This is a genomic window from Amycolatopsis echigonensis (genome assembly GCF_014174495.1).
GTDB classification, from domain to species: Bacteria; Actinomycetota; Actinomycetes; order Mycobacteriales; family Pseudonocardiaceae; genus Amycolatopsis; species Amycolatopsis echigonensis.
The window spans coordinates 1-56,088 of the sequence record NZ_JACJHR010000060.1 but is presented as its reverse complement, the minus strand read 5'-3'; the positions used below and the strand labels follow the sequence as shown (position 1 = coordinate 56,088).

The window sequence follows — 56,088 nt, the reverse complement described above, 5'->3', positions numbered from 1 at the left end:
AGAACGACACCGGCGGCCTGCCCGAGCCGGTGCGGGACGAGATCCGCGCGGCCGCCGCCGACGCGATCATCGCCTGGCACCACGGGAAACCGGTGGCGTTGCCGGACCCGGGCGAGGACCTGCTGACCCGGATGCTGTCGGTCGCGATGGGCGAGGCGATCCCGGCCGAATACGGGCCGATGGTTGCCGACGACCTGGCCATCGCCATGCGCGGCGAGGATCCGGTCCGCGACACGGCAGTGCCCGATGGCTTCACCGCGATCGTCGTCGGCGCCGGGATCTCCGGCCTGCTCGCCGCGCACCGGCTCGGCGCGGCCGGGGTGGAGTGCACTGTCGTGGAGAAGGACGACCACGTGGGCGGCACCTGGTGGCACAACCGGTATCCGGGGTGCGGAGTCGACGTGCCGAGCCACCTCTACTCGTACTCGAGCGTCGTGGCGGACTGGCCGCGCTACTACGCCTCCCGCGACCAGCTGCACGACTATCTCGAAGAGGTCGCCGACCGATGGCAGCTGCGCGACCGCATCCGGCTGTCCACTGTGGTCCTTTCCGCGGCCTGGGACGAGGCGGCGCGAGCGTGGACGGTCGAGATCGACGGCCCGGAAGGACGGGAAACGCTCCAGGCCAACATTCTGATCAGCGGGGTCGGCGCGTTCGGCACGCCGAAGCTGCCGGACCTGCCGGGGCTGGCGGATTTCGCCGGGGAGTCGTGCCACACCGCGCAGTGGCCGGAAGGGCTCGACCTCGCCGGCAAACGGGTCGGCGTGATCGGCAACGGAGCGAGCGCGATGCAGGCGGTGCCCGCGATCGCCGGCACGGCTGCCTCGCTGACGCTGTTCCAGCGGTCGGCGCACTGGGTGGCGCCGTTCGAGAAGTTCCAGCAGGACATCCCCGCACCGGTCCGGTTCCTGTTGCGCGAAGTCCCGCTTTACCGGTTCTGGTACCGGGAACGGCTCGCCTGGGTGCTCAACGACACGCTGTACGAATCCCTGCAACGGGATCCGGACTGGCCGCATCCGGAGCGGTCGATCAACGCGATCAACGACGGGCACCGCCGGTTCTTCACCCGCTACCTGGAAAGCGAACTGGCCGGCCGTCCGGACCTGATCGAGAAGGCCACGCCGGACTATCCGCCGTTCGGCAAGCGGATCCTGCTCGACAACGGCTGGTACCGCACGCTGCGCCGCGACGACGTCGAACTGGTCACCGACCCGATCGAGCGGATCCTGCCGACCGGAGCCCGGCTGAAATCGGGCCGCGAGGTCGAGTTCGACGTGCTGATCTTCGCGACCGGCTTCGACGTCGTGCGGTTCCTCGCGTCGTTCGAGGTGACCGGCCGGGACGGGCGGACGTTGCGCGAGGTCTGGGACGACGATGACGCGCAGGCCTACCTGGGCACGGCGATCCCCGGCTTCCCCAACCTCTTCTGCTTGTACGGCCCGAACACCCAGGCCGGGCACGGCGGCAGCCTGATCTTCTACCTCGAATGCCAGATGCGGTACGTGCTCAGCCTGCTGGACCGGATGGGGCGGGCGGGCGCGACGGTCGCCGACTGCCGCCCGGAGGTCAGCGAGAAGTACAACGCCGAGGTCGCCGCCGCGCACGAGCGGATGATCTGGACCCACCCGGGCATCACGACCTACTACCGCAACTCGCGCGGCCGGGTCGTGGTGAGCAATCCGTGGCGGGTGCTCGACTGGTGGCGGATGACCAAGGAAGCTGATCTGGCCGACTACCGGATCGACGGTCCCGCGGAAGGGGAACGATGAGCAAGCGGTTCGACGGCAAGGTCGCGATGGTCAACGCCGCCGCGGGCGCGGGAATCGGCGGCGTGGTCGCGCGGCGGCTGCTGGCCGAGGGCGCGCGCGTGGTCGTCACCGACGTCAGCGCGAAGCGGCTTGACCGGCTCCGGGACGAACTGACCGCGGCCGCGGGCGAGGACAACGTGCTCGCGCGCGCTCTCGACGCCGCCGACGAAACTGGCGTGCGGGCGCTGTTCGCCGACGTGACCGAGACGTTCGGGCAGCTGGACGTTCTGGTCAACAGCGTCGGTCTCAATCAGCTCGCTCCGTTTCCGGATACCAGCCTGGAGAACTGGAACCGGGTGCTGTCCACGTCGCTGACGGCGCACTTCCTGCATGCCCGCGCCGCGTGGCCGTTGCTGCGGCAGTCGGCCTCCCCGGCGATCGTGAACGTGTCCTCGCTGGCCGCGGAATCGCCCGCGCCGTTCGGGGAAGTCGCTTACGCGGCGGCGAAAGCGGGCGTTCTCGGCCTCACCCGCGCGCTTGCCAAGGAAGGAGCGGCGGACGGCATCCGCGCCAACGCCGTGATGCCGGGCCTGATCTGGAACGACAGCCTGACGAAAGCCGTCGCGGCGGACTACGTCCAGGCGTACCGGGACGCGCAGCCGCTGGGCCGCGACGGCGAACCGGAAGAGGTCGCCGATGTGATCCTGTTCCTCGCCTCGAACGACAGCAGGCACGTTACCGGGCAGACGATCCGGGTGGCCGCCTGATGGCGGAAATCGCGCTGCCGCCGGAACTTCTGGAGTTCCAGCGGACGCTGAGGCCTCCGGAGTCCGGGGACGCGCGGGAGCTGCTGGCTTCTTTCGACGCGTACACGAACCAGGGCATGCCCGCGGTCGGCGGGATCGAGCTGAAGGTGCCGCTCCGCGAGGTGAACGGCTGGCAGGTGACCGCCGACGTCTACCGGCCGCTGGGCGAACCGCCGTTCCCGACGCTGGTGTACCTGCACGGCGGCGCGTGGGTCCTGGGCACTCCCGCCACGCACCGGCGGCTGGCCGCGGACCTGGCCCTGCTCGGCTTGCTGACGGTGAGCGTCGACTACCGGCGCGCGCCCCGGCACCGGTTTCCGGCGGCGGTCGAAGACACGCTGCACGCGGTCGGCTGGGCGCGGTCGACCGCGGAGAGCTTCGGGGGAGACCCTGCCCGGCTGCTGCTCGGCGGGGATTCGGCCGGGGCGAACCTCGCCGCGGCGGCACTGGCGACCGGCGCCGCCGGGCCGGTCGCCGCCGCGCTGCTGTGCTACGGGATCTACGACGTTCACCGAGCGTTGCCGGTGGTGGAACACCTGGTGGGCGGGCGCGATCCGGACACCCAGCTCTACCTGGAACCCGACGACGCCCGGCGGCTGCTCGACGATCCGCGGCTGCATCCCGAACGCTACTGCGCAGGTTTCCCGCCCAGCCTGGTCCTCGTCGGCGAGGACGACCCGCTGCTCGGCGAATCCCTTTCGCTGGCCGACCGGCTCGCCGAGGCCGGGGCGCCGCACGAACTGGCCGTGGTCGGCGGCGCCCCGCACGGGTTCCTCCAACTGCCCACGCACCCGGGACACGCCGGGGGGCTTGGCACGGATCGGCCGGTTCCTCGCTGGTCACGGCCTTGCCGCACCGCCGGGGGCGGTGGCGGCGGCCGGGTAATCGGTACACTAGTTTTCTCGGCGAGCGATCGGGGGGAACGGCCATGACAGCGACCGAACCGACGGTCCGCAGAGGCTCGCTGCCCGCGCACACCGCGCGGCGGATCCTGCGGGACTTCCTGGCGCGCGGCCTCGAACCCGGCGACGCGCTCGCGGACGAGGCGACGCTCGTCGAGCGGTACGGCGTCTCGCGCGGCACGCTCCGGGAAGCATTGCGACTGCTCACTTTTCTGGGCGCGATCGTCGTGAAGGCGGGCCCGCAGGGCGGGGCGCGGCTGGTCACGCCCGGCCCGTCCGTGGTCGGCAGCGCGCTGGGGATGGTGGTGCAGTTCCGCGGGGCGACGCTGCGCACGGTCTTCGAATCGCGGCTCGCGATCGAACCCGAGGTGGCCGCGCTGGCCGCGGCGCATCGCAAGGACAGCGACCTGGAACTGCTCGACGAGTCCGTCGCGTCCCTGCGCTCGGCGCGCCGCAAACGCGGTCCGGAGTTCGCCGCGCACAGCGGGCGCTACCACCTGCGGGTGGCGGAGGCGTCGCACAACGATGTGCTGGCGACGATCGTGCCCGCGCTCGCGGTGATGACCACGACGGTGCCGTGGCGTTTTCCCCAAGGCAGCCGCGAAGAACTGACCGGCCTCATCTCGACCGTGGTGGACGCGATCCGGTCCGGGGACGGTTCCACGGCGCGGGCCGTCACGCACGTGATGATCAAATCGGTGGTGGACGGCCTGCAGCGGGACCAGCCCGCAAGCCTGGAGCGCCGGATCCTGTGGCCCGACGTCGACGAGGTCCTGTCCGGCGACCGGGACGTCTGACCCGGTCGCGGGCGCCGGAGGCCCCGCGGTCAGGCCATGGTCAGGCCGCCGCTGACGCTGAGCGTTTGGCCGGTGATGAAGCCGGCTTCGTCGCCGGCCAGGAAGGCGACCGCGTTCGCCACGTCGGCGGGCGCGCCGACCCGGCCGAGCGGGATGGCGCGCACGAGGGCGTTGCGGAGTTTTTCGCCGGCGAAGGAGGCGAGCAGGGGCGTGTCGGTCGGCCCCGGGCAGACGCAGTTGACCCGGACGCCGCGGCGCGCGAGTTCCCGGGCGGTGGTCTTGGTGAACGCGATGATCCCGCCCTTGGTCGCCGAGTAGACCGCCTCGCCGGACGATCCGACCCGGCCAGCGTCGGAAGCGATGTTCACGACCGATCCCGTGCCCTGCTCCGCCAGGACGGGCAGTACTGCTCGCGAGGTGTGCAGGACGCCGTACAGGTTGACGCGGATGATGCGGTCCCAGTCGTCGGGGTCGGATTCCACGAAGGGACCGGCCTTGTCCCATCCGGCGTTGTTCACCAGGACATCGATCCGGCCGAAGCGGTCGAGGACCGCGTCGACGAGCGAGTCGACCGAGTCGCGCGATCCGACGTCGGTCCGGATGCCGAGCGCACCGTTGCCCACCGCCGCGGCGGTCGCGGCGGCGCTGTCGGTGTCCAGGTCGGCAGCGACCACCCGCGCGTCCGCCGCGGCGAGCCGTTCAGCGATCGCCCGGCCGATCCCGCGCCCGGCGCCGGTGACGACGCAGACCTTGCCTGCCAACGAATCCATCTCACGCGCCTTCCTGCTCGCCCACAACTAGTATCAGAGTTGACCGGTCGGCGGCAAGTCGCGTCCGAAGCTCCGAAAAGGGCGCGGACAGAACGAATCGCCGATTCGTTCTGTCCGCGAAGTATTTCCGGTCGCCTCGGGCCTGATGTCGCCCTTTCGAGCTGGTTCGACCGTTTCGCCGGACTGGGGGTCGCTAGCGGAAGCACGGCGGAAACATTCCGGTAACACCGCCCGGTTAGCTTCCAGCGGCCGAGCGAGGAAACGAGGAGTGTCGGATCGTGGTCGATACCGGAAGCACGGCGTGGTTGCTGGGGAGTGCCGCGCTGGTCATGCTGATGACGCCGGGCCTCGCCCTGTTCTACGGCGGGATGGTGCGCGCCCGGAGCGTGCTGAACGTGATGGCGATGACCTTCGTCTGCCTCGCCACCGTCGGCCTGGTGTGGGTGTTCTACGGGTATTCGCTCGCCTTCGGCCCCGACTGGTTCGGCGGCCTGCTCGGCACGCTGCGGCTGGCCGGGTTGCACGGGCTCGCCGAGCAGACGGTCGGGCCCGCTGGGAACCAGGTGCCGCTGTTCGCGTTCGTCGCGTTCCAGATGATGTTCGCGGTGATCACGGTGGCGCTGCTGGCCGGCGCGATCGCCGAGCGCGCGAGGTTCTGGACGTGGACGGTGTTTTCCGTCGTCTGGACCACCCTGGTGTACGTGCCGGTGGCGCACTGGGTTTTCGCGCCCGACGGGTGGATCGCCGCGAAGCTGCACGTGCTGGATTTCGCGGGCGGCACCGTGGTCGAGGTCAACTCCGGCGCGGCCGCGCTGGCGCTGGCGCTCGTGCTGGGCCGGCGGCACGGCTGGCCGAAGCAGGCGGTCCGGCCGCACAACCTGCCGTTCGTGATGTTCGGCGCCGGCCTGCTGTGGTTCGGCTGGTTCGGGTTCAACGCCGGGTCCGCACTGGCCGCGAAGAGCCCGGCGGCGACGTCGTTCCTGAACACCACCGTCGCGGGGGCGGCCGCCGTGCTGGGCTGGCTGCTGGTCGAGCAGTTCCGCGACGGGAAGCCGACCACGCTCGGCGCCGCGTCCGGCGCGGTCGCCGGGCTGGTCGGGATCACGCCCGGCTGCGCTTACGTCGAACCGCTCGGAGCGGCCGCGATCGGGATCGTGGCGGGCGTCGTGTGCTCGTTCGCGGTGAGCCTGAAATACCGGTACCGCTTCGACGATTCCCTGGACGTGGTCGCGGTGCACGGCCTCGGCGGGTTCTCCGGAACGCTGCTGATCGGCCTGTTCGCGACGGCCGGCGTGGCTCCCGGCGGCGTGAACGGCCTGTTGTACGGCGGCGGATTCGACCAGCTGTGGCGGCAGACGGTCGGAACGCTGGCGGTACTAGGGTATTCGCTGGCGATGACCCTCCTGATCGGCTGGGTCATGCACAAGTTCATGGGATTCCGGATCGACCGCGAGGCCGAGATCGACGGCGTCGACGAGGCCGAGCACGCCGAAGGCGCGTACGAGCTGGCAGTCCAGTCCGGACGCCGGGGGAGCGCGCCCGCCGGCGGACCGGGATCGCACCGGCCGGCGCGCGAGGAGAACCGATGAAGCTGCTGACCGCCGTCGTCAAACCGTTCGTGCTGGACGACGTCCGGATCGCGCTGCAGGAACTCGGCATCGCCGGGATGACGGTGAGCGAGGTCCGCGGCTACGGCAGGCAGAAAGGGCACACCGAGATCTACCGGGGCGCGGAGTACGAGGTCGATTTCATCACCAAGTACCGGCTGGAGATCCTGCTGGACGACGACCAGGTCGAGACCGCGCTCCGCACCGTGCTGGACACCGCGCACACCGGCAAGATCGGCGACGGCAAGATCTGGGTGACGCCGGTGGAGACCGTGGTCCGCGTCCGCACCGGGGAACGCGGCCGGGACGCGTTGTAGGCCGTGGACAGCTCCGGCTCGGCTCGGGCAGCGCTCGTCAACCGCGGAACGGCGAACGGCCGCGTCCGGCGAGGAACGGCGTGTAGGACGCGGAATGATCGTGCCCGCACGCGCACCGGTCGAGGTCGCCCCCGAGCAGCTGCCTTGGCGTAACTCCGGTCAGCCGAAGACATTCGCGGCTGAGATGGGCCTGGTCGGCGTACCCGGCGTCGACCGCGAGACTCGCCATCCCGTCCGCGCCCCGCCGCCCGGTCGCGATCGCTCCCGACTGGGCGAGCGCGAGAAACCCCTGGAACCGCAACGTCCGCTGCAGCACCTTCGGGCTCATTCCGACCGCGTGCAGGCACCGTCGGCGCAGCTGGCTGGCAGAGAGCGCGAGATGCGCGGCGACCGCGTCGACGCCGACCGGGTCCCACGGCATCAGCACCCGCACCGCCTCCCCGACCAACGGGTCCGACCCGCCGGCCAGACGGAACTCCCGCACGAGGTGCGCCTGCAGCGCGGCCAGCCCCAGCTCAGGCGTCGCGGCGAGGGCGACGGCCTCCACCAGCTGCTCGACGGTCCGGCCCCACACCTCACCCAGCCCGACCTGCTGATCGGCCAGCTCGTCGAGCCCCGTCGGCAGGGGAGGCGCGGCCCCGGGCCGGAACCGCACGCCGACGACTGTCGTGTGCGCCGGGAGGACCTCGATCCGCGGCCCGGTCAACGGCCCGAGCAGTTGCGGACGCCCGCCGACCGGGAAGTGGATCTCGACGCCGCCGGTCGGCAGATGCCGCTGGACGTATGGAGCATCGCCGGTGCGCTGGATCCACACCGTGCGTACGACTCCCGCCAGGCCCGGCACCGGCGGACGCTCCACATACGCGGTCATCCCCGTACCGAAGCGTTCGCCCCGGGTGCGCGTCAAGTGCCAGCCGGTGCCACCTGGCCCGCCAGTGCTTCCGGCCGAGAATCGGGTAGGTCCGCCGAAGGCTGCGCGCGAGCGGGCCTGGGTCGCGAGTCCCCATCCGGAGGATCTTCTCCCGCCACCAGCCTGGCTATCTGGGTAGCGCTGTCCCCGGCGTCGTTCCGGTCACGCTTTCTTCTGCGCGGTCACCAGCCGCCACGCTTGCTCACCACAAGCGCTGCCATGGCTTGGTTGCTGCCAAGCGGCCACATCGGCCTCGAGACCGGGAATCCGGTGCCGGGGTGCCACAATCCGGCTCGTCCACTGCGCAGACCTGGCAGACCCAGGCACCGGGACAACCGCAGTCCCGAGCTCAGACCGCGGAGAATCCTGTCCACGGTGAACCCCATCCACCACTCAGTCGACCGGCAGACCTACGACTCAAATACTGCATACAAAATCCTGCCGAACGAAGACTGTCCGCACGCACCGGCTTAGAGGTACCCGCAGGCGTCCATCGCGGCGACGACCTTCCGGAACCCCGCGATATTCGCCCCGCTCACGTAATCCCCGGGCACCCTGTGCTCGTCGGCGGTTTCGAGACACGTCCGGTGGATGTCGGTCATGATGTCGCGCAGCGTGCGGTCCACGCGCTCGAACGCCCACCGCTCGCGCGCCGCGTTCTGCTGCATCTCCAGTGCCGACACCGCGACGCCGCCCGCGTTCGCGGCTTTGCCGGGCCCGACCGCGACCCCGGCCTCGCGGAAGATCTGCAGCGAACCGGGCGTGCACGGCATGTTCGCGCCCTCGGCGACCGCGCGGACGTTGTTCTTCACCAGCCGCAGCGCGGACTGCTCGTCCAGCTCGTTCTGCGTCGCGCACGGAAGCGCGAGGTCGCACGGGACCTCCCACGGCGTGCCGTCGGTGACGTACTTCGCCGACGGCACGTGGTCGACGTACTCGGACAACCGCCCGCGCCGCGCCACCTTCAACTCATGCAGCACTTCGAGATCGATCCCGCGCGCATCGTGGACATATCCGCCGGAGTCCGAGCACACGACCGGCTTCGCGCCGAGCTCCTGGAGTTTCGCGATCGCGTGGTAGGCGACGTTGCCCGAACCGGACACCACCGCGGTGCGGCCGGAGAAGGAGTCGTCGCCGGTGCCGAGCATCGCTTCGAGGAAGTACACCGTCCCGTAACCGGTGGCCTCCGGACGCGCCGGAATGCCGCCCAGCAACGGGTTCTTGCCGGTGATCGTGCCCGCGTCGTAACGGTTGGTCAGCCGTTTGTACTGGCCGAAGAGGTAGCCGATCTCGCGCCCGCCGACGCCGATGTCGCCCGCCGGGACGTCGGTCTCCGGGCCGATGTGCCGGACCAGTTCGGTCATGAACGCCTGGCAGAACCGCATGATCTCGCCGTCGCTGCGGCCGGCCGGGTCGAAATCGGACCCGCCCTTGCCCGCGCCGATGCCGAGGCCGGTGAGCGCGTTCTTGAAGATCTGCTCGAAGGCGAGGAACTTGACCGTGCCGAGCGTGACGTCGCCGCGGAAGCGCAGCCCGCCCTTGTACGGTCCGAGCGCCGAGCTGAACCCGACCCGGAAGCCGCGGTTGACGTGCACCGCGCCCGCGTCGTCGGTCCAGACCACCCGGAACATCACCTGCCGCTCCGGCTCGCACAGCCGCTCCAGCATCGCCGCGTCGCGCAGGCCCGGGTCCCGCCGCAGCGCGGGCCGGATCGCTTCGAGCACCTCGTACACCGCCTGGTGGAACTCCGGTTCGGCCGGGTTCCTCCGGACGATGTCCTCGTACACGTCGCGCGATGTCTGCTCAAGAGCCATCCGCAGATGATGCACTCCGGATGCCCGATTTCGCACCCCTGAACGGGTTTGCGTAGTTAGGGGTGACCAGCCTCACTCATCGAGCACTACATCCGTAGTGGGTACGGCCTGGCGGGCGAGGCACTGGCCGTCGGGCAGATCGTCGGCGACGGCGACAGGTGTGCAGGACCAGACCGTTCGAGGGCGCGGCCCGGCAGGGCGGGGCTGCTCACCCGCGGTCTTTGAGCCGCAGCGGCGCATCCGGAAGCAGAACACCGGCTTCGTCCATTTCGGACAGCAGCGCGGGCATCCCGGCGGTGAGCATCTTCCGCCGGATCCTGCCGAGCATCTTCGCCATGGCGAACCCGCCGATGCCGGTGAATCCGGTGTGGCGATAGGCGAAACGGGTTCCCTGGGCGGTCGGTTCGAGCTCGTAGCGGACGTAGCTGGGTTCCTCGCCCTCGGCTCCGACCCAGGTGTAGCGCAGCAGTTCCTCCTCGCGGACCTCCAGCACCGTGCAGTCGACGATCCCGCGCCATCCGGGCATCGGCTTCGCGACGAACTGGAACCGGTTGCCGGGAACCGGCTCGAAACCGACGGCGCGAGCACCCTTGCCGGTGGAGGTCCAGTACGGGATCAGGTCCGGGTCGGTCACCGCCCGCCAGACCTTGCCGGGCGAATGGCGGTAGTCGCACACGATGTTGATCTCAGGCATGGCGGGCTCCTCGGCGCGGAAAGTTCAGCGGCTATAAAAATACTGTAGCAGTAAATGTCTAGCGACTGGCGTAGTCTGCCCTCATGACGACCATGCGGGCAGCGGGCGGCGAGGGCCTGCGCGAGCGCAAGAAGCGCGCGATGCGCCAGCAGCTGTCGGACACCGCGGCCCGGATGTTCCTCGAACACGGCTTCGACGCGGTCCGCGTCGCCGACGTCGCCGAGGCCTGCGGCGTGTCCGAGAAGACCGCCTTCAACTACTTCCCTCGGAAAGAAGCTCTCGTCCTCGACCGGCTGGAAGCGACCGCCGACGCGCTGCGCACCCAGTTGGCCGACCCGCAGGTTCCCCCGGTCGACGCGATGCTGAAGATCCTGGACGGCGAACGGGACGACGTCGCCGCGAGCCTGACAACCGGGGACCGCCAAGACGAGGCCCTCGCGCGGTATCGCAAATTCGGCGACCTCATCCGCGACACTCCCGCATTGCGGGCTTACCAGAGCGAAATCGCCGACCGGTTCACCGAAATCGCCGCCGAAGTGCTCGCCGCACGAGGCGGATTCCGCCGTGCCGACCCAGAACCCCAGATCGCCGCGACCGCACTTCTCGGCCTGTGGCGGCTCCAGTTCCGCTCCCTGCGCACGCACTTGCGCCCCGGACGCGCGGTCCGGCCCGCGATCAAGGCCGCGGCCCGCGAGGTGCATCGCGCCGCCGCACTGATCCGCGACGGCCTCGCGACCTTTCCGGCTAGCGCGGAATCCGCGGGCGAAGAGTGAGTTTCCGGCGCGGTAGGACAGTGCCGAGTACGAAGAACGCGGCCACTGTCGCGGGCAGCCAAACCTCCGACGGGGAAGTCTCGAGGCGGGTCGCGTGTCTCAAGTGGACAGAGACGTGAGGGCTGGCGGGGGGAGGAACGGCCGCTTTACTGTTCACTAACGTCGGGCCGCCGGACGGCAGGGGAGGCCCTCCCGGAGTGGTCGCCCGCGACCGATTTTCTTGCCGCGCGGCGAAGGTTTGCCTAAAACGGGGCCGGTTCGATCCGCGATCGGAATGGAGCGGCGGCGATGCGGCACCCCGCGCGAGGCGCGCCGCATCGCCGCGTGCGCGTCAGCGGAAACGGCGTGGGTTGAACGGAGCCAGCATCGGATGTGCTTCGCCCGCGGTGATCTCGTGCGCCAGCAGTTCCCCCGCGATCAGGGCGAGGGTGGCGCCGCTGTGGGTGAACGCGAGGTACAGGCCGCCGAGCTCGTCGGCGCGGCCGAGAACCGGGTCGCCGTCGCCGGGGATCGGCTTGCGCCCGATCGCCTGGCGTTCGGCGGTCAGCGGCGGGTTGCCCGCGAGCAAGCCGGACGCCTCGGCCAGCAGCTCCGTCACGATTTCGGCGGGGACCTCGTATCCGGAGCCGGTGTGCCGGATGCTCGCGGTCGTCCAGTCGGAGTCGACGGCGAGACCGCCGTGCGGAGTCGGCCGGATCGACGCGCGGGGCGTGTTCAGGACCGCGCGCAGCGGGGTGTCCACCGGCGCGGTCGTGACCAGCAGCGAGATCGGGGTCGCGTCCGGCACGGCGATGCCGAGTTCCGCGGCCATCTCCGGCACCGCCGGGCCGGTGGCCAGCACGACGGCGTCCGCGGGGAGCGAGTCGCCCGCGGCGGTTCGGACTCCGGTCACCGCTCCGCCCTGATGCTCGACCCGGACCGGCCCGGCGTTGGCGACGAGCCGTCCGCCGTGCTCGGCGAACTCCTTCGCCAGCACCTGGGCGAGGCTGGGCAGGTCCACCCAGCCCTCGCCGGGATTCCACACGGCTTGCCCGCCGGGGACCGCCGCGGGGTCGACCCCCGGCACGAGCCGGGCGATCTCGTCGCGGGAGAGCAGGCGGCTGTCGTAGCCGTGCGCGGTTTCGTGGTCGTGCTGGGCCCGCAGATCCGCGCCGGACCAGGCGAGCCCGCCGTCGAACCGCAGCCAGTCCGCGTCCGGATGCCGCGCCGCCAGGGTGCGGTACCGGTCGATGCCGGCCACGCGCAGCCGGTGGTATTCCTCGCTGCGCACCCCGGCGGAGTTCAGCCAGGACAGCGAGCGGCCGGAGGCTCCGGACGTCAGCTCGCCCTCGGTGACCAGGGCGACATCGGCCCCGGCCGCGGCCAGCGCCCGGGCGGTCGACAGACCGAGGATCCCGCCGCCGACGACGACGGTGGGGGAGGTGGTGCGCATCAGACTCGTGGTCCTTTCCTGGGGTTCAGTTGCGGTGGCGGATCTCGGTCGTGGCGTGGATCCGCTCGATCAGTTCGACGGCGGCGAGCGCGTCGCCGGCCCGCACCGGAGGCGGGGCACCGGAACGCAGCGCGGCGGCGAGCCCGGCGTATTCGCCGGCCTCGGTCGGCACCGGCGCGGTGCCGAGCCGGCCCCAGCGCGCTTCCGGTTCCCGTCCGTATTCGGGGTCGCCGGGACGGAGGCCGGCGGCGAGCTGTCCTTCTTGGACGTCCAAACCGGACTTCACGAAGCCGGTCTTCGACCCGACGACGGTGAACCGCGGCCGGGCCACCGGCGCGAGCGAACTCATCGCGAGATGACTGCGCACCCCGGATTCGTGCCGCAGCGACACGAACGCTTCGTCGTCCGCGCCCTCGCCGTTCCGGTAACGGGCGAGCTCCGCGTGCACTTCCGCGACGGGGCCGAACAGCTGGAGCGCTTGGTCGATCAGATGCGGCCCGAGGTCGAAGAGCATCCCGCCGCCGCTGTCCGGGCCCGCCTGCGCCTTCCACGCCTTCTCCCCGGACGGTTTCCACCATTCGAAGCGGGACTCGAACGTGCGGATCTCGCCGAGCGCGCCCTCGGCGATCAACCGGCGCACGGTCCGGAAATCGCCGTCGTAGCGCCGATTCTGGAAGACGGTCAGCAGCAAGCCGCGCCGGTTCGCCTCGGCGATCAGCTCGCGGCCCTGCTCGGCCCGCACCGCGAACGGCTTGTCCACGACCACCGCGAGCCCGTGCCGGAGCGCGGTCCGCGCGAGCTCGTAGTGAGACCCCGGCGGCGTCGTGACGACGACCAGGTCGAGTCCGCCCGCGGCGAAGAGCTCCTCGGCCGTCCGCAGCACCGCGACGCCCGGGTGTGCTCGACGCGCGTGCTCCGCCCGGGTCGGATCGGAGGTGACGACCGCGGCGACGGCGTAGCGGGGATCGGCGGCGAGGAGCGGCCCGTGGAACACGCGCCCGCCCGTTCCGTAACCGAGGATTCCGGTCCGGATCGGCGCGGTCACAGGACTTCCGCCAGAAAACGCCGCAGCCGCGGGCTCCGCGGGTTCCCGAAGATCTCGTCGGGAGTGCCCTTTTCCACGACCTCGCCCTCGTCCATGAACACGACCTGGTCCGCGGCCCGCCGGGCGAAGCCCATTTCGTGCGTCACCACGACCATGGTCATGCCGCGTTCGCCCAGCCCGGCCATCAGCGTCAGCACGCCTTTGACGAGTTCCGGGTCGAGTGCGCTGGTCGCCTCGTCGAAGAGCATCACCTCGGGTTCCATCGCCAGCGCCCGGGCGATGGCGACGCGCTGCTGCTGCCCGCCGGACAAATCGCGGGGGCGGTGGCCCGCCCGTTCGGCGAGGCCTACGTCGGCGAGCGCTCGAGCGGCTCGTTCCCGGGCTTGCCCGCGCGGCAGGCCCTTGACCTTCCACGGCGCGAGCGCGACGTTGTCCAGCGCGGTGTGGTCGGGGAAGAGGTTGAAATGCTGGAACACCAGCCCGATGCGCTGCCGGAGCCGTTCGGGCGCCATGGCCGAGGCCGGCTCGCCCGCCAGGAGGACCTCGCCGCTTTTCGGTTCGTGCAGCCGGTTGATCCCGCGCAGCAGCGTCGACTTGCCCGAGCCGGACGGGCCGATCACGCACGTCGTGGTGCCCGGCTCGACGGTGAAGCCGACTTCGCGGACCACCTCGAAACTGCCGTAGGCCAAGGAAACACCGGACAGTTCCAAACTTGCCCCGCGGAACGCGGGGGCCTCGCCGGTCGCGGACGAGGAGGGGGTGCGCGTCATGCTTTGCTCCCGGTGACGAGTGGCGGAGCGTCGAGTTCGTCGAGTTCCCGGAGGCCGCTCACCGGTGCGGCTTTTCGCCGTCCGACGCGGAAGCGGCGGTCGAAGTGGTTGACCAGATGCGTCAACGGCACCGTGATGACCAGGTAGAACACTCCGGCCAGCACCATCGGCGACAGGTTGCCCGACAGCACCGCGGCGTCCTGGCCGACGCGGAACAGCTCCCGCTCCCCGGAGAGCAGCCCGAGGAAATACACCAGGCTCGAATCCTTGACGATCCCGATGAACTGGTTCACCAGCGCGGGCAGCACCCGCCGCACGCCTTGCGGCACGACGACCAGGCGCATCGCCTTGGCGTAGTTCATGCCGAGCGCGCGGCAGGCCTCCAGTTGGCCCGCTTCGACGCTCTGGATGCCGGAGCGGAAGATCTCGCCGAGGTAGGCGCCGGCGATCAGGCTCAGCGCCAGGATGCCCAGCGGGTAGGGCGAGGGCCCGAACACGCTCTGGCTGAAGCGTGCGAAGCCCTGGCCGATCACCAGGATGGTGAGGATCGCGGGCAGCCCGCGGAACAGGTCCGTGTAGATCCGGGCCGGGATCCGCAGCCACGCGGTGGCGGAGATGCCCATGATCGCGACGATCATCCCGACGACCAGCCCGATGCCGGTCGCCGCGACGGAGATGATCAGCGTGTTGACCAGCCCGACCGACAGCATCTGCGGCAGGACCTCGGCCATCGCGGAGAAGTCGAAGAAGGTGTGGAGCAGGTCGTTCACCCAGCCCATGCCAACCCCTTTCGGTGTGCGCCGGGCAGAGTCACTGGCCGGACGGCGTCGCGGTGTGGTTGCCGCCGGGCAGGTACTGCGCGGGCATCGGCGTGCCGGGGAACCACTTCTCGTGCAGCCGCTTCCAGGTGCCGTCGTCCATCGCCGCCGCCAGGCCCTTGTCCAGCGCGGCCTTCAGCGCCGTGGAGCCCTTGCGGACCGCGAAGCCGGCCGGCGCGTCGAACGACGGGAAGTTCGCGACGCTCGCGAGGCCGAACTGCGTGAGATACGCCTTGGCGGCCTCGAAATCGAGGAAGTGCGCGTCGACCGATTTGCGGGTGAGCGCGGAGACGGCGGTGTTGTTGTCCGGGAAACGAACCAGCTGAGCCTGCGGAAAGTGCTTCACCGCGTAGGCCTCTTGCAGCGAGCCCTGCACGACGCCCAGCCGGCGCCCGGCGAGCGCGTCGGCGTTGGCGATGCCGGAGTCCTTCGTCGTGATCACGGTGAGGTAGCCGGCGAGGTAGCCGTTGCTGAAGTCGACCGTCTGCTTGCGAGCGGCGGTGATGCCGATCGCGGCGACTCCGGCGTCGAACTGGCCGTTCGCGACGCCCGGCAGGATCGCGGAGAAGTCCTGTCCGGTGAATTCGACGTCCTTGACGCCGATCCGGCGCGCCACGTCGCGGAAGAGTTCGACGTCGAAACCGGTGAACGTGCCGTCGCTGCCGGTGAAGGTGTAGGGCTTGGCGTCGCCGAGGCTGGCGACGCGCAGCTGGCCGGCGGTGATCAGGCCGTAGGGGTTGTCCGCGGAGGACTGCGAGCCGCCGCACGCGGTCAGGCCGAGCAGCGCGACGACGGCCGCGAGCACGGTCGCGAGGAGCTTGCGAGGGGTAGGAGACACGGACCCGTCCTTTGTCCGGTGAAGTTGAGACCGGTCTCAACGGTGCGTGTACTCTGGCTGAGACCGGTCTCAATGGGATTTTGGGAGAGTAGGACGCCGTCGGCCCGCGCGTCAAGCGCCGCGTCGGCGGAGCTGCTCCGCCGCGGGACCGGGAAGCGGAGACGAGGAGGGGACGTGGCGAGGGCAGGCAATCAGCGGGAGCACACGGTGGCGGACGTGGCCCGCGAGGCCGGGGTGTCCAAGGCGCAGGCCGCGCGGGCGCTCGGCGCCTACGGAGCGGTGAGCGGGGGCGTCCGGGAACGGGTGCTGGCGGCCGCGGCCCGGCTGAACTACCGGCCGAACCCGTCGGCCCGTGCGCTGAGCACGGGTCGTTCGCAGAGTGTCGGAGTCGTGGTCGGCGACATCGAGAACCCGTACTTTTCCCTTGCCACGAGGGGGATTTCGGACGCGGTCGAGCGGGCCGGGCTGGGGCTCGTGCTCGCGAACAGCGGCGAGCGGGTGGCGGCCGAGCGCACGGCCGTCGGGATGCTGATGGACAAACGCGTCGACGGGCTGATCGTCGCCCCGGCGTCCACGGACGACCAGGCGCATCTGCGCGCGGTGGTCGACGCGGGGCGGCCGCTCGTGCTGCTCGACCGCGCCGTGCCGGGGCTCGAGGTCGACGCCGCGCTCGCCGACGTCGCGGCGGCGAGCCGGCTGGCCGCGGATCGCCTCCTGGACGCCGGGCACCGGCGCATCGGGTACGTCACCACGGCCGGCGGGCGGGACGGCACCGAGCCGCTCCCGTCGTCGGTGGCCTCTCGGATCGACGGTCTCGTGGCCGGATTCGCCGATCGCGGGCTGGAATGGGACCGCTCTCTGCTGCGGTCGGGCCTGCGCGGCGGCGACGAGACCGAAATCCGCGCCGCCGTCGCGGATCTGGTCACCGGTCCGGAGCCGGCGACCGCGCTGATCGCATCGGACAGCCTGATCGGCCTCGCCGCCGTGGGAGCCCTGCAGGAGCAAGGCCTGCGCATCCCGGACGATGTCTCGATCCTGATGTACGACGACCAGCCGTGGGCGAAACTCGTCACGCCGCCGATCACGGTCGTGGCGCAGCCGACCTACGACATCGGCTACGCGGCGGGCTCCCGGCTGGCTGCCCTCGTCGGCGGTGCGCGAGCGGCCGAACCGTTGCCGCCGCTCCCGGCCGAACTGGTCGAACGCGGATCGATCGGTCCGGTTCCGCGCCGTCCGCGGGGAAGCCGCTGAGCCGGAAGCTCTTGGGAGCCAAGGGGTGAGCACACTCCACTGTGGACCCGGCCGCGGCGTACCTGGTGTCGCAGCGGCCGGTGATGGACGCGTTCGGGCGATCCGGGCTCCGCTGACGCGCGGGCTTACCGCGCCTGCCCCGCTTCGGGAAGCTGAAGCAACCGCGCCGCAAGAATTCCCAGCGCCGCCGGGAGATCCGGGTTGCGGCGCAGGTGCGGAGTGCGGACCGCGCTGTTGACGACGTCGATCGCGGCGTCCACCCGGAGCCGCGCGGCGGTGGCGTCGAGTCCGGGATGGACCTGGCGGAGCAGGTGGGTCCACTCGGCGAGGTAGTCGCGCTGGGCCTGCCGGCGGCGCTCGCGTTCGTCGGCGGGGAGGTGGCTGATCTCGGTGACGAGCAGCCCGAGGAGGTCGTGGTGGGCGCGGCCGAACGCGACATAGGACCGGATGAGCGTGCGGAGGGCGTCCTCGGCGCTCGCGGCGGTGGTGTAGGCCGCCGCGACATCGGTGAAGAGCGCGGCGGTTCCGCGGTGGAACGCGGTCGTCAGCATGTCCAGTTTGCTGGGGTAGTGGTTGTAGACGCTCGGGCCGCTGATCCCGACGGCGGCGCCGATGTCCTCGACCCCGACCTCGCGGTAGCCGTGCGCGGCGAACATGCGCACGGCCTGGTTGAGGAGGGCTTCGCGGCGGGAGGCCGGGGTGAGCCCGGCTGCCGGCGGCGCGGGCGGGGCGGTGGTGAACGCGGCGGGCGGATCGGTGTCGAGCACGGTCGCCAGCAGATCGGCGAGCAGGCGGTCGTGCCGGGGGCGCGGCAGCTCGATGCGGTGGAACCCGGGACTGGAGAGAACCGCGATCATGGACCAGGAGAGCAGGTCGGCGGCGGCCGGGCCGAGCGCCGGGCGGACGGCTTGGACGCGCTCGGCGAGCACGTGGCCGATCCCGCGGAGCTGAGTACGCAGGCGGACGCGGTCGTCGTCGGCGAGGTGCCGGGCTTCGCGTTGCCACAGCACGCCGAGATGGCGCTGGTCGAGGGTGAGCGCGGCGAGCCGGGGGAGCGCGGCCGCCCGGTCGCGGAGGTCGAGCGCGTCGACCAGCTGCTGCGCCGGCTCCAGCCCGGCGGTGACGACCTCGGCGAGGAGCTGCTGTTTACCGGGGAAATGCCGGTACACCGCGGACGGGCCGATGGCGACCGCCGCGGCGATATCGCTCATCGTGGTCTGGTCGTAGCCGTCGCGGGCGAACAGGTCGGAGGCGGCGGCGACGATCAGCGCACGGCGGTTGCGCGGTCGCTTCCCCGCAGCGGGGGCGGCGGATGCTGCCGTCATGCCCGGTCCTCTCGGTCGGTGATCAGCGCGGCCGGCGGCCTCCTTTCATGATCGCAGCGGGGGCGGCGGACCCGGGAACCCGGTCCGCCGCCGTGCTGGTCACGGTCCGAAGAAGATGGTCACAGGAAGAACCCGCCGCCGCAGATCAGGGTCTGCGCGCTGATGTAGTCGGATTCCGGCGTGCACAGCAGGTACACCGCGCCGGCGGCTTCGGCCGGGGTGCCGGCGCGGCCGAGCGGGATCTGCTGTTCCATCGTGGCGAGCAGGTCGGGGTTGACGCCGACCTTGATTTCGCGGCCCGCGACGTCGATCGTGCTGCCGCCGCCGGCCTGGGCCTCGGTCAGCCGGGTCTTGATCAGTCCGAACGCGACAGTGTTGACAGTGACGTTGTAGCGGCCCCATTCCTTGGCCATCGTCTTGGTCAGCCCGACTACGCCGGCTTTCGCGGCGGCGTAGTTCGCCTGGCCCGCGTTGCCGCCCAGCCCGGCGATCGAGGAGATGTTGACGACCTTGCGGCACGGGACCGGTTCTCCCTTGGCGCGCGCGGACTTCACGGCGGCGGACAGCACCGGCTGAGCGGCCCGGAGAATCTTGAACGGTGCCTTGAGGTGCACGTCGAGGATCGCGTCCCACTGCTCGTCAGTCATCTTCTGGACGACTGCGTCCCAGGTGTAGCCCGCGTTGTTCACGATGATGTCCAGGCCGCCGAAGGAATCGGTCGCCGTCTGCACGAACCGTTCGGCGAACCCGTCCTCGGTAACGCTGCCCGCGCACGCCACTGCCTGGCCGCCCGCGGACTGGATGTCGGCCACAGTCTGCTTGGCCGGAGCGTCGTCGAGGTCGTTGACCACGACAGCGGCGCCTTCCGAGGCGAGTTTGAGCGCGATTTCCCGGCCGATGCCGCGGCCGGAGCCGGAGACGACGGCGGTCTTGCCGTCCAGCTTGCCCATGGATTTCCCTTTCAGAGAGCGATGATCGCTTCGCCGGTGAGCGTGGTCGTGCCGTCGGCGAGCGTGACAGCGAGTTCGAGCGTGGCCAGGCCGTCCTCGACGGAGACGACCCGGCCGGTGCAGGTGGGCTTGCCCCGGACGGGGGTGACGGCGGCGAACCGCACCCGGAACGACCGGAGGCGCTCCTGCGGAATCCATCCGGTCAGCAGCCGCCCGAGGTAGGCCATCGACAACATGCCGTGGGCGAAGACGTCCTCGAGCCCGGCCGACCGGGCGACGTCGAGATCGAGGTGGATCGGATTGTGGTCGCCGGACGCACCGGCGAACAGCGCGAGGGCGGTCCGGGAGATCTCCGGCAGTTCGAGGGGCGGCAGCTCGGTCCCCGCCGTGACGCCGCCGGTCATCGCGCGGCCTCCGGATCCCGGATGACGAGGACGCTCTCGAGATCGGCGACCGGGGTGCCGTCGTCGCGGGCGACTGCGGTCTGTTTGACCACGAACTGCAGCGCTCCGCCCTTTTTCGCGTAGATGTCGGCGATCCGCGGGGACGCGACCAGAGTGTCGCCGGCGTAGGCCATCGAGTGGTAAGTGAACGACTGCTCGCCGTGCAGCACGTGGCGCAGGTCCACGCCGAGGCCGGCGAGCCAGGCGAACGGGTCGGGCTGCTCCAGTTCGATGCCGAAGAGGAACGTGGGCGGCACTGGCAGCCGGCCGTCCGGAGCGGAAGAACGCGGGTCGGCTTGCCCGATCGCCTTGGCGAAGAACGCGAGCCGCCCGGCCTCGACGGTCATGGCGACCGGCGGCAGGGACCGGCCCTTGGCGGATGCGTCGACCGGCATGTTCACCGCGCCTTCTCGTACAGCGTCACGACCGCGGCCCCGCCGAGCCCGATGTTGTGCTGCAGAGCCACGGTGACGTCCTCGACCTGGCGCGGTCCCGCCTCGCCGCGCAGCTGCCAGGTGAGTTCGGCGCACTGGGCCAGTCCGGTCGCGCCCAGCGGATGTCCCTTGGACAGCAGGCCGCCGGACGGGTTCGTGACCACGCGGCCGCCGTAGGTGTTGTCGCTGTCGGCGATGAACTTCTCCGCGGTGCCTTCGCCGGTGAGCCCGAGCGCCTCGTAGCTGATCAGTTCGTTGGAAGTGAAGCAGTCGTGCAGTTCGGCGACGCGGATGTCCTCCGGCCCGATCCCGGCCGCCTCGTACACCTGCTGCGCCGCGGCCTTGGCCATGTCGTAGCCGACCAGCTTCATCGGATCGCCGTCGAACGAGCTTTCCGTGTCGGTGGTCATCGCCTGCGCGGCGATCGCCACGTCGGTCCGGAGCCCGTGCACACGCGCGAATTCCTCGCTGGTGATGACCGCGGCGGCGGCCCCGCAGGTCGGCGGGCAGCATTGCAACCGGGTCAGCGGACCGTAAATGTGCGGTGCGGCAAGCACATCCTCGACCGTGACGGGATCGCGGAACACCGCGTACGGGTTGTTCGCCGCGTGCCGGCGCGCCTTGACCGAGATGGCCGCGAAGGTCTCCGGCGCGGTGCCGTAGCGCTCGGCGTAGGCCGCACCCGCGCCGCCGAAATACCGGGGTGCCATCGGCACGCCCTCCGCGGGACCTTGCGCTTTCTCCAGCACCTGGTCGAAGCGATGGAAGGGATCCGGCCGGTCGTCCCAATGCGCCTTGAGCGCGCCCCGCTGCATCTGCTCGAACCCGAAGGCCAGCACGCAATCAGCGGCGCCGGACGCGACCGCCTGCCGGGCCAGGAACAGTGCCGACGACCCGGTGGAGCAGTTGTTGTTGACGTTCACCACCGGCACTCCGGTCATCCCGACCCGGTACAGCGCGTGCTGCCCGCAGGTCGAATCGCCGTACACATAGCCGGCGTACGCCTGCTGTATCGAAGCCAGGCCGATCCCGGCGTCGGCCAGCGCCGCTTTGACCGCACGCTCGGCCAGCACGTCGTAAGGCTCGCTCTTGCTGGGCGTCGCGAAGGGCGCCATGCCCACGCCCGCTACCCGGACCCGTTGCTTCATCCTACCCGCCTAAGACTAGTCGTCATTCACTTGGAAGAGTGGTGTCCTTGACAGTGCGGTGTCAAGGGGTCATGGTTTCTCGAAGGGTGCTAGCAGAAGTTCACAACGTGGTGGACGGAGCCGACGAAGATGTACTTGACCCAGGGGCTGCACAGGTCGGTGCAGCAAACTCCCGGCGCTCCTTCGACAGTCTTCGGGGACCGCGAGCGGACTTTCGCCGAGACCGCTGACCGGGTCGCCCGGCTCGCCGGTGCGCTTCGCGAGGCGGGGGTGCGGCAAGGGGACCGCGTGGCGATCCTCGCGCTGAATTCCGACCGCTACGCCGAATTCCTGCTCGCCGTTCCGTGGGCGGACGCGGTGTTCGTGCCCGTGAACATCCGCTGGGCGGTGCCGGAGATCAGCGGTTCGCTGGTCGAGTGCGACGCTCGCGTGTTGTTTGTTGACGAGAAGTTCGCCCCGATGGTCCCCGCGTTGCGCGAGGAACATCCGGGGCTGACGACCGTGATCTACTGCGGCGACAGGGAACCGCCCGACGGCATGCTCGGTTACGAACAGCTGGTTGCCGCCGCCGAGCCGATCGAGGACGTCCGCCGCGGCGGGGGATCGCTGGCCGGCGTCTACTACACCGGCGGCACGACAGGGGCGGCCAAAGGCGTCATGCTCAGCCACGCCAACCTGCTGACCTCGGCGCTGGGCTCGACGGCCACCGGCCGGTTCTGCGAGCCGGGCGGCCGGATGCTGCACGCCGCCCCGATGTTCCATCTCGCCGACGGCGCGGCCTGGGCCGCGCAGACCGCGCTCGGCGGCACGCACGTGATCGTGCCCGCGTTCGACCCGGCCGGGGTGCTCGCCGCGCTCAGCGAACGCCAGGTGACCAGCGCGCTGCTGGTCCCCACCATGATCGGGATGCTCGTCAGCCATCCGGGCGCCGACGGTTACGACCTTTCCGGCGTGCGCCACCTGATCTACGGTGCTTCGCCGATTTCCGAACCCGTGTTGAAGAAAGCCATGGCGCTGTTCCCCAATGCCGGTTTCGTCCAGGCCTACGGCATGACCGAGCTGTCGCCGGTCGCGACCCTGCTGCTGCCCGAGGACCACCACGACCCGCGGCGCCGGCTCTCGGCGGGCCGGGCCGCGCCGCACGCGGAGGTCCGGATCGTCGACGAGCACGGCGAGGAGGTGCCGCGCGGCACGGTCGGGGAGGTCGTTTCGCGCGGAGGGCACGTGATGCTGGGCTACTGGAATCAGCCCGAGGCCACCGCGCAGGCGGTCCGGGACGGCTGGATGCACACCGGCGACGGCGGCCGCATGGACGACGACGGCTACGTCTACATCGTCGACCGGATCAAGGACATGATCGTCACCGGCGGCGAAAACGTCTATTCGGTCGAAGTGGAGAAGGCGCTCGCGCTGCACCCCGCGGTCGAAACCTGCGCGGTCATCGGCGTGCCGGACAGCGAGTTCGGCGAACGCGTCCACGCCGTCGTCGTGCTCGCCGCGGGCCGAACCGCCGACGCGGAAGAGCTCCGCGAGTTCTGCAAGCAGCGCATCGCCGGGTACAAGACACCGCGGAGCGTGGAATTCGTGGAAAGCCTCCCGCTGTCCGGAGCGGGCAAGATCCTCAAGCGCGACCTCCGTGCGCGGCACTGGGGCGGGAGGCAGCGGGCGGTGCACTGATTTCGCCCGGTCAGCGCGCGCCGGTTGTCAGGCCCGGACGACCGCGGCGACGCGGTAACCCGGAGCGCGGGCCGCGACCCAGCGTTCGACGTCGGGTCCGCCGCGCGCGAAGGCGGCGGTGGCGAACACGTCGGCCCAGAGCAGCGCCGGGCCGGTGACCGTCAGGGAGATCAGCTCGCCGGCGGCGTTCCCGGTGTGCGGGTCGAGGATGTGGGGACCGCGTTCGGCCGAGCCGGAGGTCGCGATCCCGCCGTCGCGCAGTTCGAGGACAGTGAGGAAGGCGTCCGGCCGGCCGGGGTCCTGTACGCCGACGCGCCACGGCGGGCCCCCGGCAGTGGCGACGCGACCGGTGATGTCGCCGCCAGCGTTGAGGTAGTAGTCGACGCCGGGCAGCCGCGCGAGACGGGCGGCGGCGCACTCGGCCGCCCATCCCTTGACGATCCCGGACGGGTCGAACCCGCCGGGCAGCCACGCGTCGAAGTACCCCTCCGTGCGTTCCCTGGCCTCGTCGCAGAGCGCCGCTACTTCCGCGACCCACGGGTGTGCCCGCGCGGGGGAGAGTTCGCGACGGCGGATCGCGCTGACCTGGCTGTCGGGCCGGTAGGTGCTGAACAGTTCGTCGGCGCGGCGCAGATCCGCGAACACCGCGTCGACGACCGGGTCCGCGCTGGCGATCGTGCCTCGCAGGTGCAGGCTCATATGCGTGCCCATGACCGGCTCGCTCCAGGACCGGCGCTGCGGGTCGGCGCCGGTCATCGGTGGGCGGCGTCGAGCGCCGACTGGAGGGACTGCTGGTAGCCCTCGGAGGTGTAGGTGGCTCCGCTGACCGCGTCGATCTGCGCGCTCTGGGCCCGCAGCACCTCCTGGTTGAGCTCGGGCACGGCGGAGGAGTTGATCCGGACGTCACGGCCGCTTTCCTGCGGGTACTGGACGGCCTGGGCGTCGGTGATGCGGCCGCCGGCGACGGTGATCCGCACCTGGACGGGACCGTAATCGGTGTCGGCCGCGGCACCGGTGAACGTGCCGTCTCCGCCGGAGGCCGACGGTTTCGCCGAAGCCGACGGATCCGGCGCGGCGGAGGCGGACGGCGGCGCCTGGTTCCCGCCGAGCGGGCGGCTCGCTGCGGCCGGAGCCGGGCTGGAGCCGGTGCCGGTGCTGGTGCGGTAGCTGAACAACAGCACGACGACCGAGACGGTCGCGGCGAACGCAAGAGCGATCCTGCGCATCGGAAGTCCTTTCCTACCAAGCGAAGAGTTCGGAATGGACGCGATCGGCGGGGACGCCGGCGCGGCGTGCGCTGCCGATCACCGCGGCGGTCCAGGCATCGGGGCCGCAGACGTAGACGTCGTGGTCGGCGATGTCGGGCAGGAGGTCGCGCAGCACGACGTCGTCGGGCACCGGGGCGTAACCGGCGGGCAGCCACGACGAACGGTCGCGGGTACGCCTGCCGACCAGGTAGTGGATCCGGACGCCCCGGCGCGCGGCCAGGTCCTCCAGCTCGCGGCGGAAGAGCAGCTCGTCCGGCCGCCCGGCCCGGTACAGCAGGACAGCGCCGCCGGGGTGGTAGGGCAGTTCCGCCAACAGCGCGCGCAACGGCGTAATCCCGATGCCGGACGCGAACATCGCCAGCTTCGGTCCTTTTCGGACAGTGCCGGTGAGCTTGCCGTACGGGCCTTCGAACAGGGCGCGGGTCCCCGGTGCCAGGGCGGCCAGGCGGCGGCTGCCCGGGCCGAGGTCTTTGGCGGTGATCCGCAGATGGTCGCGGCCCGGCGCGGCCGAGAGGGAGAACGGTTTGCCGCGGGTCCAGCCCGGGCCCGGGAAGAACCGCCAGACGAAGAACTGGCCCGCCGACACCGGAAGCCGGTCGAGGCGGCGGCCGCGCAGGTAGACCGAGACGACGCCGGGGCCCTCGCGCACGACCCGCTCGACGAGAAGCCGGTGGCGCGCGTTGAGCCACACCGGCCGCCCGAGCCGGAATACCAGCACCGCGCCGGCCGCCGCGGCGTACGCGGTCCACCAGAAAACGGTCGCGACCGGCGAGGCGGTGAAGTCGGCTCCGGTCCACAGCTGGTGCGGCAGCGCGAGACCGGCGCCGAGGTAGGCGTAGAGGTGCAGCAGGTGCCACGATTCGTACCGCATCCGGCGCCGTGCCGCGCGCACCGAGGTCACCGCGACCATGACCAGCGCGGCGGTTCCCGCGGTCGCCAGGAGCATTCCCGGGTACGTGGTCACCAGCGACCAGACTTCGGCGACCAGGCCCGAACGGTCGGCCGCGGCGTACCCGAGGCTGATCAGGACGACGTGGGCGGTCATCAGGACGATCGAGGAGAACCCGGCGAGCCGGTGGCGTCTGGCCAGTTCGTCCTGGCCGTAGCTGCGTTCGACCCAGGGCACCCGCGCCATCAGCAGCACTTGCAGCAGGAGCAGGTCCGCGGACAGCAACCCGGCGAGCCGTCCGGCGGAAGTGAGGAATCCGGCCGGGGAGCCGAGCTGCTGCACGCCGCGGCCCGACACCCACAGCGCGGTCACGAACAGCAGGCTCAGCCAGGCGGTCAGGCCCGCGGCGTCCCGCCACCACGCACGAACCGGACGCGGCCGCCTCGGGGCGAGGCGGGGCGTCGCGAAGGTGGCGGACATGGGCGGCTCCGGAACGGGTGATCTCTCAGACCACATTTGCCGAGCCCGGTGAGCCTTCGGCTTGACCAGGGTGAGAAAACGGTAAGAGCCGACCCGCTCGGGCGTGGTCTCCGGCACTGCCGCCGTGCCCGGGCCCTTTCGCCGGTTTCGGTTCAGGTCAGGTGCCGCAACACCGCAGCCACCGCCGGACGCGGGTCGTTCGGGTGGGTCGCCGTGATGTGCCACGTCGGGCCGCCGCGGGCGAACCGGCGGCCGGTCAGGTCGGGGAACTGCGCGGCGACGGACACCGGCAGCACGCACCCGCCGAGATCGTGCCGGACCAGTTCCGCCGCGGCGGACGCGTCGGTGACCTCGTGCACGACGGTCCGGCGCACGCGAGCCGACTGGAACGTCCGGTCGGTGGCCTCCCGGATCGCCCAGCCCGGCGCGAAATCGACCACCGCCGCGCCGGCGGCTTCGACGGCCGACACCGGCCGGTCCGCCGCTCCGTCGCCCGCCGCGGTGACCAGCACCATCTCCTCCCTCCGGACCGGACGGCTCACCAATCCCTCGCCCGGGGCGCAGCCGGCGACCGCCACCACAATGTCCACAGTGGACGTCACGACTGCCTCGCGCAGCTGATGCGGCGGCGCGGTCCGCACCAGCACTCGCACGCCAGGATGGTCGCGGCGCAACGCGCTCAGCGCCCGGTGCGGTTCCGGCCACGCCCCGGGCATGACCCCGATCCGGACCTCCCCGGTCACCTGCCAGCGCGCCCGGTCGACCGTCGCCCGAGCGTGACTGGCCGCCTCCAGAGCGGCTCGCGCGGCCGGGAGGAACGCCTTTCCCGCAGGCGTCAGCGCGACCCGGTGGGTGGTGCGTTCGAACAGTTCGGTGCCGAGGTCCCGTTCGAGCGCACGGACCACAGTGGACACAGTCGACTGCACCGTGTGCAGCCGACGCGCGGCAGCCGTGAACCCGCCTTCCTCGGCCACCGCCACGACAGTTTCCAGCTGCCGCAGGTCCATCGGCCCTCCTGGGATTCGAACCACTCTGGCTGGAGCACTACGCCGGTACCGGCTTGCGGGGCGTCAGCTGGTTCCGGCGAGAACCTCGCGAACGAGCCGCGCCGTTTCGCTCGGGGTTCGGCCCACCCGGATCCCGGCCGCCTCGAGCGCCTCCTTCTTGGCGGCCGCGGTCCCGGACGACCCGGACACGATCGCTCCCGCGTGTCCCATCGTTTTGCCTTCCGGAGCGGTGAATCCCGCGACGTACCCGACCACCGGCTTCCGCACGTTCTCCCGCACATACGCCGCCGCGCGCTCCTCCGCGTCGCCGCCGATCTCGCCGATCAGCACGATCACGTCGGTGTCCGGGTCCTTCTCGAATGCCTCCACCGCGTCGATGTGCGTGGTGCCGATCACCGGGTCGCCGCCGATGCCGATGCAGCTGGAGAAGCCGATGTCGCGGAGCTCGTGCATGAGCTGGTAGGTGAGCGTGCCGGATTTGGACACCAGCCCGATCCGTCCCGGACCGGTGATGTCGGCGGGAATGATCCCCGCGTTCGCCAGCCCGGGGGAGATGAGACCGGGACAGTTCGGGCCGATGATCCGGGAGCGGCTGTCGCGCGCGTGCGCCCAGAACGCGGCGGAATCGTGCACCGGGACGCCCTCGGTGATCACCACCGCGAGCCCGATGCCCGCGTCGACCGCCTCGAGCACCGCGTCCTTCACGAACGGCGGCGGCACGAACAAGACCACTACGTCCGCACCGGTCTCCGCCATCGCCTCGGCGACGCCGCCGAAGACCGGCAGCTCGTGCCCGTCGAAGGAAACAGTGTGCCCGGCCTTGCGCGGATTCACCCCGCCCACGACATTCGTGCCCGCGGCCAGCATCCGCCGGGTGTGCTTGCTGCCCTCCGCGCCGGTGATGCCCGAAACGAGGACCCGGCTGGTTCCGTCCAGGAAGATCGCCATCGGTCAGCCCTCCGTCCCGGCCGCGAGCTTGGCCGCCTCGCGCGCGGCGTCGTCCATCGTCGCGACCACCGTGACCAGCGGATGCGCTGCCTCGTCGAGGATCCGCCTTCCTTCCGCGACGTTGTTCCCGTCGAGCCGGACCACCAACGGTTTCGCCGCCCGGTCTCCCAGCAGCGCCAGCGCCTTCACGATGCCGTCCGCCACCGCGTCGCACGCGGTGATGCCGCCGAAGACGTTCACGAACACGCTGCGCACCGCCGGATCCCCGAGAATCACCCCCAGCCCGGCCGACATGATTTCGGCGGACGCCCCGCCGCCGATGTCGAGAAAATTCGCCGGCCCGACCGCTCCCGCGTCCTGCGCGGCGGCAGCCACTACATCCAGAGTGGACATCACCAGCCCGGCCCCGTTGCCGATCACGCCGATGTCGCCGTCCAGCTTCACGTAATTGAGCCCCTGCTCGGCCGCCTGCTGCTCGAGCGGATCGCCGGTGTCCGCCTCCGCGAACGCCCGGTGCCCGGGATGCCGGAACGCGGCGTTGTCGTCCAGCGTGACCTTCCCGTCGAGCGCGACGATTTCCCCGCCGCGCGTGCGGGCGAGCGGATTGACCTCGACCAACGTGGCGTCCTCGGCGGTGAACACGTCCCACAACCGGACCAGCACGCCCGCCGCTTCGACTGGAAGCCGCGCCGCCGCCGCGATCCTGCGCGCCCGCACCAAATCGACCCCGACGCGGAGGTCGATCGGCACCTTGACCAGCGCCTCCGGCCGCGTCGCGGCGACCTCCTCGATGTCCATCCCGCCCGCTGCCGACGCCATGGCGAGGAAGGTCCGGTCGGCGCGGTCGAGGAGATAGGAGACGTAGTACTCGTCGGCGATGTCGCTCGCCTCGGTCACGAGGACGCGATGCACGCGGTGCCCTTTGAGGTCCATGCCGAGGATCTCGTCCGCGATCCGCGCCGCGTCGTCCGGCCCGGCCGCGAGTTTCACCCCGCCCGCCTTGCCCCGGCCGCCAGTCTTGACTTGCGCCTTGACCACCACCGCGCCGCCAAGGTCGACGGCCGCCGCTCTTGCTTCGTCAGGCGTCGCGGCGACGTGGCCGCGGGGAACCGGCACGCCGTGCGCGGCGAAGAGGTCGCGCGCTTGGTGTTCCAAGAGGTCCATCGGAATTCCTTCCTAGCGGAGGCAGGGGAGCGGGTCTTCGGATCTTTTCTTCGGATCTTCGGGTCGGTCATCTCGGTGGTTTCCGCGGACCGGTTGCCCTGTGCTTCTCGGTCGGCGGGCCCGGCTGGGGCGGTGGAGTCGGGGCTCGAACACGGCGGTGGGGATTCCACGCGGCTGGATCCGCCCGCGGACACGCTCCAGCCGGACTCCCGCAGCCGCACCGTTTGAGGTCCCGGACACGTCCGGCGCGGCTGTCGGCCAGTCGGACAAACCTGCGGATGCCCCTGGACAGCGGGCGGCTCGAAGAGTAAGTCTAATGCCTACCTCATACGGTATGCAATCTACAGTCTTCCGGCGACGAGCCGCTGACCTGCGGCGACAGATCCGGCGGGCCGCGGAGAGGCACGAGCAGACCGGGACGAGCGCGCGGGTCAGAGAGGTCCGGCGCGGGACAGGAGGAGTTGCGCATGTCGCCCACCACGACCGGCCGGCAAGCAGGCCAGCACACCGGCGCGAACGCCCGCGGGCAGACCGGGAACCAGGCCGGCGAGAACAGCGGACCCGCGGGCCAGCGCCCGCCCGCGACGACGGAGTCAGCGGACACGATCTCCGGCGGCCACCTGGTCGCGAAGGCCCTGAAAGCGGAGGGTGTGGACACCGTCTTCACCCTCTGCGGCGGCCACATCATCGACATCTACGACGGCTGCGTCGACGAGGGCATCAGCGTCATCGACGTGCGCCACGAACAGGTCGCGGCGCACGCGGCCGACGGGTACGCGCGGATCACCGGCCGTCCCGGCTGCGCGGTCGTCACGGCGGGACCGGGCACCACCGACGCGGTCACCGGCGTCGCGAACGCGTTGCGCGCCGAGAGCCCGATGCTGCTGATCGGCGGCCAAGGCGCGTTGAGCCAGCACAAAATGGGCTCGTTGCAGGACCTCCCGCACGTGGACATGATGACCCCGATCACCAAGTTCGCGGCCACCGTCCCGCACACCGCGCGGGCGGCTGACCTCGTGTCGATGGCGTTCCGGGAAGCTTTCGCGGGCGCGCCCGGACCGTCCTTTTTGGAGATTCCCCGCGACGTTCTCGACGCGCGGGTGCCGTGGGACAACGCGCGCGTCCCGCAGTCCGGCCGCTATCGTGCCTCCACGCGGAACGCGGGCGATCCGGCCGACGTCGAAAAGCTCGCGGATCTCCTGGTGCACGCCAGGAAACCGGCCATTCTGCTCGGCAGCCAGGTCTGGACGACCCGCGCCACCGAGCCCGCGACGGACCTCGTGCGCACGCTGAACATCCCGGCGTACATGAACGGCGCCGGCCGGGGAACTCTGCCGCCGGGCGATCCGCACCACTTCCAGCTTTCCCGTCGTTACGCGTTCGACAACGCGGACGTGATCGTCATCGTCGGCACGCCGTTCGACTTCCGGATGGGTTACGGCAAACGGCTTTCCGCGGACGCGAAGGTGGTGCAGATCGACCTCGACTACCGCACCGTCGGCAAGAACCGCGACATCGACCTCGGCCTTGTCGGCGACGCGGGACAGATCCTCGCCGCGGTCGCGGAAGCCGCCTCGGGCCGGGTGGACAACGGGGCGGTCGGGCGCAAGCCGTGGCTCGAGGAATTGCGCGCGGTCGAGGAGAAAGCCAAGCAGAAGCGGTTGCCACAGCAGCATTCCGACGCGAACCCGATCCATCCGTACCGGCTGGTGCACGAGATCAACGAGTTCCTGACCGAGGATTCGATCTACATCGGCGACGGCGGCGACATCGTCACGTTCTCCGGCCAGGTCGTGCAGCCGAAAGCACCGGGGCACTGGATGGATCCCGGTCCACTCGGGACACTCGGGGTCGGCATTCCGTTCGTGATGGCCGCGAAGCACGCGCGTCCGGACCAGGAAGTCGTCGCACTCTTCGGCGACGGGGCGTTTTCGCTTACCGGATGGGATTTCGAGACCCTCGTCCGGTTCGACCTGCCGTTCGTCGGGATCGTCGGCAACAACTCGTCGATGAATCAGATCCGCTACGGACAGGCGCAGAAGTACGGCCTGGCCCGCGAGCGTGTCGGCAACACCCTCGGCGACGTGCCCTACGACCAGTTCGCCCGGATGCTCGGCGGCTACGGCGAGGAGGTCCGCGACCCGGCGGACATCGCCCCGGCGCTGCGCCGCGCGCGGGAATCCGGCAAGCCGTCGCTGATCAACGTCTGGGTCGACCCGGACGCCTACGCCCCCGGAACCATGAACCAGACGATGTACAAGTAGTCGGGAGGAGCCGAAGATGGGAAAGGCACTGGAGGGCGTCCGCGTCCTCGACATGACTCACGTCCAATCCGGACCGTCGTCGACCCAGATCCTCGCCTGGCTCGGCGCGGACGTCGTGAAGCTCGAAACCCCCGGCCGCGGCGACATCACCCGGGGTCAGCTGCGCGATCTGCCCGGAGTGGACAGCCTGTACTTCACGATGCTGAACGCCAACAAGCGCAGCATCACGCTCAACATGAAAAGCGAGCAGGGCAAGGAAGTCTTCACCAAGCTGGTGTCCTCAGTGGACGTCCTGGTGGAGAACTTCGGGCCCGGCGTGGTGGACCGCTTCGGGTTCCCCTGGGAGCGGCTCCACGAGATCAACGAACGCCTGATCTACGCGTCCATCAAGGGATTCGGGCCCGGCCGGTACGCGAATTTCAAGGCCTACGAGGTGATCGCGCAGGCGATGGGCGGGTCGATGAGCACGACCGGCTTCGAACAGGGCCCGCCGACCGCCACCGGGGCGCAGATCGGCGACTCGGGCACCGGCATCCACCTCGTCGCGGCGATTCTCGCGGCGTTGTACCAGCGCACGAGCACCGGGCGCGGCCAGCGGGTGCAGGTCGCGATGCAGGACGCGGTGCTCAACCTGTGCCGGGTCAAGCTGCGCGACCAGCAGCGGCTGGCGCACGGGCCGCTGGGGGAGTACCCCAACGAGCGGTTCGGCGACGAGGTGCCGCGGTCGGGCAACGCGTCCGGCGGCGGCCAGCCGGGCTGGGCGGTGCGCTGCGCGCCGGGCGGGCCGAACGACTACATCTACGTCATCGTCCAGCCGGTCGGCTGGGCTCCGCTGACCGAGCTGATCGGACGGCCGGAACTGGCCGCCGATCCGGACTGGGCGACCCCGGAGGCCCGGCTGTCCAAACTGGACAAGGTGTTCGCGATGGTCGAGGAGTGGACCGAGCAGCGCGCCAAATGGGAGGTCATGGAGCTGCTCAATGCCCGCAACATCCCTTGTGGACCGATTCTGTCCACCAAGGAGCTGATCGAGGACGAGACGCTGGCCGAGCTGGGGACGGTGGTCGAAGTGCCGCATCCGGAGCGTGGAGCGTTCAAAACCGTCGGCTGCCCGTTGAAGCTGTCGGATTCTCCGGTGGACGTCGAGCGTTCTCCGTTGCTCGGCGAACACAACGACGAGGTGCTCGGCGAACTCGGCTACAGCGCGGCGGACGTCGAGCAGCTGCGCACGGCGGGCGTGATCTGAGGATGGCCACGGAAACTGACCGCACGGCGGTCCAAGCAATCCTGGCGCGAGCAGCCGAAGAAGGCCGTTCCGCGTTGACCGCACCGGAAGGTCGTGCGGTCTGCGAGGCATACGGTATTCCGACGCCGCAGGAACGGCTCGCTTCCTCCGCGGAGGAAGCGGTGGCGCAGGCCCGGGAACTAGGCCTGCCGGTGGTGCTGAAGATCGTGTCGCCGGACATCCTGCACAAAACCGAAGCCGGCGGCGTACTCGTCGGCCTCGGCAGCGAACAGGAAGTCGCTGACGGTTACGCCACGATTCTGGCTAACGCCAAGGCTTACGACGCATCGGCGCGGATCACCGGCGTGCAGGTGCAGCAGATGCTGACCAGCGGGCAGGAGGTGATCATCGGCGCGGTCACCGATCCGAGCTTCGGCAAGATTGTCGCGTTCGGACTCGGCGGCGTTCTGGTCGAGGTGCTGAAGGACGTCACGTTCCGGCTGGCCCCCACCAGTACCGACGAGGCCCGGTCCATGGTGGACGGTATCGCCGCGGCGGAAATCCTCAATGGAGTGCGCGGAAGCGAGGCGGTGGACAAGCCCGCGCTGGCCGGGATCGTGCACCGGTTGTCGCGCCTGGTCACCGACTTTCCGCAGCTGGCCGAGGTCGACCTCAACCCGGTGCTCGCCACCGGAAACGGGGCGACCGCGGTGGACGTGCGGATCCTCGTCGATCCGGCGGCGGCTGCGGAACCGGTGCGGTTCGGCCAGGACGAGATCCTGGCCGCGATGAACCGGATCATGAAACCGGCCGCGGTCGCGGTGATCGGCGCGTCCGCCGAGGACGGCAAGATCGGCAATTCGGTGATGAAGAACCTCGTCAACGGCGGCTACGCGGGCGAGATCTATCCGATCAACCCGAAAGCCGCGGAAATCCTCGACCGCAAGGCGTATCCGAGCATCAAGGACGTGCCCGGCGACGTGGACGTGGCTGTCTTCGCGATCCCGGCGAAGTTCGTGCCGGCAGCGCTGGAAGAGGCGGGCGAGAAGGGCGTCGCCGGGGCGATCCTGATCCCGTCCGGCTTCGGAGAGATCGGAAACATCGAGCTGCAGAACGAAGTCCTGGCCATCGCGCGCAAGCACGGCGTGCGGATCCTCGGGCCGAATATCTACGGCTACTACTACACGCCGGAGAATCTGTCCGCCACGTTCTGCACTCCGTACGACGTCAAAGGCGGCGTCGCGCTGTCCTCGCAGAGCGGCGGGATCGGGATGGCGATCCTGGGCTTCAGCCGCTCCGCCGGGATGGGCGTGTCCGCGATCGTCGGCGTCGGAAACAAAGCCGACATCGACGAAGACGACCTCCTCACGTTCTTCGAGCACGACGACAACACCGAACTCGTCGCCATGCACCTGGAAGACCTCAAGGACGGCCGCGCGTTCGCCGAGACCGCGAAACGGGTGTCGGCGAAGAAACCGGTGGTGGTGCTGAAAGCCGGCCGGACGTCGGAAGGCGCGAAGGCGGCCGGGTCGCACACCGGCGCACTGGCCGGCAACGACCGGGTGTACGACGACATCCTGCGCCAAAGCGGCGTCATTCGCGCGCCCGGGCTCAACGACCTGCTCGAATACGCGCGAGGCGTGCCGAAACTGCCCACGCCGAAGGGCGAAAACGTCGTGATCATCACCGGTGCGGGCGGTTCCGGAGTGCTGCTGTCGGACGCCTGCGTGGACAACGGGCTCACGCTGATGCGGATCCCCGACGACCTCGACGCCGCGTTCCGCGAATACATCCCGCCGTTCGGCGCGGCCGGAAACCCGGTGGACATCACCGGCGGCGAACCGCCGTCCACCTATCGGAACACCATCGCGCTCGGCCTGTCCGACGATCGTATTCACTCGTTGGTTCTCGGTTACTGGCACACGATCGTCACGCCGCCGATGGTGTTCGCGGAGCTGGTCGTGGACGTCGTCGAGGAATTCCGGCGGAAAGGCGTCCACAAGCCGGTGGTGGCTTCGCTGTCCGGAGATGTCGAGGTCGAGCAGGCCAGCGAGCACCTGTACGCACACGGCGTCGTCGCTTATCCCTACACGACCGAAAAGCCGGTCGCGGTGCTCGGCGCCAAGTACCGCTGGGCGCGTTCGGCGGGTCTGCTCTCTTGATCAAGTCCGGAGGGAGGCGTACGTTGCCCGACACCTAACCGCTGGTCAGCGGAGTGCGGCGAGGAAGGGACGCCGGGGCGCGGAGTCGCGTCCCGGCTCGGGGGAAGAACGGAGACAGCCCGGCACGGGAACCGAAGTCAACGGTGACGAAAGAGAATTCTCATGACCGCAGCCCAACCGACATACCAGGAGATCGTCGACGAAAACGGGCGGACGTACCGGATCGGGGAGAGCCCCCGGGACCTGATGGGCCGGTCCCGCAGCTGGATGGTCTGGCTGCCGTGGGTGGCCATGATGGCGGTGAGCGTTTTCGAATACGGCTGGGGAGCCGTCGAAGGAACGCTCGAAGAGAAATACGGCTGGTCCTTGTCGGACGCGTTCTGGCTGGCCAGCATCTGGGCCGTGTTCCAGGCCGGGGTCGCGTTCCCGGCCGGGCGGCTGCGCGAGAAGAACGTCGTGTCGGCGAAAACGGCGATGCTGGCCGGGGCTGCGTGCTCCGGGATCGGCTACTTCTCCATCGCGCACAGCGGAAATCTGGTGGTGGCGTTCATCGGGTACTCGGTGCTGGGCGGAATCGGCGCCGGACTGGTGTACGCGACGTGCATCAACATGGTCGGGAAGTGGTATCCGGAGAAACGCGGTGCCCGCACCGGTTTCGTGAACGGCGGGTTCGCCTACGGTTCGGTGCCGTTCATTTATCTGTTCAGCGCTTTTCTCGGCCATGAGAACGTGACGATCACGCTCGACGCGATCGGCCTGTACATGCTCGTGGTGGTCGGACTGTGCGGTTTCCTGTTCAAGGACCCGCCGAAGAACTGGTGGCCGGCCGAGGTCGACCCGATCGCGTGGCTGAAGGGCAGCGCGGCGGGGAAAGCCAAGAGCCTGTCGAAGAACCCGCCGGCGGTGCGTCAGTTCACGCCGATGGAGGCGATCCGCACCGGAATGCTGCCGCTGATGTGGGTCACCCTCGTGGTGATCGGCGGGGTCTCGCTGTTCGGGATCAATTTCCAGGTCGATTTCGCCAAGGAAAGCCAGTTCGGCGCCTTCGTGGCGGCGTCGTCGGCGGGAATCCTGGCCATTGTGAACGGTGTCGGCCGCGGAATCGTCGGCTGGGCGTCCGACCGGATCGGCCGCAAGGCGACGTTGTTCTGGGTGCTGGTGATCGCGGCCGTAGCCCAATTCGGCGTGCTCTGGTCCGGCAAGTCGCACAGTTTGTTCTGGTTCATGGTGTTCGCGGTGCTGACCGGATTCGGCAGCGGCGCGTTCTACCCGCTGTTCGCCGCGTTGGTCCCGGACTATTTCGGCGAGAACCACAACGCGACCAACTACGGCATCGTCTACAGCGCGAAACTGGTCGGCGGAGTCGGTGGCGGTGGTCTGGCGGCGGGAGTGATCGCCGCCTGGGGTTACACCGGCGCGTACGTGCTGGCCGGGTGCATCGCCTTGCTGTCCGCGGTGATGACGTTGTTCCTGCGCCAGCCCGGTCGTTCCGGCCGCGGCTCGACGGAAAAGGCGGGCACGCGGATCGCCCGCACCGCTCCGGCGGCCGGCAGCTGAGTTTCCCCCGCGGGCCCGGGAGCGACGGGACGGCTGGCATCCGCCCCGTCGCTCCCGGGCTGCTGTGCTCTATTCCGGCGCGTCCGGCCGTTCGTGGAAGGCCTGGCGCGTGCGTTCGGTGTGCTGCGCCATGATCTTCTCCGCCTTCTCGACGTTGTGCGCCGCGATGGCCTCGATCAGCGCGGCGTGCTCCTGCCACGCGTCGCGTCCGCGAGGCCGGGCGATCGGCGTGTAGTACCAGCGCACCCGGCGGTCGACCAATCCGATCAGCTCGGACAGGACCGCGTTGCCGGTCAGTTCGGTGATGTACGCGTGCAGATCGGCGTTCGCCGCGACGAGCCGCTCGCTGTCGTCGGCGGCCAGGGCCTTCATGCCGACGTCCTGCAGCTCCCAGAGCCGCTTGATGTCCTCGTCGGTTGCGCACGCCGCGGCCAGCCGCGCGGAGTGGGTCTCCAGCACCGCCCGGACGCCGAGCAGCTGGTCGGCTTCCTCGTCGGTGGGCAGGTGCACGAACGCGCCCTGCGCCGGCCGGAGGTCGACCCAGCCTTCGCTCTGCAGCCGCTGCAGCGCCTCGCGCACCGGCTGGCGGCTGACGCCCAGGTACTCGGCCAGATCGGCTTCGACCAGATGCTGCCCGGGCTCGAGCGTGCGGTTGATGATCAGCTCGGCGAGCGCGTCGTACACGACCTGCCGCAGCGGCGCCGGCCGCTCCACCCGGTTGGCGCTCTTGCCGGCGAGCGACCCCTTGGCCGTCCGGCGGCCGGTGGGCCCGCGTTCGGGCAGGGGAGAAACGGACTCGGTCACGGTGCACCTCGGGCGGGATCAGCGGCGGGATTCGAGGAACTCAGTTTTCAGGATACAGGTTTTGGTATGCAAAATCCCAGGCTTCCGGATAGTGGATGCGACCTTCCCCCGGAGGTGGGGTGGCGGGTCGTTGCACTGGGTGGGTTCGCGGACGGCAGCCGCCGCGAAGGCGGCCTGGTGGGAGTAGCTGCTGCCGCCGACCTGCCGCGGCCGTCTCGACCACGGCTACCGGTGGACTCTCTGAACAGCCGGTTCGGCCGAGAGTGATCATCGGCGCGGCGAAGATTACTCAAATGACCGATGTCCGTCCCGGCGATGTCCCGTAGCGTGAGGCGCGCCCAGTCGTCGACGTTGCGAGGTCCGGATGGCTCAAGAACGCATGACAACCGACACCGACACGGCCGCCAGCGGTCTGCTGCTGAGCGTGGAACCGCTGACCGCCGCCGTGGACCGCGGCAAGGCCAACGGCGCCGTGGCCGACAACGACGGCAACGACTAGCCGTTGTCCCGCTCCATGACGGAGATTCCCGGACTGGCCGGCCTCGTGGCACCGCTCGAGGCCGGCCAGTTCTTCACCGAGGTCCTCGGCAAGGAGCCGCGGCGGTTCCCGGGGGAGAAGGGGCGGTTCGCGTCGCTGCTCCCGTGGCCGGAGCTGGACCGCGTGCTGCGCCAGCACCGGCTGGAGTTCCCGCGGCTGCGGCTCGCGCTCGACGGCGACGTCGTCCCCGCGCACACCTACACCGAAATGGTGTCGACCCGCCGCAACGGCCTGGTCCCGCGCGTGCTGCCGGCTCCGTTCGCCGAACACCTGCGCTCCGGCGCGACGCTCGTGCTCGACTCGGTCAACGAACTGGTCGGCGAAGTCGGCGAGCTGGCGACCCAACTCGAACATGACCTTCGCGAGCGGATCCAGGTCAACCTGTACGCGGGCTGGGGCACTACGCACGGCTTCGACGTGCACTGGGACGACCACGACGCGTTCATCATCCAGCTTTCCGGGCGGAAGCGGTGGCGCTTGCACGGGGTCACCCGGCGTGCGCCGCTGCAGCGGGACGTCGAACTGCCGGAACGCCCGGAAGGCGAGCCGCACGACGACTTCCTGCTGGAAGACGGCGACGTCCTCTATCTGCCGCGCGGACACTGGCACGACGTGTCCGCCGTCGGCGAGGAGTCGCTGCACCTGACGATCGGGTTCAACGCCGCCACCGGCGTGGACCTTGTCGCGTGGCTGGCCGACCAGCTGCGGTCCGACGAACTGTTCCGTGCCGATCTGCCGCGGTTCGCGGGTCCGGAGGCGCGGGCCGAGCGGGCCGGAGCGCTCCGCCGTCGACTCGCTGAGGTAGCCGCGGGCGACGTGGTCGACCGGTTCCTCGCCGACCGCGACGCCCAGGCTCCGGCCCAGACCCGCATCGGCCTGCCGTGGGCGGCGACCGCGGACCTGCTGCCGCCGGACGACGATTTCGAGGTCCGGTTGCTCGTCCCGCGCGCCGCGCTGGTCGACGACGAGGGCACGGTAGCCCTGGTCGGGGCGGGGAAGCGGCTGGTCTTCGCCGAAGCGGCGCGACCGGTGCTCGCCGCGCTGCTCGGATGCGGCCCGCAGCCGTTCAAGGTGCTGGTCGACGCGGCGCCTGGGGTGCCTCCGGAGACAGTGCGGGCGCTCTTGCGTGAGCTGGTGGTGCAGGGGCTGGTGGCTCGGGCTTGACTTGAGGCCTCGCCGGGCGTGTCCGAGCGCTCTTGCGTCAGTTGGTGGCGCAGGGCGTAGTGGCTCTGGCTTGACTTGGGTTGCTGGTGCTGCGGGGTCTTGTGGCTATGGGCTTGACGTCGGGGTCCCAGCGATGGCGCGGGCAGCTCTTTGGGCTCGCCCCGCAGTCCGGGCCTGCGTGAGGTCTTCGCCGGGCATCCTTGGACGATGCGCGCGTTTCTGGGCGTGCTGATCGTCGACGGCGTCGGCCTGGGTTGAGCCGAGGGCCCGGCGACCAGCGCCCGATCGAGTGACGTAGCGCGACAGGGACGGGTCGGGGCGAAAGGGCACCGCGCGCGGTCAGCTATACTTAGGCATGCCTAAGCGCGACGTGCCGCACTCGGGTCCGGGGATCTGCTTCCCGGGCCGGAATGCCGCGCCCGGATGCGCCGCCCTGACGCGGGAGCTCGGTGGCGAGCCCGCCGGGACGGCCGCGCGCATGACGTCCTGGTTGCTGGTCGAGCAGCCGGGTTCGTGGGGCCCGGACGCGCTCGAAGACGTGCTGGCCAGCGTGTTTTCCCCCGAACGTCTCGACGCGGCGCGTGCCGCCGGCCTGCGTCCGTTGCTGATCCGGAAGCCGGGTCGCCACGTGCGGGCGCCCGGTGCACCGCGCACGGTGTATGTCGCCAGCGGACTGCCCGGCAACCGCTGGACGGAACGGCTCGACATCGCTGACCTGGCCGAACTCGCTCATCTCGACCTCGAAGCCGTCGCCGCCGGACGCCGCGGGCACGGCGAACCGGTGTCCGGCCCGCTCTTTCTCGTGTGCACCCACGGCAGCAAGGACATGTGCTGCGCGGTTTTCGGCCGTCCGCTGGCGACCAGCCTGGCGCAAAACCATCCCGGGCGGGTGTGGGAAGTCAGCCACGTCGGCGGGGACCGGTGGGCAGGCAACCTCCTGACCGTGCCCGACGGCTGTCTCCACGGCAGCCTCGCGGTGCCCGACGCCGAACTGGCCGCGAAGGAAGCACTCAGCGGCAACGTCCGGCTGGAGAACCTGCGCGGCCGCACCTCGGCGGAGAGCGCGTGGTCGCAGTTCGCCGAGATCGAGATCCGCGGACGTACAGGCTTGCGTGGCCTCGACGCGGTGCTGGCCGTGGCGGAGGAATCCCTGGGCGACACCCGAAACGTGCTGGTGAATGCGGGCGGACGGCGGTACGAGGTAGCGGTGCGCCGGACGGTTTCGACGGCCTCCGGACAGACCCGATGCACCGCGCGGCTGGTGCTGACCGGGTTCGTCGCGGAGTCGGTGCGCGAGGTCTGACCTCGGCCACGGCTCGGTACGCGGTGCCGCGCGGCGAGGAACTCCAGCCAGTGCCGGGGCCGTGACTGCGGTCGGCATGGGGCGTTCGTTCCCGCGTCGCCACGCACGAGACCCCTCCGGCACCGTCATCGCCAGCTGCCTAGCCGCGGGCTGACCTGGCCGAGACGGGCGGGCCAACCTGGCCGACACCGCAGTTCGTCATCGCCGCTTCCGATGACCAGAGCCTAGCTTCGCAGTCACCAAACGGGATACTGTATGCAATCTAACATCGGCAGGATCCCGACCGGGAGGCAACCATGCGGGTGGCGGTTCTGGGCGCAGGAGCGATCGGCGCGTACGTCGGCGCGGCCCTCCATCGCGGCGGCACCGAGGTCCACCTCATCGCCCGCGGTGCGCATCTCGCCGCGATGGCGGCGGACGGGGTGCGTGTCCGGAGCCCTCGCGGCGACTTCACCGCGCGTCCGCATGTGACGTCTGATCCGCGCGAGGTCGGGCCGGTCGACTACGTTTTCCTTGGCCTCAAAGCGCATTCCTACCCGGACTGTGGTGCCCTTCTCGAGCCGCTGCTGCGGGAGAACACCGCGCTCGTCGCGGCGCAGAACGGCATTCCGTGGTGGTACTTCCACGGGCTGACCGGTCATCCGCTGGCCGGGCACCGCGTCGAAGCGGTCGATCCGGGCGGGGCGACCAGTCGGGTGCTCGCCGTCGAGCGGGCGATCGGCTGTGTCGTCTACTGCTCGACCGTCATCGAGGAGCCGGGCGTCATCCGGCATCTCGAGGGCACGCGGTTTTCCCTCGGCGAACCGTCCGGGGAAATCTCCGTCCGCTGCCGGAACCTCGCCGACGCGATGGTCGCGGGCGGGCTCAAGGCGCCGGTCGAGCCGCGGCTGCGCGACGACATCTGGGTCAAGCTGATGGGCAACGTCGCGTTCAACCCGCTTTCCGCGCTCACCCGGGCGACCATGGCGCAGATGTGCGAGCACGACGAAACGCGCGCGCTCGTCGCGACGATGATGGCCGAAACCCTCGCGATCGCCCGTGCCGCGGGCGCGGACCCGCAGGTCTCGGTCGAGAAGCGGATCGACGGCGCGTGGCGCGTCGGGCACCACAAGACGTCCATGCTGCAGGACTTGGAAGCGGGCAAACCGCTGGAGATCGACGCGATCATCGGTGCGGTCGTGGAAGTCGCGGAGCTCACCGGCGTCGATGCTCCCGCCTTGCGGCACGTGCACGCCGCGATCTCGTTGCTCAATCGCACGGCGACGGCGATTCCGTTCGGCTGAAACGAAAAGCACGCAATCGTCCACTGTGGAGCACAACACTGTGGACAGTCCAAATTAGATTCACGCCTCGCCGCGCGACTGTCGGGCAGGGCGTGTCCAGGCCGCGGCATTCGAGGCAGGCGAAGCCGCGATGGATCTTGCTGCCCTCCTGCCGCGAGGAAACCTGCCCGCTTCCCGTTGACCGGAGCCTCCGCGTCCAGCTATTCTCGAACTACGGAAGAAAACTTCCACAAAGCGAAATTAGCTGATCGAGATGTGAGGAGCCGAGGTACTCATGACCGGTCCCGCCGGGGAGCGGCACTCGCTGCCCTACACCGCCAACCTGTCGATCCTGTTCACGGAACTCCCGCTGCTCGAGCGCGCGCAGGCCGCTCGGGCAGCGGGCTTCACGCGGGTGGAGTACTGGTGGCCGTTCGACGGCGCCGACCCGTCCGGGGAGGAGGTCGACCGGTTCGCGCGGTCGATCGAGCAGGCGGGCGTCCAGCTGACCGGGCTGAACTTCTACGCGGGCGACATGGCCGCGGGCGAGCGCGGGCTCGTGTCGTGGGTCGGCCGCGAGGCGGAGTTCGCGACGAGCCTGACGATCGCGCTCGGGCTTGCCGAACGGCTCGGCTGCCGCAGCTTCAACGCGCTGTACGGCAACCGGATCGACGGGATCGCACCGTCCGAACAGGACGATCTGGCCCGCACGCACCTCGCGACCGCGGCGAAGGCGGCCGACGGCATCGGCGCGCAGCTGGTGCTCGAACCGCTGTCCGGCACCCCGGCGTACCCGCTGAAGACCGCGGCCGACGCGGTCGCGGTGCTCGACGAGCTGGGCCTGGACAACGTCCGGCTGCTCGCGGACCTCTACCACCTGGCGGTCAACGGCGACGACCTCGACACCGTGATCGCCCGCTACACCCCGCGCACCGGGCACGTGCAGATCGCCGACGCGCCGGGCCGGCACCAGCCGGGCACGGGGGAGCTGGATCTCGAAGGACATCTGGAAAAACTGCAGGCGGCCGGCTACGCCGGAGAAGTGGGCATCGAGTACAAACCGGACGGATCCACTGTGGACTCGCTGGCCTGGCTGCCGTACGAGCGAAGGGGAAACTGATGAGCAGGATCGGGTTCATCGGACTGGGCGTGATGGGCACGCCGATGGCCGCGCACCTGGCCGCCGCCGGACACGAGGTGAGCGGGTTCGACCTCAACGCCGACGCGCTGGCCAAACTGGAGGCCGCCGGCGGACGCGCGGCGAAGGACGTCGCCGACGCGGTGTCCGGGGCCGAGGTCGTCATCACCATGCTGCCGAACCACCCGCAGGTCGAGCAGGTCGTGCTCGCCCCGGGCGGCGTGCTGGACACGATCGCGCCCGGCACGCTGCTGGCCGACATGAGCACCATCCGGCCGGAGACGTCGATCGAGGTCGCGAAAGCCGGTGCGGCCAAGGGAATCCGCGTGCTGGACGCTCCGGTGTCCGGCGGCCAAGCCGGAGCCGAGCAGGCCGCTCTGTCCATTATGGTCGGTGGCGACGAGGCCGATTTCGCCGCGGCGAAGCCGGTTTTCGACACGCTCGGCAAGACCGTGGTGCACGTCGGGCCGCACGGCGCGGGCCAGGTCGTGAAGGCGGCCAACCAGCTGGTGGTCGGCGGGACGTACGCGCTGGTCGCCGAGGCGATCGTGCTGCTGGAAGCGTCCGGAGTGGACGCGGGCACCGGGCTCGACGTGCTGGCGGGCGGTCTCGCCGGCAGCCGGATCCTGGAACTGAAGCGGAAGTCGATGGTCGCGCGGCAGTTCGAGCCGGGCTTCCGGATCGACCTGCACCACAAGGACATGGGCATCGCGCTGGCCGCGGCCCGGCAGTCCGACGTGGCGCTGCCGCTGACCGGCCTGGTCGCGCAGCTGGTCGCGGCCGGGCGGGCGATGGGCTACGGCTCGCTGGACCACTCCGCGCTGCTGAAGGTCGTCGAAGAACTGTCCGGTCGCTCGTCCGAGGAGGTTTGACCATGGCCCGGGTCCCCGCTATGCAGGCAGTCGTCGACGTGCTGGTCGACGAAGGAATCGACGTCGCCTTCGGCTGCCCAGGAGCGGCGATCCTGCCGCTGTACGACGCGATGCAAGGCCGCGGCATCGACCATCTGGTGGTCCGCCACGAAGAGGGCGCGACGCACATGGCCGATGGCTGGGCGCGCACCACCGGCAACGTCGGCGTCGCGATCGGCACGTCCGGTCCGGCCGGCACCAACATGATCACCGGCCTCTACACCGCGCACGCGGATTCCGTCCCGATCCTGTGCATCACCGGGCAGGCCGCGACGACCAAACTGCACCAGGAAGCGTTCCAGGCGGTCGACATCGTCGAGATCGCGCGGCCGGTCACGAAGTGGGCGGTCCAGGTGAAGGAGGCCGCGCAGCTGCCGTGGATCTTCCGCGAGGCGTTCCGGATCGCGCGGTCCGGACGTCCCGGCCCGGTCCTCATCGACCTCCCGATCGACGTGCAGAAGCAGACGATCGAGTGGGATTCGTCGATTGATTCGGCGCTGCCGGTCAGCACGGTCAAACCGTCACCGGCGCGGGTCGAGCGGGCGCTGGACATGCTGCTCGCCGCTGAACGCCCGCTGCTCCTGGCAGGTGGCGGCGTCGTGCTCGGCGAAGCGCACGAACCGTTGCGGCGGCTGGCGGAGCGGCTCGGCGTCCCGGTCGGCGTCACGCTGATGGGCAAGGGAAGTTTCCCGGAGGACCACGAGCTCTTCGCCGGCATGGCGGGCATCCAGACGTCGCAGCGCTGGGCCAATGCCGCGTTCCTGGAGTCCGACCTGGTCCTGGCGCTGGGTGCGCGGTTCGGCGACCGGCACACCGGCGAGCTGTCGGTCTACCGCGGCGACCGGAAGTTCATCCACGTCGACATCGAGCCCACGCAGCTGGGCAAGGTGTTCGGACCGGACCTCGGCGTCGTTTCCGACACGCGGGAGTTCCTGGAGGCTCTGCTGGCCGCGCTCGACGCGCGCGAGGCGCCCGCCCGGGACCGCGCGTGGGTCAAGCGGCTCGGAGACCTCAAGGCGGAGCTGCCGCGCAAGGAGGACTTCGACTGCACGCCGATCAAGGCGCCGCGGGTGTTCAAGGAACTCAACGAGTTCTACGGACCCGAGACGTACTTCGTCACGGCGATCGGGCTGTACCAGATCTGGTCCGGGCAGTTCCAGCGCGCGCACTTGCCGCGGCACTACCAGGTGTGCGGCCAAGCCGGCCCGCTCGGCTGGGAGATCCCGGCCGCGATCGGCGTCAAGAAGGCCCGTCCGGACGCGGAGGTCGTCGGCGTGGTCGGCGACTACTCGTTCCAGTTCCTGGTGGAGGAGCTGGCGGTCGCCGCGCAGTACGACGTCGGGTTCGTGCTCGTCATGCTCAACAACGAGTACCTGGGCCTGATCCGCCAGTCCGAGCTGCCGTACGAGATGAACTACCAGGTCGACATCCACTACGACGTCCACGGCACGGACAACGTGAAGATCATGGAGGCCTACGGCTGCTCGGGCACGCGCGTCGAGGACCCGGGCGAGATCCGGTCGTCGCTCGAATGGGCGCGGAAGGAAGCCGAACGCACCCGGCGGCCGGTGCTGGTCGAGATCATGATCGAACGCGAGGGCAACGCCGCGATGGGCGCCGCACTGGACGCGGTGCGCGAGTTCGAAGCGGCCGACTGAACGGGAACCGGGCCGGGGCAGGCGTGCTCCGGCCCGGTTTCTATCGCGCGGGAGTCAGGTCTGCCAAGGAGGCGAGTGCTTCGGCGTCGCGGGTGCCCGGTGTCGCGTGGAAGACGACCAGTTGCAGGGGCGCCGGGCCGGGGATGTCGAGCTTGTCGCTGTGCAGATCCAGGTTCCCGACAGCGGGGTGGCGGAAGCGGACGAGGTGTCCGGTGCGCGGTTTGACGTCGTGCTGGGCCCAGAGCTCCCGGAACTGGCCGCTGCTGGCGGTGAGGCCGGCGATGAGTTCGGCCGCCGCGGGGTCGGCGATGTCGGGGCCGAGTGCGGCGCGCAGGCCGGCGACACCATCGGCCGCCATCTGGTCCCAGTCGCGGCGGAGTTCCCGCTCGGCCGGGTCGAGGAAAATCGCGCGGAGCAGGTTCCGGCCGACCGCGTAGTTCGGCGAAACCGCTGCGGCGATGGGATTCGCGGCGAGGACGTTGGTGAGCCGGTCCTGGACGTAGGCCGGGTTCGTCGCCCACGTGGAGATGAGTTCGACGATGCTCGCGGGTGCCTGCGGCTCGGCTTGGCCGGGTCGGGGCGGGGCCGCGAGCTGATGTAGGTGCCGGCGGGACGCTTCGTCCAGACCGAGTGCCCGGGCCAGCGCGTCGAGCACCTGTGCTGACGGGTTCTGGTCGCGGCCCTGTTCCAATCGGATGTAGTAGTCGCTGCTGATTCCCGCCAGGAGCGCGAGTTCCTCGCGGCGCAGTCCTCTCACGCGCCGTCGCCCGTTGTCCGGCAGCCCGACGTCGGCCGGGGAGACCCGCTCGCGCCGGGCGCGGAGGAAGTCGCCGAGGAGGTTGTCCACTTCGCCAGTGTATTTGATTCAGCGAGCGCTGTACTGTTGCGGCTGTGCTGACATCTGAGACTCGCGAACTGGCGCTCGCCCGGCTCGGCCGGGCGCTGGCCGACCCGACGCGCTGCCGGATCCTCGTGGCGGTGCTGGACGGGGTCGTGTATCCGGCGCAGCTGGCCGCGGAGCTGGGGCTGAGCAGGTCGAACGTCTCCAATCATCTCGCGTGCCTGCGCGGGTGCGGGCTGGTGATCGCCACGTACGAGGGTCGGCAGGTCCGGTACTCGATCGCCGATCCGCATCTCGCGCACGCGTTGACTGAGTTGACGCAGGTGGTTTTGGCTGTCGCGCCGACGGACGCATGCGATGACTGAGCCCTGTCCGGACCGACGCGCGGACCCGCCGGTCGGCGAGACTCTGGCGCACGGGCCGGACAATTGCTGTGCCTCGGGTCAGTCGCGTCGGGTGGAGGCCGCGCGGCGAGCGGTCTTGCGTCGGCGCGTGCGGTGGCTGGTCGCCGGGACGATCACGTACAACGTGGCCGAGGCGATCGTCGCCGTGTCGGCCGGGACGGTTGCGTCCTCGTCGGCGCTTGTCGCGTTTGGACTCGACTCGATGGCCGAGGTGCTGTCGGCGGTGGCGGTCGCGTGGCAGTTCGCCAGTGCGGACCCGAAGCGTCGGGAGCGGGCCGCGCTGCGCGTGATCGCGGTGTCGTTTTTCTTGCTGGCGGCCTATGTCGCGGTCGATTCGGTGCGGTCGCTGTTCGGCAATGAGGCTTCGCACTCGACGGTCGGGATCGTGCTTGCCGCGGTGTCTTTGGTCGTGATGCCAGTGCTTTCCGGCGCGCAACGCCGGGCCGGGCGGGAACTTGGCTCGGCGAGCGCGGTCGCCGACTCGAAGCAGACGCTCCTCTGTACTTACCTGTCTGGCGTCCTGTTGGCCGGACTGCTGGCGAACGCGTTGTTCGGCTGGTACTGGGCGGATCCGGTCGCGGCATTGGCGATCGCGGCGGTCGCGGTCCGCGAGGGGCTCGAGGCCTGGCGGGGCGAGCACTGCTGCTGATCGCGGGTCCAGCGGTGCTGGACGGTGCGCAGAGTCATGGCCAGCGCGAGGAATACGCCGATCAGCAGCAATGCGGCAGCTAGGTCGCTCACCTTGGTGGGCCTTTCTCCGTTGGTCGTCTCGCGTTCGAGCATGGCCTGGTGCGGAGCTGGATTTCGGCGGCGCTCACGCTTCCTTGACTGCACTCCAGCCGATGTTGACGTCGCCCATGCCGCCCGACTGTGCGGACACGTGTCCGGTAAGCTATCCGGACACGTGTCCGTAAGGCGTCAGGGGTTAGGGAATGTCCGTTCTGGCAGGGAAAGTCGTCGCGATCACCGGGGCGAGCAGCGGAATCGGCGAGGCGACAGCTCGGCTGCTCGCCGAACGGGGCGCGGCGGTGGTCCTGGGCGCGCGCCGCGAGGATCGGCTCGACGCGCTGGTGAAGGAGATCCGCGACGGCGGCGGTCGCGCGATCGCGTGCGTCACCGATGTGACCCAGCGCGCGGACCTGGACCGGCTCGTGCAGCGGGCGGTCGAGGAGTTCGGCCGGCTCGACGTGCTGGTCGGCAATGCCGGGATCGCCAAGTTGGGGCCGGTTGCGGAGGCGGATGTCGACGGATGGTCGGCGATGATCGACGTGAACGTTCGCGGGGTGCTGCACGGGATCGCGGCCGCGCTGCCGGTTTTTCGTCAGCAGGGGCGGGGTCATCTGGTGACGACGGTGTCGACGTCCGGATTGAAGATCGTGCCCGGGCAGGCGGTGTATGCGGGGACGAAGAATGCCGTGCGGACGATCCTGGAGGCGCTGAGGCAAGAGTCCACGGACGGGGTTCTCCGGACGACGTCGGTCTCGCCCGGGTTCGTCCGGACTGAGCTGGCGGATTCGATCGACGATCCGGAGGAGCGGGAGCAGGTCCGGCGCCGGTTCGAGCAGTTCGCACTCGACCCGGCGGCGGTGGCGCGGGCGATCGCGTTCGCGATCGAGCAGCCGGACGAGGTGGAGATCGGGGACATCACGATCCGGCCCGCTGTGCAGAATTAGCGGCGATCGCGGGCCCGGCGGCTACGGCGGCTGGTGTTGAAGGCGTGCTTGAAGGTCACCGGGTCGTTGGCGGAGGGGATCGCTCGGCTGCACGCCCGAACCCCCGCCCGGCCACCGGCCGTGCGCCCGAACCTCCGCCCGGCTGCCCGGCTGCGCGCCTGAACGTCCGGCCACACGCCCGAGCACCCGCCTGAACGCCCGGCTGCCCGGCTGCACGCCAGAACGTCCGGCCGCACGCCCGAGCATCCGCCTGACCGCCCGGCCGCCCGGCCGTGCCGTGTGTGCGCTCGGGATTCCTGTTGTGCGGCCAAGGGCTGTAAGCGACGGGCGGCGGACCCGGCAGGTCTGGACGAACTCGGGTGCTCGGGACCGGCCGGGGTCAAAGGCAGGGCGGCTGGTAGCCGTCGATGAGAAGTTCGCGGAAGTCGAGGGCGTTGGGAGTCTTGCCGACGAAGACCAGCCCTCGGGCCTCGGCCAGCGCGGAGGCGAACGAGTACTGCGGCTGGCCCAGTTCGGGCAGCCAGGTCCAGGAGTCGGGGTCGAACGGGATGAACGTGCGCACCAGTTGGCCGCCGGTCGCGGGGATGCGGGTGAGCCATTTGTCGCCGCCGCTCCAGTGGGAGGCGGGGCGCAGCTGGACGTAAAAGTCGTCGTCGGCGCGGTAGGTCAGCCAGAATCCGGCGGAATGGCTGAGGTCGGCCTGAGCGTCGAACTGGTTGCCCAGCCAGACCACGGCGACGTGCCATTCGTTGTTGTGGAAGGCGATCTTCGCCGCGTAGCCGTCGCCCTCCGGGACGAGCAGGCTGCCGGTGGGCGGGACGGTCGTGCCTTCGCCGCTGGCCAGCCATTTCTGCAGCCGGTTGATCGACGGGGTGCTGCATTCGTCCTGCACACCGATGCCGACGCTGGCGTGCCTGGCGGGTACGGCCTGGGCGGCTGGCGCGGACATCGGAGCCAGCAGTACGGAAATCGCGGCGAGGACTGTGCTTCCGGCCTTGGTCCGGCGAGATGCGGGCATGCCCGCAGAAGCTACCCGCGGGATTCCCGGCCGGGCAGGGCCGATCGTCGTATGTGGGCTCAGTGGTATGGACCTACCTGGCAAAAGGACCAGACCACTGAGGAGGTGTGGCTTCGGCTCCCGATGACCACGCCGGACCGGGTTCCGGACTCCCTGTGCCTCCGCGTCGCGCGACGGGATGAACACTTCCTGCCGCACCTGGCCCGGTGTCCGAGGTGGCCAGGACTGAGTATGCAGCCGTCCAGGGCTGGCACCGAGCCGACCATCCCGGACCATGGGGTTGGCCTCGGCGCGTGTTGGCCGAGCGGAAAGTTCCTCGCCAAAGCCAAAGCCAAAGCCAGGGTCAAGGCCAGGGTCAAGGCCAAGGCGAGGGCGAAGGGCAATGCGAGGGCGAAGGGCCAGGGGTCAGGACCAGGGCGAAGGCCGGGCGATGGCGAAGGGCAATGCGATTGCCAAGGCCAAGGCCAAGGCCAAGGCCAAGGCCAAGGCGATGGCGAAGGCCAGGGCAAGGGCAAGGGCAAGGGCCAGGGCCAGGGCCAGGGCTAAGGCGAGGGCGAGGGTGAAGACCAAGGCGAAGGCCAGGCTCTGGGCCAAGGGCATGGTCAGGGCAAGGCACGGCCATCCCCGCAGTCGGCGGCCCCGAGCGGACGCAGCGCTGCCCGGCGGCCGATGAGCGCGACGGGTTCGGGCTCATCGGCCGGTTGGGCGACGCCGTTTCGGCGGCAGGCCCGCCGCGGGAGGTCAACCCCGGTCGCGGACATGTCGCTCGGTCCTGTCGCCGATCAGGTGTGTCCTGGTCGGCGACACCATCAGGGCGTCTGCTCGGCGACACCATCACGACGACCGGTCGGCGACGCCTTCAAGACGATCAGAATGGCGGCTCCTCACCCGCACCGATTCCGGCCGCAACGGGTGCGGCGCCCCAGCCATCCGCGCTCGGTCCGCTTGTTTCGCCGCTGCTCCGGCTGGCCTTGGTGACCTTGGCGGTGGCATACCGCAGCGACGGACCGATCTCGTCCACTTGCAGTTCGACCACGGTGCGTTTCTCGCCCTCCTTGGTTTCGAAGGAGCGCTGCACCAAACGTCCGGTGACCAGGACCCTCGCCCCTCGCGTGAGGCTCTCCGCGACATTTTCCGCTGCCTGACGCCAGACGCTGCACCTGAGGAACAGCGCCTCGCCGTCCTTCCACTCGCCGGACTCCCGGTCGAGCGTGCGCGGCGTCGACGCGACGGTGAAGTTCGCGACCGCCGCTCCGGACGGGGTGAAGCGGAGTTCGGGGTCTGAAGTCAGATTCCCGACTACCGTGATGACAGTTTCTCCAGCCATGATCAAGCTCCCTGATCTCGTGCCGCCAAGTGCGTGGCGACGACTCTGAGGATCGATTCGAATCAATCGTTTTTCGTGTAGCGACAGTGGTGGCGCATTCGGAAATGAACACGGTCGAACAAGGGCGCCCCGCAGCCGTGCGTCTTGAGCCTCTGCCTGGGTCTGAGCGAGGTCCGGATGCGGGAGAACGACGGGCTGCTCTCCGCAAGTCGGAATGGCGAAGGACTGGTCTCCGAGATGCCGCGGGACGAGACCCGAGTGAAGGCGAGCTCCGAGCCTGCGGCCAGGTTTCCCAGCACAGCGCGGACGGTCTCTCCGGCCATGGCGCGCTCCTCCGTTCGGTGCGGGCCCGGGGACGGGTGCCGCTTCGGGAACTAGGAGATCATCCGGGTACGACAGTTTCCGGGCCTCCGCGGTCACTCCATCGGGTGGGAGTGCCGGAGCCGCGCGGAGAGGGCAAGACGGTTCCCGCCGTTCGGCTGTTGTTCCGGGCCGAGGCGGCGGGCAGCATGAGCGGCATGGTCGGTGGCAAGTGGGGACGGGCGGCGGCGGTGCTCGCGGTCGTGGGGATTTCGGCGGTGGGCCAGGGGATTGTTCCGGCGGAAGTCGGGGCGGAGCCCGGCCCGGCGGCGGTGGGAGGCAGAGCGGCGGGATGGACGCCGGGAGACTGCTGCGGCGGACCGTCATCCTGGACAACAGGGGACAAATCCGCCCTCGGGACGGCCGCCGGAACTGCGAGCCCGCTGTGGTTCACCGTCGCCGGCGGTGTCACGTCGGAAGTGTTTTATCCGCGTGCGGACGTGGCGAACATGCAGGACATGCAGTACGTGGTCACCGACGGGAAGTCCTTTGTGGACCTTGAGCGCGACGCGACGCAGCACGTCGTGGCGATGCCGGACGAGAAGGCGCTCGAGTACACGGTCACGAACACTGCCAAGAACGGCCGTTACCGCATCACCACGACGTACGTCACCGACTCCGGGCGGCCGACTCTCCTTACCCGCACCCGGTTCCAGTCGCTGGACGGCGGCCAGTACCAGGTCTACCTGCTGGCGAATCCGTCCATGGCGGGCGGCGCGGCGAACGACACCGCGGCGTGGGACGGGACTGGGCTGACGGCCAGCGGGACGGAGCAGCTGTTCGGGGCCAAGACAACCGTGGCGTCGGCGTTGCGAGCGTCGACCGGGTTTGTCGCGCATGACAACGGATATTCCGGTGCCGCGAGTGATTGCCTGGTAGACTTGCGAGCACATCAACGTCTTACGAATCAGTTCGATTCCACCGATTACGGCAATGTCGTCCAATGTGGACAGATCCCGGTCGGGCAGGACACGACGTTCTCGGTCGCGCTCGGGTACGGGAGCGACGCTCAGGGCGCGGCGGCCGCGGCGGACGGGTCGCTGGCGAGCGGGTTCGGCAGTCTCGAGCAGTCGTATCGGCACGGCTGGGAGGAGTATGTCGGCAGCCTGAAAGCGGCACCGGGCAGTGTGGCGGGCGACGAGCGGCAGCGGCGCGCGTATTACGTCGCGCTGATGGCGTTGCACGCGGCGGAGGACAAGACACATCGCGGCGCGAGTGTCGCGGGTCTGGCCACGCCGTGGGGCGACGTCGTGAACGGCGACGTGCTCAACGACGGGTACCACCGCGTGTGGGGCCGGGACCTGTACCAGCAGGCGACCGGGCTGCTCGCGGCGGGCGACGCGGCGCAGGCGAAGCGGATGGCGCAGTTCCTGTGGTCCTCGCAGTGGATTTCCGCGCCCACGCAAGGCGATGGGACGACGTACCCGGCCGGCGCATTTCCGCGGTACAGCCCGGTGAGCGGGGTCCCCGGGGCGACGCCGCAGCAGCTCGGCTGCTGCGAGCAGCTCGACCAGGACTCCGACGCGATCATCCTCGCCTGGATGACCGGTCTGACCGATGCGGCGACGTACGCGCGGGTCAAGGTGACGGCGGAGCACATCCGCACGAGCGGTCCCGCGACAACGGAACGGTGGGAGGAGCAGTACGGCCGGTCGCCGTCGTCGATCGCGGCGGAGGTGGCCGGGCTCGTCACGGCCGGGGCGATCGCGCGGGCGAACGGCGACCCGGCGGCGGCGCAGCAGTGGGAGTCCACCGCGGACTCGTGGCGGGCGCAGCTCGACAGCTGGACGCGGACGAACACCGGCTACTGGGGCAACCACACGTATTACGAACGGATCGACAAGGGAACCGACCCGAACGACACCGGGCAGATCTGTTTCGACGAAGGCTGCTTCTACGAGCACGACATCACCGACTTCGGGTTCCTCGACCTCGTCCGGCTCGGCGTCCGCGGACCGGCCGACCCCGAGGTCGCCGAGTCGGTGGCCCCGACCGCGGCGGCTCGCGACGGCAACGCGCCGATGCAGGTCACGACCCCGAACGGCGACATCTACTTCCACCGGTACCCGCACGACAACTACGGCGAGAGCACGACCGCCTGCACCGGCTGGCCGGCGAACGGGCCGCAACGCTTCGGGCGGCTGTGGCCGGTCCTGTCCGGCGAACGGGGCGAGTACGAACTGGCCAGCGGGCGTTCGGCGGCGGTGTACCTGAAGTCGATGGCGGACGCGGCGAACGACGGCTACTTCATTCCCGAGCAGGTGTGGGATCGCGCCGACGCCGCGTGCTTCGGGCTGGGCCGTCCGACCGGGAGCGCGGCGCCGTTGATGTGGGCGGAAGGCCAGTACCTCCGGCTCGCGCATAACATGGACGCGGGGAAGAACCTGGAGACTCCGGAGGTGGTCCGGCAACGCTACGGCGGCTGACCCGGCCGTTCGCGACGACGGCGGCGACCAGCGCCAAGCCGAGCCCCACGCCGGTCAGCACGGTGAACGGCTCGCCGAACAACACCGTGCCCCACACCGACGTGACCGGTGCGATCAGAAACATCAGGCTGTTCACCGCCGTCATGCCGATCCGCCCGACGAGCAGCCAGTACAACCCGTACCCGCCGAAGGTCGCCAGCACGATCAGCCAGGTCATGGCGAACCAGAAATGTCCGGACGCGGGCGGAACCGCGCTCCCGGTCGCCAGCGCGAGCCCGGTGAAGATGACCGCCGAGGTGCCGCAATGGATGGCGAGCGCACGCAACGGGGGAGCGGGGACGCGAGACCGGCGTTCGAGGACCGTGGAGGCGACCAGCCCGAGCATTCCGGCGAACGGGATCAGATATGCCCAGGCCGGGGCGTGCGAAGCGGCGTCCGACCAGCTGACCAGGACCACGCCGACGAGTCCCAGCACGAGTCCGGCCCATTGCCGTCCGGTCGCGGCGACGCCGAGGAGCGGACCGGCGAGCGCCGCGGCGACGAGCGGCTGCACACCGTCGATGAGCGCGGTCGTGCCTGTGCTGACGCCTTCGCCGATGGCCCAGTAGACGGTGAGCAGATAGCCCGACTGGGAAAGCAAGCCGATCAGGACGTGTCGGCCGTACTCGCGGAGCGGCGTGCCGCGAGGCCGCAGAAACGGTGCCAGCAGCAGGGCCAGCGGGAGGAACCGCCACATCAGCACGGTCGGCACGGCCGCGTCCGCCGCGCCGAGCTTCGCTCCGATGAACCCGGACGACCAGCACACCACGAACAGGATCGCCGCCCCGACTATACCGATCTGTTTACCCATGAACCGGACTATACAGATCGGTATACACTGGGGCCATGACGATCGACTGGACCCCGAAGGCGCAAGCGGTGCTGACAGCCGCGTCGGAGTTGTTCTACGAGCGCGGTATCCACGCCGTCGGCGTCGACGTCATCGCGGCCAGGGCAGGGGTGACCAAGAAGACGCTCTACGACCGGTTCGGCTCGAAGGATCGGCTGGTCGTGGAGTATTTGTCCGCTCGCGACGCGCGCTGGCGGGAGTTCCTCGGCGAGTGGCTGGAGAAGGCCGGGCCGGAGCCGCGGGACCGGCTGGCGGCAGCGTTCGCCGCGTCCGAGGCGTGGGCGAAGAAATACGGCGGCAAGGGCTGCAGCATGATCAACGCGCACGCCGAGATCAGCGACCCCGCGCATCCGGCGTACGCGGTGGTGACCGAAAGCAAACGGTGGATGCTCGGCGTCTTCGTCGAATTGGCCGAATCGGCGGGCGTTTCGGAACCGCGCAAGGCGGCCGAGCAGATCATGCTGCTGCACGAAGGCGCGGTCGTGATGGCGGGAATGCGGGTCGCGGAGGACGTTTTCGCGCGCGCCGCGGAAACGGCGGTGGTGCTGCTGGGCTGAGCCGTCAGCGCGTCGATCGGATCTTCTCGTAATGCCGTGCGGCGCGCGCTCGGTTGCCGCAGGTGACGGAGCACCATTCGCGACGCGGATGCGTCTTCATGAAGTAGAGCACGCAACCCGGCGCGTAACAGGCACGCAGTTTCGCGGCGTCCGGTCCGCCCAGCAGCGCGATCGATTCCCGGGCCACGCGGGCTAATCCGGTGACTACCGGCGAAGTGCTGCTCGACGAACTCTCCTGCAGTTTCCCGGCCACAAAGGTCAGTTGGGGGATTGGCAGGTGGGTCACCAGGTCGTTCAGGTCGCCGAGGGCCGTGTCGAGGTCCACGGCCGGAGGCTGCCGGTCGTCGGCGGTGACTTGGGCGGCAAGGCGGCGGACGGCGTCGCGAAGCCGCCGCGCCAGCTCGAGTTCGGCCGCGGACGACTGCCGCGATCCGCGGTCGATGCCGACGTCGTCGAGCCATGCGTCGAGGTCTTCGCGGGTGCGGAGGTCGTCGTGGAGCCCGCTGGTGTCGGCCCAGACGGTCGCCATCAGGCGGACCGGCACGACCTCGTCCGGCAGCATCCCCATGGCCGAGACGGTATCACGGATGGATTGGGTTGCATCCGTGAGAAGCGACTGCTAGAACTTCTCACGGAAACTCATGGTGCGACCCGTGAGAAAGTGAGGTGGGCGCAGTGAGCCCGACGATCCAGCAGGCCTTCCATTCCGGAGAGCTGGCCGTCCAGCGCGAGGCCGGGGTCGAACGCCAGGCCGCGCGTCTGTCCCGGATGGCCGAACCGGCTGGGATTTCACCGGGAATGGCGGGATTCCTGGCCGAACGGACGTTCCTGGTCGTGACCGGACGCGACGCGGCCGGACGGCTGTGGACCTCGCCGGTCGTCGGCCCGCCAGGGTTCCTGGAAACCAGGTCGGCGACGACGCTCGCGATCCACCGGACGCTGCCGGAGGGCGATCCGTTGCACGCGCTCCCCGCCGGGCAGCAGCTCGGAATGACGAGCGTCGAGTTCGCCGCCCGGCGCCGGGTTCGCATCAATGGCAGCCTGTCGAGCGCCGAGAAAGATCGGCTGGTCGTCGACATCGAGCAGGCGTACGGCAACTGCCCCCAATACATCCAGCAACGTGTGCTGTCCGAAGAGGTCAAACCAGCTCCGGTGCAAGAGCGCACGGGACTGAGTCCTGGCGACACCGAGCTGATCCGAGAAGCCGATACGTTCTTCCTCGGCACGATCAACCCCGGCCACGGCGCGGACGCGTCCCATCGGGGCGGCGCGGCCGGGTTCGTCCGCGTCGAGGGAAATGCCCTGTGGTGGCCCGATTATCCCGGAAACAACCTCTTCAACAGCCTCGGCAACCTCGCCGCGAACCCGGAAGCCGCGCTGCTCTTCTTCGACTTCGCGACCGGCCGGATCCTGCAGGTCTCCGGCACCGCCGCGATCGAATGGGGAGAAGCGGGCCGCTCCGGCGATGACGGCTGCACCGGCCGGATCGTCCGGTTCGAAGTCCAGCACGTCGTCTCCGGCCGACCGGTGGCCCGGCAAGTCGCGCACACGCCGTACCCGCGCAATCCTCGGCTCATCAAGT

The 56,088-nt window shown here is 70.1% G+C and carries 51 protein-coding genes and 1 pseudogene (1 of these 52 only partly in view); 25 read left to right on the top strand and 27 right to left on the bottom strand.

From position 1 onward, the window contains the following. The 4 genes in view from H5411_RS32375 to H5411_RS32360 are tightly spaced (each overlapping or abutting the next) and all read left to right on the top strand, a layout consistent with a single transcriptional unit that may run on beyond the window. On the top strand, nt 1-1,769 hold the 3' portion of the coding sequence (locus H5411_RS32375) for a flavin-containing monooxygenase (RefSeq protein ID WP_183126010.1). 145 nt of this gene lie to the left of the window's left edge; the window shows 1,769 of its 1,914 coding nt (coding positions 146-1,914); its start codon lies beyond the left edge, outside the window; its stop codon occupies nt 1,767-1,769. Further along, nucleotides 1,766-2,515 carry an SDR family NAD(P)-dependent oxidoreductase gene (locus H5411_RS32370; protein ID WP_183126009.1) on the top strand — a complete coding sequence of 250 codons (750 nt, stop codon included), beginning with the start codon at nt 1,766-1,768 and terminating at the stop codon, nt 2,513-2,515. Before H5411_RS32375 ends, H5411_RS32370 begins: the two co-directional genes overlap by 4 nt. Beyond that, nucleotides 2,515-3,486, top strand: coding sequence for an alpha/beta hydrolase (locus tag H5411_RS32365; protein WP_183126008.1), 972 nt, complete (start codon nt 2,515-2,517; stop codon nt 3,484-3,486). The genes H5411_RS32370 and H5411_RS32365 overlap by 1 nt, the downstream gene beginning before the upstream one ends. Further along, nucleotides 3,483-4,253, top strand: a complete 771-nt coding sequence (locus H5411_RS32360; protein ID WP_183126007.1) for a FadR/GntR family transcriptional regulator — start codon at nt 3,483-3,485, stop codon at nt 4,251-4,253. The genes H5411_RS32365 and H5411_RS32360 overlap by 4 nt, the downstream gene beginning before the upstream one ends. A 29-nt stretch (nt 4,254-4,282) precedes the next feature. On the opposite strand, the gene H5411_RS32355 is transcribed toward H5411_RS32360, so the two are convergent. Next, nucleotides 4,283-5,023, bottom strand: coding sequence for an SDR family NAD(P)-dependent oxidoreductase (locus tag H5411_RS32355; RefSeq protein WP_183126006.1), 741 nt, complete (start codon nt 5,021-5,023; stop codon nt 4,283-4,285). A gap of 278 nt (nt 5,024-5,301) precedes the next feature. Here H5411_RS32355 and H5411_RS32350 point away from each other — a divergent pair, with 278 nt between their 5' ends. Beyond that, nucleotides 5,302-6,612: an ammonium transporter gene (locus tag H5411_RS32350; protein WP_183126005.1), complete on the top strand. Its 1,311-nt coding sequence runs from the start codon at nt 5,302-5,304 to the stop codon at nt 6,610-6,612. Further along, entirely contained in the window at nt 6,609-6,947 is a 339-nt protein-coding gene (locus H5411_RS32345) for a P-II family nitrogen regulator (protein WP_101440192.1), read from the top strand. The genes H5411_RS32350 and H5411_RS32345 overlap by 4 nt, the downstream gene beginning before the upstream one ends. 37 nt (nt 6,948-6,984) lie before the next feature. On the opposite strand, the gene H5411_RS48600 is transcribed toward H5411_RS32345, so the two are convergent. From H5411_RS48600 to H5411_RS32330, 3 genes are all read right to left on the bottom strand, one after another. Further along, a complete protein-coding gene (locus tag H5411_RS48600) occupies nt 6,985-7,818 on the bottom strand; it encodes a DUF6597 domain-containing transcriptional factor (RefSeq protein ID WP_101440191.1) in 834 nt (277 codons plus the stop codon). 509 nt (nt 7,819-8,327) lie between these two features. Then, nucleotides 8,328-9,671 (bottom strand): NADP-specific glutamate dehydrogenase, encoded by a 1,344-nt coding sequence (gene gdhA, locus H5411_RS32335; protein WP_183126004.1) that lies wholly within the window; start codon nt 9,669-9,671, stop codon nt 8,328-8,330. A 208-nt stretch (nt 9,672-9,879) separates the two neighbouring features. Further along, nucleotides 9,880-10,365, bottom strand: a complete 486-nt coding sequence (locus H5411_RS32330; RefSeq protein ID WP_101440189.1) for an SRPBCC family protein — start codon at nt 10,363-10,365, stop codon at nt 9,880-9,882. An 83-nt stretch (nt 10,366-10,448) separates the two neighbouring features. Between H5411_RS32330 and H5411_RS32325 the strand changes: the two genes are divergently transcribed. Then, nucleotides 10,449-11,138, top strand: a complete 690-nt coding sequence (locus H5411_RS32325) for a TetR family transcriptional regulator (protein ID WP_244194879.1) — start codon at nt 10,449-10,451, stop codon at nt 11,136-11,138. Between the two features lie 331 nt (nt 11,139-11,469). Here the strand turns inward: H5411_RS32325 and H5411_RS32320 are convergent, their stop codons facing one another. From H5411_RS32320 to H5411_RS32300, 5 genes are read right to left on the bottom strand one after another with little or no spacing between them, the layout of a single operon-like run. After that, nucleotides 11,470-12,570, bottom strand: a complete 1,101-nt coding sequence (locus tag H5411_RS32320) for an NAD(P)/FAD-dependent oxidoreductase (RefSeq protein WP_101440188.1) — start codon at nt 12,568-12,570, stop codon at nt 11,470-11,472. Between the two features lie 25 nt (nt 12,571-12,595). Next, nucleotides 12,596-13,615: a Gfo/Idh/MocA family protein gene (locus H5411_RS49075; RefSeq protein WP_101440187.1), complete on the bottom strand. Its 1,020-nt coding sequence runs from the start codon at nt 13,613-13,615 to the stop codon at nt 12,596-12,598. Continuing rightward, complete coding sequence (locus tag H5411_RS32310) at nt 13,612-14,385, bottom strand: amino acid ABC transporter ATP-binding protein (RefSeq protein WP_101440186.1); 774 nt, start codon at nt 14,383-14,385, stop codon at nt 13,612-13,614. Before H5411_RS32310 ends, H5411_RS49075 begins: the two co-directional genes overlap by 4 nt. Continuing rightward, entirely contained in the window at nt 14,382-15,155 is a 774-nt protein-coding gene (locus H5411_RS32305) for an amino acid ABC transporter permease (protein WP_208637751.1), read from the bottom strand. Before H5411_RS32305 ends, H5411_RS32310 begins: the two co-directional genes overlap by 4 nt. Before the next feature lie 40 nt (nt 15,156-15,195). After that, nucleotides 15,196-16,041 carry an ABC transporter substrate-binding protein gene (locus H5411_RS32300; protein ID WP_101440184.1) on the bottom strand — a complete coding sequence of 282 codons (846 nt, stop codon included), beginning with the start codon at nt 16,039-16,041 and terminating at the stop codon, nt 15,196-15,198. Nucleotides 16,042-16,215: 174 nt separating this feature from the next. Between H5411_RS32300 and H5411_RS32295 the strand changes: the two genes are divergently transcribed. Next, on the top strand, nt 16,216-17,292 hold the full coding sequence (locus tag H5411_RS32295; RefSeq protein ID WP_101440183.1) for a LacI family DNA-binding transcriptional regulator: 1,077 nt from the start codon (nt 16,216-16,218) through the stop codon (nt 17,290-17,292). Between the two features lie 125 nt (nt 17,293-17,417). Here the strand turns inward: H5411_RS32295 and H5411_RS32290 are convergent, their stop codons facing one another. The 5 genes from H5411_RS32290 to H5411_RS32270 all read right to left on the bottom strand — a co-directional run bounded on the left by H5411_RS32290 (nt 17,418) and on the right by H5411_RS32270 (nt 21,592). Then, nucleotides 17,418-18,617, bottom strand: coding sequence for a TetR/AcrR family transcriptional regulator (locus H5411_RS32290; protein ID WP_101440182.1), 1,200 nt, complete (start codon nt 18,615-18,617; stop codon nt 17,418-17,420). A gap of 119 nt (nt 18,618-18,736) precedes the next feature. Next, entirely contained in the window at nt 18,737-19,567 is an 831-nt protein-coding gene (locus tag H5411_RS32285) for an SDR family NAD(P)-dependent oxidoreductase (protein WP_101440181.1), read from the bottom strand. 11 nt (nt 19,568-19,578) lie between these two features. Beyond that, on the bottom strand, nt 19,579-19,971 hold the full coding sequence (locus tag H5411_RS32280) for a MaoC/PaaZ C-terminal domain-containing protein (RefSeq protein WP_101440180.1): 393 nt from the start codon (nt 19,969-19,971) through the stop codon (nt 19,579-19,581). After that, nucleotides 19,968-20,405, bottom strand: a complete 438-nt coding sequence (locus H5411_RS32275; protein ID WP_101440179.1) for a MaoC family dehydratase N-terminal domain-containing protein — start codon at nt 20,403-20,405, stop codon at nt 19,968-19,970. Before H5411_RS32275 ends, H5411_RS32280 begins: the two co-directional genes overlap by 4 nt. A gap of 2 nt (nt 20,406-20,407) precedes the next feature. Then, nucleotides 20,408-21,592, bottom strand: coding sequence for a lipid-transfer protein (locus H5411_RS32270; RefSeq protein ID WP_183126003.1), 1,185 nt, complete (start codon nt 21,590-21,592; stop codon nt 20,408-20,410). 129 nt (nt 21,593-21,721) lie between these two features. On the opposite strand from H5411_RS32270, the gene H5411_RS32265 reads away from it, so the two are divergent. Beyond that, a complete protein-coding gene (locus tag H5411_RS32265) occupies nt 21,722-23,269 on the top strand; it encodes an acyl-CoA synthetase (RefSeq protein WP_183126002.1) in 1,548 nt (515 codons plus the stop codon). Between the two features lie 27 nt (nt 23,270-23,296). Here H5411_RS32265 and H5411_RS32260 read toward each other — a convergent pair whose 3' ends face one another. The 6 genes from H5411_RS32260 to sucC all read right to left on the bottom strand — a co-directional run bounded on the left by H5411_RS32260 (nt 23,297) and on the right by sucC (nt 29,025). Then, complete coding sequence (locus H5411_RS32260) at nt 23,297-24,025, bottom strand: FAD:protein FMN transferase (protein ID WP_246369503.1); 729 nt, start codon at nt 24,023-24,025, stop codon at nt 23,297-23,299. Next, nucleotides 24,022-24,495 carry an FMN-binding protein gene (locus H5411_RS32255; protein WP_183126001.1) on the bottom strand — a complete coding sequence of 158 codons (474 nt, stop codon included), beginning with the start codon at nt 24,493-24,495 and terminating at the stop codon, nt 24,022-24,024. Before H5411_RS32255 ends, H5411_RS32260 begins: the two co-directional genes overlap by 4 nt. Before the next feature lie 13 nt (nt 24,496-24,508). Next, nucleotides 24,509-25,906, bottom strand: coding sequence for a ferredoxin reductase family protein (locus tag H5411_RS32250; RefSeq protein WP_183126000.1), 1,398 nt, complete (start codon nt 25,904-25,906; stop codon nt 24,509-24,511). A 152-nt stretch (nt 25,907-26,058) separates the two neighbouring features. Further along, nucleotides 26,059-26,913 (bottom strand): LysR family transcriptional regulator, encoded by an 855-nt coding sequence (locus tag H5411_RS32245; protein ID WP_183125999.1) that lies wholly within the window; start codon nt 26,911-26,913, stop codon nt 26,059-26,061. A 63-nt stretch (nt 26,914-26,976) separates the two neighbouring features. Next, the gene (gene sucD, locus H5411_RS32240; RefSeq protein WP_183125998.1) at nt 26,977-27,861 is read right to left on the bottom strand and encodes a succinate--CoA ligase subunit alpha; all 885 of its coding nucleotides are present in this window, start codon (nt 27,859-27,861) and stop codon (nt 26,977-26,979) included. Between the two features lie 3 nt (nt 27,862-27,864). Continuing rightward, nucleotides 27,865-29,025 carry an ADP-forming succinate--CoA ligase subunit beta gene (gene sucC / locus H5411_RS32235; RefSeq protein WP_183125997.1) on the bottom strand — a complete coding sequence of 387 codons (1,161 nt, stop codon included), beginning with the start codon at nt 29,023-29,025 and terminating at the stop codon, nt 27,865-27,867. Between the two features lie 467 nt (nt 29,026-29,492). Between sucC and H5411_RS32230 the strand changes: the two genes are divergently transcribed. The 4 genes from H5411_RS32230 to H5411_RS32215 all read left to right on the top strand — a co-directional run bounded on the left by H5411_RS32230 (nt 29,493) and on the right by H5411_RS32215 (nt 36,233). Further along, complete coding sequence (locus H5411_RS32230) at nt 29,493-31,289, top strand: thiamine pyrophosphate-binding protein (protein ID WP_220817784.1); 1,797 nt, start codon at nt 29,493-29,495, stop codon at nt 31,287-31,289. Nucleotides 31,290-31,305: 16 nt separating this feature from the next. Further along, nucleotides 31,306-32,535 (top strand): formyl-CoA transferase, encoded by a 1,230-nt coding sequence (gene frc, locus H5411_RS32225; protein ID WP_183125996.1) that lies wholly within the window; start codon nt 31,306-31,308, stop codon nt 32,533-32,535. A 2-nt stretch (nt 32,536-32,537) separates the two neighbouring features. Then, nucleotides 32,538-34,676, top strand: a complete 2,139-nt coding sequence (locus H5411_RS32220; protein WP_183125995.1) for an acetate--CoA ligase family protein — start codon at nt 32,538-32,540, stop codon at nt 34,674-34,676. 162 nt (nt 34,677-34,838) lie between these two features. Further along, the gene (locus tag H5411_RS32215) at nt 34,839-36,233 is read left to right on the top strand and encodes an OFA family MFS transporter (protein ID WP_101440169.1); all 1,395 of its coding nucleotides are present in this window, start codon (nt 34,839-34,841) and stop codon (nt 36,231-36,233) included. A 69-nt stretch (nt 36,234-36,302) separates the two neighbouring features. On the opposite strand, the gene H5411_RS32210 is transcribed toward H5411_RS32215, so the two are convergent. Further along, complete coding sequence (locus tag H5411_RS32210) at nt 36,303-37,037, bottom strand: GntR family transcriptional regulator (protein WP_101440168.1); 735 nt, start codon at nt 37,035-37,037, stop codon at nt 36,303-36,305. Between the two features lie 514 nt (nt 37,038-37,551). Here H5411_RS32210 and H5411_RS32205 point away from each other — a divergent pair. The 6 genes from H5411_RS32205 (at nt 37,552) to gcl (ending at nt 45,011) form a co-directional block, all read left to right on the top strand. Further along, a complete protein-coding gene (locus H5411_RS32205) occupies nt 37,552-38,739 on the top strand; it encodes a cupin domain-containing protein (protein ID WP_101440167.1) in 1,188 nt (395 codons plus the stop codon). A 355-nt stretch (nt 38,740-39,094) separates the two neighbouring features. Continuing rightward, nucleotides 39,095-40,042, top strand: coding sequence for a sucrase ferredoxin (locus tag H5411_RS32200; RefSeq protein WP_167442087.1), 948 nt, complete (start codon nt 39,095-39,097; stop codon nt 40,040-40,042). Nucleotides 40,043-40,338: 296 nt separating this feature from the next. Beyond that, the gene (locus tag H5411_RS32195; protein WP_101440166.1) at nt 40,339-41,325 is read left to right on the top strand and encodes a 2-dehydropantoate 2-reductase; all 987 of its coding nucleotides are present in this window, start codon (nt 40,339-40,341) and stop codon (nt 41,323-41,325) included. Nucleotides 41,326-41,599: 274 nt separating this feature from the next. Further along, nucleotides 41,600-42,424 carry a hydroxypyruvate isomerase family protein gene (locus H5411_RS32190; protein ID WP_101440165.1) on the top strand — a complete coding sequence of 275 codons (825 nt, stop codon included), beginning with the start codon at nt 41,600-41,602 and terminating at the stop codon, nt 42,422-42,424. Then, nucleotides 42,424-43,314, top strand: a complete 891-nt coding sequence (locus tag H5411_RS32185; RefSeq protein WP_101440164.1) for a 2-hydroxy-3-oxopropionate reductase — start codon at nt 42,424-42,426, stop codon at nt 43,312-43,314. The genes H5411_RS32190 and H5411_RS32185 overlap by 1 nt, the downstream gene beginning before the upstream one ends. 2 nt (nt 43,315-43,316) lie before the next feature. Beyond that, the gene (gene gcl, locus H5411_RS32180) at nt 43,317-45,011 is read left to right on the top strand and encodes a glyoxylate carboligase (protein ID WP_183125994.1); all 1,695 of its coding nucleotides are present in this window, start codon (nt 43,317-43,319) and stop codon (nt 45,009-45,011) included. A gap of 40 nt (nt 45,012-45,051) precedes the next feature. Here the strand turns inward: gcl and H5411_RS32175 are convergent, their stop codons facing one another. After that, on the bottom strand, nt 45,052-45,858 hold the full coding sequence (locus H5411_RS32175; protein WP_183125993.1) for a helix-turn-helix transcriptional regulator: 807 nt from the start codon (nt 45,856-45,858) through the stop codon (nt 45,052-45,054). 44 nt (nt 45,859-45,902) lie between these two features. On the opposite strand from H5411_RS32175, the gene cmtR reads away from it, so the two are divergent. The 3 genes from cmtR (at nt 45,903) to H5411_RS32160 (ending at nt 47,929) form a co-directional block, all read left to right on the top strand. Continuing rightward, nucleotides 45,903-46,217 carry a Cd(II)/Pb(II)-sensing metalloregulatory transcriptional regulator CmtR gene (gene cmtR / locus H5411_RS32170; RefSeq protein ID WP_101440161.1) on the top strand — a complete coding sequence of 105 codons (315 nt, stop codon included), beginning with the start codon at nt 45,903-45,905 and terminating at the stop codon, nt 46,215-46,217. Continuing rightward, nucleotides 46,210-46,905, top strand: coding sequence for a cation efflux transmembrane domain-containing protein (locus tag H5411_RS32165; protein WP_220817783.1), 696 nt, complete (start codon nt 46,210-46,212; stop codon nt 46,903-46,905). The genes cmtR and H5411_RS32165 overlap by 8 nt, the downstream gene beginning before the upstream one ends. A 283-nt stretch (nt 46,906-47,188) precedes the next feature. Further along, entirely contained in the window at nt 47,189-47,929 is a 741-nt protein-coding gene (locus H5411_RS32160) for an SDR family oxidoreductase (protein WP_183125992.1), read from the top strand. 379 nt (nt 47,930-48,308) lie between these two features. Here H5411_RS32160 and H5411_RS32155 read toward each other — a convergent pair whose 3' ends face one another. The 3 genes from H5411_RS32155 to H5411_RS32145 all read right to left on the bottom strand — a co-directional run bounded on the left by H5411_RS32155 (nt 48,309) and on the right by H5411_RS32145 (nt 50,274). Next, on the bottom strand, nt 48,309-48,947 hold the full coding sequence (locus tag H5411_RS32155) for a hypothetical protein (protein WP_183125991.1): 639 nt from the start codon (nt 48,945-48,947) through the stop codon (nt 48,309-48,311). A 405-nt stretch (nt 48,948-49,352) separates the two neighbouring features. Then, complete coding sequence (locus H5411_RS32150; RefSeq protein WP_220817782.1) at nt 49,353-49,541, bottom strand: hypothetical protein; 189 nt, start codon at nt 49,539-49,541, stop codon at nt 49,353-49,355. Nucleotides 49,542-49,815: 274 nt separating this feature from the next. After that, nucleotides 49,816-50,274 (bottom strand): single-stranded DNA-binding protein, encoded by a 459-nt coding sequence (locus tag H5411_RS32145; RefSeq protein ID WP_101440155.1) that lies wholly within the window; start codon nt 50,272-50,274, stop codon nt 49,816-49,818. A 509-nt stretch (nt 50,275-50,783) separates the two neighbouring features. Here H5411_RS32145 and H5411_RS47140 point away from each other — a divergent pair. Further along, nucleotides 50,784-53,060 (top strand): glycoside hydrolase family 15 protein, encoded by a 2,277-nt coding sequence (locus H5411_RS47140; protein WP_101441347.1) that lies wholly within the window; start codon nt 50,784-50,786, stop codon nt 53,058-53,060. 454 nt (nt 53,061-53,514) lie between these two features. Here the strand turns inward: H5411_RS47140 and H5411_RS49850 are convergent. Then, a pseudogene (locus H5411_RS49850) lies at nt 53,515-53,910 on the bottom strand (EamA family transporter); the annotation flags it as partial. Nucleotides 53,911-53,945: 35 nt separating this feature from the next. Here H5411_RS49850 and H5411_RS32135 point away from each other — a divergent pair. Next, a complete protein-coding gene (locus tag H5411_RS32135) occupies nt 53,946-54,506 on the top strand; it encodes a TetR/AcrR family transcriptional regulator (RefSeq protein ID WP_101440154.1) in 561 nt (186 codons plus the stop codon). A 4-nt stretch (nt 54,507-54,510) separates the two neighbouring features. Here H5411_RS32135 and H5411_RS32130 read toward each other — a convergent pair whose 3' ends face one another. After that, entirely contained in the window at nt 54,511-55,074 is a 564-nt protein-coding gene (locus tag H5411_RS32130) for a CGNR zinc finger domain-containing protein (RefSeq protein ID WP_101440153.1), read from the bottom strand. Nucleotides 55,075-55,181: 107 nt separating this feature from the next. Here H5411_RS32130 and H5411_RS32125 point away from each other — a divergent pair. Then, nucleotides 55,182-56,088 (top strand): pyridoxamine 5'-phosphate oxidase family protein (locus H5411_RS32125; protein ID WP_101440152.1); only part of this gene is annotated, 907 nt, incomplete at its 3' end.

What these genes read in the sequence shown, in the direction of transcription:
- H5411_RS47140 (WP_101441347.1), top strand. Translation starts at nt 50,784, where the DNA reads ATGAGCGGCATGGTCGGTGGCAAGTGGGGACGGGCGGCGGCGGTGCTC.
- H5411_RS32370 (WP_183126009.1), top strand. Translation starts at nt 1,766, where the DNA reads ATGAGCAAGCGGTTCGACGGCAAGGTCGCGATGGTCAACGCCGCCGCG.
- H5411_RS32360 (WP_183126007.1), top strand. Translation starts at nt 3,483, where the DNA reads ATGACAGCGACCGAACCGACGGTCCGCAGAGGCTCGCTGCCCGCGCAC.
- H5411_RS32365 (WP_183126008.1), top strand. Translation starts at nt 2,515, where the DNA reads ATGGCGGAAATCGCGCTGCCGCCGGAACTTCTGGAGTTCCAGCGGACG.
- frc (WP_183125996.1), top strand. Translation starts at nt 31,306, where the DNA reads ATGGGAAAGGCACTGGAGGGCGTCCGCGTCCTCGACATGACTCACGTC.
- H5411_RS32160 (WP_183125992.1), top strand. Translation starts at nt 47,189, where the DNA reads ATGTCCGTTCTGGCAGGGAAAGTCGTCGCGATCACCGGGGCGAGCAGC.
- H5411_RS32255 (WP_183126001.1), bottom strand. Translation starts at nt 24,495, where the DNA reads ATGCGCAGGATCGCTCTTGCGTTCGCCGCGACCGTCTCGGTCGTCGTG.
- gdhA (WP_183126004.1), bottom strand. Translation starts at nt 9,671, where the DNA reads ATGGCTCTTGAGCAGACATCGCGCGACGTGTACGAGGACATCGTCCGG.
- H5411_RS32355 (WP_183126006.1), bottom strand. Translation starts at nt 5,023, where the DNA reads ATGGATTCGTTGGCAGGCAAGGTCTGCGTCGTCACCGGCGCCGGGCGC.
- H5411_RS32345 (WP_101440192.1), top strand. Translation starts at nt 6,609, where the DNA reads ATGAAGCTGCTGACCGCCGTCGTCAAACCGTTCGTGCTGGACGACGTC.
- H5411_RS32285 (WP_101440181.1), bottom strand. Translation starts at nt 19,567, where the DNA reads ATGGGCAAGCTGGACGGCAAGACCGCCGTCGTCTCCGGCTCCGGCCGC.
- H5411_RS32220 (WP_183125995.1), top strand. Translation starts at nt 32,538, where the DNA reads ATGGCCACGGAAACTGACCGCACGGCGGTCCAAGCAATCCTGGCGCGA.
- H5411_RS32130 (WP_101440153.1), bottom strand. Translation starts at nt 55,074, where the DNA reads ATGGGGATGCTGCCGGACGAGGTCGTGCCGGTCCGCCTGATGGCGACC.
- H5411_RS32275 (WP_101440179.1), bottom strand. Translation starts at nt 20,405, where the DNA reads ATGCCGGTCGACGCATCCGCCAAGGGCCGGTCCCTGCCGCCGGTCGCC.
- H5411_RS32145 (WP_101440155.1), bottom strand. Translation starts at nt 50,274, where the DNA reads ATGGCTGGAGAAACTGTCATCACGGTAGTCGGGAATCTGACTTCAGAC.
- H5411_RS32320 (WP_101440188.1), bottom strand. Translation starts at nt 12,570, where the DNA reads ATGCGCACCACCTCCCCCACCGTCGTCGTCGGCGGCGGGATCCTCGGT.
- sucC (WP_183125997.1), bottom strand. Translation starts at nt 29,025, where the DNA reads ATGGACCTCTTGGAACACCAAGCGCGCGACCTCTTCGCCGCGCACGGC.
- H5411_RS32250 (WP_183126000.1), bottom strand. Translation starts at nt 25,906, where the DNA reads ATGTCCGCCACCTTCGCGACGCCCCGCCTCGCCCCGAGGCGGCCGCGT.
- H5411_RS32155 (WP_183125991.1), bottom strand. Translation starts at nt 48,947, where the DNA reads ATGCCCGCATCTCGCCGGACCAAGGCCGGAAGCACAGTCCTCGCCGCG.
- H5411_RS32310 (WP_101440186.1), bottom strand. Translation starts at nt 14,385, where the DNA reads ATGACGCGCACCCCCTCCTCGTCCGCGACCGGCGAGGCCCCCGCGTTC.
- H5411_RS32135 (WP_101440154.1), top strand. Translation starts at nt 53,946, where the DNA reads ATGACGATCGACTGGACCCCGAAGGCGCAAGCGGTGCTGACAGCCGCG.
- sucD (WP_183125998.1), bottom strand. Translation starts at nt 27,861, where the DNA reads ATGGCGATCTTCCTGGACGGAACCAGCCGGGTCCTCGTTTCGGGCATC.
- H5411_RS32270 (WP_183126003.1), bottom strand. Translation starts at nt 21,592, where the DNA reads ATGAAGCAACGGGTCCGGGTAGCGGGCGTGGGCATGGCGCCCTTCGCG.
- H5411_RS32205 (WP_101440167.1), top strand. Translation starts at nt 37,552, where the DNA reads ATGACGGAGATTCCCGGACTGGCCGGCCTCGTGGCACCGCTCGAGGCC.
- H5411_RS32330 (WP_101440189.1), bottom strand. Translation starts at nt 10,365, where the DNA reads ATGCCTGAGATCAACATCGTGTGCGACTACCGCCATTCGCCCGGCAAG.
- H5411_RS32325 (WP_244194879.1), top strand. Translation starts at nt 10,449, where the DNA reads ATGACGACCATGCGGGCAGCGGGCGGCGAGGGCCTGCGCGAGCGCAAG.
- H5411_RS32215 (WP_101440169.1), top strand. Translation starts at nt 34,839, where the DNA reads ATGACCGCAGCCCAACCGACATACCAGGAGATCGTCGACGAAAACGGG.
- H5411_RS32280 (WP_101440180.1), bottom strand. Translation starts at nt 19,971, where the DNA reads ATGACCGGCGGCGTCACGGCGGGGACCGAGCTGCCGCCCCTCGAACTG.
- gcl (WP_183125994.1), top strand. Translation starts at nt 43,317, where the DNA reads ATGGCCCGGGTCCCCGCTATGCAGGCAGTCGTCGACGTGCTGGTCGAC.
- H5411_RS32260 (WP_246369503.1), bottom strand. Translation starts at nt 24,025, where the DNA reads ATGACCGGCGCCGACCCGCAGCGCCGGTCCTGGAGCGAGCCGGTCATG.
- H5411_RS32185 (WP_101440164.1), top strand. Translation starts at nt 42,424, where the DNA reads ATGAGCAGGATCGGGTTCATCGGACTGGGCGTGATGGGCACGCCGATG.
- H5411_RS32190 (WP_101440165.1), top strand. Translation starts at nt 41,600, where the DNA reads ATGACCGGTCCCGCCGGGGAGCGGCACTCGCTGCCCTACACCGCCAAC.
- H5411_RS32265 (WP_183126002.1), top strand. Translation starts at nt 21,722, where the DNA reads ATGTACTTGACCCAGGGGCTGCACAGGTCGGTGCAGCAAACTCCCGGC.
- H5411_RS32195 (WP_101440166.1), top strand. Translation starts at nt 40,339, where the DNA reads ATGCGGGTGGCGGTTCTGGGCGCAGGAGCGATCGGCGCGTACGTCGGC.
- H5411_RS32290 (WP_101440182.1), bottom strand. Translation starts at nt 18,617, where the DNA reads ATGACGGCAGCATCCGCCGCCCCCGCTGCGGGGAAGCGACCGCGCAAC.
- H5411_RS32165 (WP_220817783.1), top strand. Translation starts at nt 46,210, where the DNA reads ATGACTGAGCCCTGTCCGGACCGACGCGCGGACCCGCCGGTCGGCGAG.
- H5411_RS32200 (WP_167442087.1), top strand. Translation starts at nt 39,095, where the DNA reads ATGCCTAAGCGCGACGTGCCGCACTCGGGTCCGGGGATCTGCTTCCCG.
- H5411_RS32245 (WP_183125999.1), bottom strand. Translation starts at nt 26,913, where the DNA reads ATGGACCTGCGGCAGCTGGAAACTGTCGTGGCGGTGGCCGAGGAAGGC.
- H5411_RS32230 (WP_220817784.1), top strand. Translation starts at nt 29,493, where the DNA reads ATGTCGCCCACCACGACCGGCCGGCAAGCAGGCCAGCACACCGGCGCG.
- H5411_RS48600 (WP_101440191.1), bottom strand. Translation starts at nt 7,818, where the DNA reads ATGACCGCGTATGTGGAGCGTCCGCCGGTGCCGGGCCTGGCGGGAGTC.